At 63.0% G+C, this 57671-nt stretch carries 47 protein-coding genes and 2 tRNA genes (1 of these 49 running past the window's edge); 14 read left to right on the forward strand and 35 right to left on the reverse strand.

The features are described 5' to 3' along the window. From argS to OXH56_12390, 3 genes are all read right to left on the reverse strand, one after another. The coding region (argS, locus tag OXH56_12380) for an arginine--tRNA ligase (protein ID MCY3556104.1) at positions 1-1659 on the reverse strand (1659 nt) is incomplete at its 3' end. A 10-nt stretch (positions 1660-1669) separates the two neighbouring features. Further along, positions 1670-2098 (reverse strand): secondary thiamine-phosphate synthase enzyme YjbQ, encoded by a 429-nt coding sequence (locus OXH56_12385; GenBank protein ID MCY3556105.1) that lies wholly within the window; start codon positions 2096-2098, stop codon positions 1670-1672. Then, complete coding sequence (locus tag OXH56_12390) at positions 2098-3918, reverse strand: S9 family peptidase (GenBank protein MCY3556106.1); 1821 nt, start codon at positions 3916-3918, stop codon at positions 2098-2100. The genes OXH56_12385 and OXH56_12390 overlap by 1 nt, the downstream gene beginning before the upstream one ends. Before the next feature lie 266 nt (positions 3919-4184). Here OXH56_12390 and OXH56_12395 point away from each other — a divergent pair, with 266 nt between their 5' ends. Further along, on the forward strand, positions 4185-5918 hold the full coding sequence (locus OXH56_12395; GenBank protein ID MCY3556107.1) for a proline--tRNA ligase: 1734 nt from the start codon (positions 4185-4187) through the stop codon (positions 5916-5918). 22 nt (positions 5919-5940) lie between these two features. Here the strand turns inward: OXH56_12395 and OXH56_12400 are convergent, their stop codons facing one another. From OXH56_12400 to OXH56_12440, 9 genes are all read right to left on the reverse strand, one after another. Then, positions 5941-6804 (reverse strand): TIM barrel protein, encoded by an 864-nt coding sequence (locus tag OXH56_12400; GenBank protein ID MCY3556108.1) that lies wholly within the window; start codon positions 6802-6804, stop codon positions 5941-5943. 81 nt (positions 6805-6885) lie between these two features. After that, entirely contained in the window at positions 6886-7392 is a 507-nt protein-coding gene (locus tag OXH56_12405; protein ID MCY3556109.1) for a hypothetical protein, read from the reverse strand. An 81-nt stretch (positions 7393-7473) separates the two neighbouring features. Further along, positions 7474-8997, reverse strand: a complete 1524-nt coding sequence (accC, locus tag OXH56_12410) for an acetyl-CoA carboxylase biotin carboxylase subunit (GenBank protein ID MCY3556110.1) — start codon at positions 8995-8997, stop codon at positions 7474-7476. 8 nt (positions 8998-9005) lie between these two features. Next, positions 9006-10550, reverse strand: coding sequence for an acyl-CoA carboxylase subunit beta (locus tag OXH56_12415; GenBank protein MCY3556111.1), 1545 nt, complete (start codon positions 10548-10550; stop codon positions 9006-9008). A 95-nt stretch (positions 10551-10645) separates the two neighbouring features. After that, a complete protein-coding gene (locus tag OXH56_12420; GenBank protein MCY3556112.1) occupies positions 10646-11539 on the reverse strand; it encodes a dihydrodipicolinate synthase family protein in 894 nt (297 codons plus the stop codon). 22 nt (positions 11540-11561) lie between these two features. Beyond that, complete coding sequence (locus tag OXH56_12425; protein MCY3556113.1) at positions 11562-12911, reverse strand: hypothetical protein; 1350 nt, start codon at positions 12909-12911, stop codon at positions 11562-11564. Then, positions 12911-13783, reverse strand: a complete 873-nt coding sequence (locus tag OXH56_12430) for an outer membrane lipoprotein-sorting protein (protein ID MCY3556114.1) — start codon at positions 13781-13783, stop codon at positions 12911-12913. The genes OXH56_12425 and OXH56_12430 overlap by 1 nt, the downstream gene beginning before the upstream one ends. 89 nt (positions 13784-13872) lie before the next feature. Next, complete coding sequence (locus OXH56_12435) at positions 13873-16158, reverse strand: MMPL family transporter (GenBank protein ID MCY3556115.1); 2286 nt, start codon at positions 16156-16158, stop codon at positions 13873-13875. Between the two features lie 9 nt (positions 16159-16167). Further along, entirely contained in the window at positions 16168-17349 is a 1182-nt protein-coding gene (locus OXH56_12440; protein MCY3556116.1) for an oxygenase MpaB family protein, read from the reverse strand. 633 nt (positions 17350-17982) lie between these two features. On the opposite strand from OXH56_12440, the gene OXH56_12445 reads away from it, so the two are divergent. From OXH56_12445 to OXH56_12455, 3 genes are all read left to right on the forward strand, one after another. Next, positions 17983-18786, forward strand: coding sequence for a sigma-70 family RNA polymerase sigma factor (locus tag OXH56_12445; protein ID MCY3556117.1), 804 nt, complete (start codon positions 17983-17985; stop codon positions 18784-18786). 323 nt (positions 18787-19109) lie between these two features. Further along, positions 19110-20282, forward strand: coding sequence for a (E)-4-hydroxy-3-methylbut-2-enyl-diphosphate synthase (gene ispG, locus OXH56_12450; GenBank protein ID MCY3556118.1), 1173 nt, complete (start codon positions 19110-19112; stop codon positions 20280-20282). A 298-nt stretch (positions 20283-20580) separates the two neighbouring features. Then, entirely contained in the window at positions 20581-21882 is a 1302-nt protein-coding gene (locus tag OXH56_12455) for a citrate synthase (GenBank protein MCY3556119.1), read from the forward strand. 60 nt (positions 21883-21942) lie between these two features. On the opposite strand, the gene OXH56_12460 is transcribed toward OXH56_12455, so the two are convergent. From OXH56_12460 to OXH56_12480, 5 genes are read right to left on the reverse strand one after another with little or no spacing between them, the layout of a single operon-like run. Next, complete coding sequence (locus OXH56_12460; protein MCY3556120.1) at positions 21943-22776, reverse strand: amidohydrolase family protein; 834 nt, start codon at positions 22774-22776, stop codon at positions 21943-21945. Next, positions 22773-23582, reverse strand: a complete 810-nt coding sequence (locus OXH56_12465) for an isochorismatase family protein (protein MCY3556121.1) — start codon at positions 23580-23582, stop codon at positions 22773-22775. The genes OXH56_12460 and OXH56_12465 overlap by 4 nt, the downstream gene beginning before the upstream one ends. Then, on the reverse strand, positions 23572-25695 hold the full coding sequence (locus OXH56_12470) for a YjhG/YagF family D-xylonate dehydratase (protein MCY3556122.1): 2124 nt from the start codon (positions 25693-25695) through the stop codon (positions 23572-23574). Before OXH56_12470 ends, OXH56_12465 begins: the two co-directional genes overlap by 11 nt. Then, positions 25692-26939 (reverse strand): hypothetical protein, encoded by a 1248-nt coding sequence (locus OXH56_12475; GenBank protein ID MCY3556123.1) that lies wholly within the window; start codon positions 26937-26939, stop codon positions 25692-25694. Before OXH56_12475 ends, OXH56_12470 begins: the two co-directional genes overlap by 4 nt. Further along, positions 26936-27940, reverse strand: a complete 1005-nt coding sequence (locus OXH56_12480) for a mannonate dehydratase (protein MCY3556124.1) — start codon at positions 27938-27940, stop codon at positions 26936-26938. The genes OXH56_12475 and OXH56_12480 overlap by 4 nt, the downstream gene beginning before the upstream one ends. A gap of 139 nt (positions 27941-28079) precedes the next feature. On the opposite strand from OXH56_12480, the gene OXH56_12485 reads away from it, so the two are divergent. Beyond that, positions 28080-28154, forward strand: a tRNA-Pro gene (locus OXH56_12485). A gap of 65 nt (positions 28155-28219) precedes the next feature. Here OXH56_12485 and OXH56_12490 read toward each other — a convergent pair. Genes OXH56_12490 through OXH56_12500 form a run of 3 tightly spaced genes read right to left on the reverse strand, consistent with a single transcriptional unit; the run spans position 28220 to position 30166 of the window. Beyond that, the gene (locus tag OXH56_12490; GenBank protein ID MCY3556125.1) at positions 28220-28954 is read right to left on the reverse strand and encodes a helix-hairpin-helix domain-containing protein; all 735 of its coding nucleotides are present in this window, start codon (positions 28952-28954) and stop codon (positions 28220-28222) included. Then, entirely contained in the window at positions 28951-29433 is a 483-nt protein-coding gene (locus tag OXH56_12495; GenBank protein MCY3556126.1) for a hypothetical protein, read from the reverse strand. Before OXH56_12495 ends, OXH56_12490 begins: the two co-directional genes overlap by 4 nt. A 37-nt stretch (positions 29434-29470) precedes the next feature. Continuing rightward, positions 29471-30166 (reverse strand): SOS response-associated peptidase, encoded by a 696-nt coding sequence (locus OXH56_12500; protein MCY3556127.1) that lies wholly within the window; start codon positions 30164-30166, stop codon positions 29471-29473. Positions 30167-30334: 168 nt separating this feature from the next. On the opposite strand from OXH56_12500, the gene OXH56_12505 reads away from it, so the two are divergent. From OXH56_12505 to OXH56_12515, 3 genes are read left to right on the forward strand one after another with little or no spacing between them, the layout of a single operon-like run. Further along, positions 30335-31954: a SulP family inorganic anion transporter gene (locus tag OXH56_12505; protein ID MCY3556128.1), complete on the forward strand. Its 1620-nt coding sequence runs from the start codon at positions 30335-30337 to the stop codon at positions 31952-31954. A 33-nt stretch (positions 31955-31987) separates the two neighbouring features. Further along, on the forward strand, positions 31988-33742 hold the full coding sequence (locus OXH56_12510) for a peptide ABC transporter substrate-binding protein (protein ID MCY3556129.1): 1755 nt from the start codon (positions 31988-31990) through the stop codon (positions 33740-33742). Between the two features lie 13 nt (positions 33743-33755). Next, positions 33756-34580: an SDR family NAD(P)-dependent oxidoreductase gene (locus OXH56_12515; protein MCY3556130.1), complete on the forward strand. Its 825-nt coding sequence runs from the start codon at positions 33756-33758 to the stop codon at positions 34578-34580. Positions 34581-34605: 25 nt separating this feature from the next. On the opposite strand, the gene OXH56_12520 is transcribed toward OXH56_12515, so the two are convergent. The 14 genes from OXH56_12520 to OXH56_12585 form a co-directional block, all read right to left on the reverse strand. Then, a complete protein-coding gene (locus tag OXH56_12520; GenBank protein ID MCY3556131.1) occupies positions 34606-36105 on the reverse strand; it encodes a sugar ABC transporter ATP-binding protein in 1500 nt (499 codons plus the stop codon). A gap of 72 nt (positions 36106-36177) precedes the next feature. Then, the gene (locus OXH56_12525) at positions 36178-37287 is read right to left on the reverse strand and encodes a substrate-binding domain-containing protein (protein MCY3556132.1); all 1110 of its coding nucleotides are present in this window, start codon (positions 37285-37287) and stop codon (positions 36178-36180) included. A 67-nt stretch (positions 37288-37354) separates the two neighbouring features. Further along, positions 37355-38419, reverse strand: a complete 1065-nt coding sequence (locus OXH56_12530) for an ABC transporter permease (GenBank protein MCY3556133.1) — start codon at positions 38417-38419, stop codon at positions 37355-37357. A gap of 154 nt (positions 38420-38573) precedes the next feature. Then, a complete protein-coding gene (locus OXH56_12535) occupies positions 38574-38912 on the reverse strand; it encodes a hypothetical protein (GenBank protein MCY3556134.1) in 339 nt (112 codons plus the stop codon). Positions 38913-39039: 127 nt separating this feature from the next. After that, positions 39040-39729, reverse strand: coding sequence for a DUF4159 domain-containing protein (locus OXH56_12540; protein ID MCY3556135.1), 690 nt, complete (start codon positions 39727-39729; stop codon positions 39040-39042). Between the two features lie 16 nt (positions 39730-39745). Then, a complete protein-coding gene (locus OXH56_12545; protein MCY3556136.1) occupies positions 39746-39913 on the reverse strand; it encodes a hypothetical protein in 168 nt (55 codons plus the stop codon). 93 nt (positions 39914-40006) lie between these two features. Further along, the gene (locus tag OXH56_12550; protein ID MCY3556137.1) at positions 40007-40882 is read right to left on the reverse strand and encodes a serine hydrolase; all 876 of its coding nucleotides are present in this window, start codon (positions 40880-40882) and stop codon (positions 40007-40009) included. Between the two features lie 235 nt (positions 40883-41117). Continuing rightward, complete coding sequence (gene cdaA / locus OXH56_12555) at positions 41118-42671, reverse strand: diadenylate cyclase CdaA (GenBank protein MCY3556138.1); 1554 nt, start codon at positions 42669-42671, stop codon at positions 41118-41120. Positions 42672-42872: 201 nt separating this feature from the next. Continuing rightward, positions 42873-43709, reverse strand: a complete 837-nt coding sequence (locus OXH56_12560) for a DUF502 domain-containing protein (protein MCY3556139.1) — start codon at positions 43707-43709, stop codon at positions 42873-42875. 176 nt (positions 43710-43885) lie between these two features. Then, a complete protein-coding gene (locus OXH56_12565) occupies positions 43886-45586 on the reverse strand; it encodes an iron ABC transporter permease (protein ID MCY3556140.1) in 1701 nt (566 codons plus the stop codon). A 22-nt stretch (positions 45587-45608) separates the two neighbouring features. After that, complete coding sequence (locus tag OXH56_12570) at positions 45609-46712, reverse strand: ABC transporter ATP-binding protein (GenBank protein ID MCY3556141.1); 1104 nt, start codon at positions 46710-46712, stop codon at positions 45609-45611. A 100-nt stretch (positions 46713-46812) separates the two neighbouring features. Beyond that, on the reverse strand, positions 46813-48246 hold the full coding sequence (locus tag OXH56_12575; protein MCY3556142.1) for an extracellular solute-binding protein: 1434 nt from the start codon (positions 48244-48246) through the stop codon (positions 46813-46815). A 25-nt stretch (positions 48247-48271) separates the two neighbouring features. Beyond that, positions 48272-49204: a hypothetical protein gene (locus tag OXH56_12580; protein MCY3556143.1), complete on the reverse strand. Its 933-nt coding sequence runs from the start codon at positions 49202-49204 to the stop codon at positions 48272-48274. A 7-nt stretch (positions 49205-49211) separates the two neighbouring features. After that, positions 49212-50636 (reverse strand): amino acid permease, encoded by a 1425-nt coding sequence (locus OXH56_12585; GenBank protein MCY3556144.1) that lies wholly within the window; start codon positions 50634-50636, stop codon positions 49212-49214. Between the two features lie 158 nt (positions 50637-50794). Between OXH56_12585 and OXH56_12590 the strand changes: the two genes are divergently transcribed. From OXH56_12590 to rnz, 6 genes are all read left to right on the forward strand, one after another. After that, positions 50795-50868: transfer RNA gene (locus OXH56_12590), tRNA-Met, on the forward strand. 40 nt (positions 50869-50908) lie between these two features. Further along, positions 50909-52348: a tRNA lysidine(34) synthetase TilS gene (gene tilS / locus OXH56_12595; GenBank protein MCY3556145.1), complete on the forward strand. Its 1440-nt coding sequence runs from the start codon at positions 50909-50911 to the stop codon at positions 52346-52348. Beyond that, the gene (gene hpt / locus OXH56_12600; GenBank protein ID MCY3556146.1) at positions 52348-52863 is read left to right on the forward strand and encodes a hypoxanthine phosphoribosyltransferase; all 516 of its coding nucleotides are present in this window, start codon (positions 52348-52350) and stop codon (positions 52861-52863) included. Before tilS ends, hpt begins: the two co-directional genes overlap by 1 nt. Before the next feature lie 92 nt (positions 52864-52955). Continuing rightward, positions 52956-55034, forward strand: coding sequence for an ATP-dependent zinc metalloprotease FtsH (gene ftsH / locus OXH56_12605; GenBank protein ID MCY3556147.1), 2079 nt, complete (start codon positions 52956-52958; stop codon positions 55032-55034). Positions 55035-55036: 2 nt separating this feature from the next. Then, complete coding sequence (folP, locus tag OXH56_12610) at positions 55037-55891, forward strand: dihydropteroate synthase (GenBank protein MCY3556148.1); 855 nt, start codon at positions 55037-55039, stop codon at positions 55889-55891. Positions 55892-55926: 35 nt separating this feature from the next. Further along, positions 55927-56844 (forward strand): ribonuclease Z, encoded by a 918-nt coding sequence (gene rnz, locus OXH56_12615; protein ID MCY3556149.1) that lies wholly within the window; start codon positions 55927-55929, stop codon positions 56842-56844. A gap of 69 nt (positions 56845-56913) precedes the next feature. On the opposite strand, the gene OXH56_12620 is transcribed toward rnz, so the two are convergent. Continuing rightward, positions 56914-57671: the 3' portion of an MBL fold metallo-hydrolase gene (locus tag OXH56_12620; GenBank protein ID MCY3556150.1), read on the reverse strand. It continues 637 nt past the right edge of the window; 758 of the gene's 1395 nt are visible here — the last part of the coding sequence; its start codon lies off the right edge, out of view; its stop codon occupies positions 56914-56916.

The following is a 57671-nucleotide window of genomic DNA, read 5'->3' on the forward strand; positions in this document are numbered from 1 at the left end:
GTTCAGGATGTGGTGGGTATGGTAGAAACGGTTATAGGCCGTGGCCAGCTGGAAGGCATATTCGCACAGGTGGTTCGGCGCCCGGGTCTCGAAGGCCAGGTCGACCACCGCGGGCAGTTCGGACAACTTGAGGTCCAGGTCGCGTTCCGAATCGCTTCGGGGCGCCATGATCCTGCCATGCTGGTGGTCGCGTTCGCCGGCCCGTCGCAGCACGGACTTGATCCGCACGGCGGCGTAGAGAATGTAGGGTCCCGTCCGGCCCTCGAAGGATGAAAACCGGTCCAAGTCGAAGACGTAGTCCCTGGTGCGGTGGTTCATCAAGTCGGCGTATTTCAGGGCTGCCACGCCCACGATGCGGGCGATGTGCGCCTTCTCGTCCTCATCGTATTCACGGACAGATTCGATAGTTTCGATGCGCGCCATGGCGTGGTCGGTCACCAGCCCGATCAGGTCCTTCAGCTTCATGATCCCGCCCTCGCGGGTCTTGAATGGCTTCCCGTCCTTCCCGTTCATGGTCCCGAAGCCGTTGTGCTCCAGCCGCGTCGACTCCGGCGCCACGCCCGTCTTGTAGGAAGCCTTGAAAACTTGCCTGAAATGCTGCTGCTGGCGGTTGTCGACCACGTAGAGGATGTAGTCGGGCCGGAACTCCTCGATGCGCTGGTCGATGGTCGCCAGGTCGGTCGTGCCGTACAACACCGCGCCGTCGGTTTTCTCCAGCATCAGCGGGGGAATCGATTCTTTGTCTTCCGGGTCGCCGACCTCTATGACCAGCGCCCCCCGGCTTTCCCTGGCGTATCCTTCCGCCTTCAGCCGTTCAATCAGGCCATGAAGCCGGTCCTGGGTATCGCTCTCTCCGAGCCACAGGTCGAAATGGATGTTCAACAGTTCGTAGCTCTGCCTGAGGTCGTCGACGGACACGTCACGGAAATGTTGCCACAGTGCGCGGTAACCCGGGCGACCGGCCTGGAGTTCCACCGTGGCCTGACGGGCGGCTTCGGCGAATTCCAGGTCGCTTTTTTCCCTTTCGCTGGCCTGGGGATACAACTCTTCCAGGTCACCGATGGACACGGGGGGCTCTTCGGGATATGGCCCCGAATAACCGGCATCGAAATAGGGCAGCTCCGGCCGGCGGTTCCGCAGGCCCTCGATGATGAGGCCCATCTGCAGGCCCCAGTCGCCCAGGTGCACGTCGCCAATCACTTCGTGGCCCAGGAAGCGGCAGATCCGAACGATGCTCTCGCCGATGATGGCGGCCCGGAGGTGGCCGACGTGGAGCGGCTTGGCCACGTTGGGCCCGCCGTAATCGACGAGGAATCTCCCCGGCGTCGTGGCGGTTTCGCAGCCCAACCTGTCGTCCTCGTATACTTCCTGGACGTGGGCGGCGATAAAGTCGTCCTGCAACACGATGTTGATGAAGCCCGGTCCGGCGAGCGAAAGCCCATCGAAGACGTCCGGCGCCGAGATGGCATCGACCACGTTCTGTGCGATCTGGCGCGGGTTGGCCCGGTACTGTTTGGCCGCCGCAAGTGCCCCGTTGCACTGGAACTGGCACAGGTCGGGCCGGTCCGATACCCGCACTTCGCCATAGCTTCGATCGTAGCCGGCCGATTGAAAGGCGTCGGCAAACAGGCCGGTCAGTTTATCCGCCAGGGTTCCCACGAAGATCCCTTCAGGCTGGACTACCGTAGATGGTGACCACCAGTCGCCGCGCACCGCCGCGGTCCCGGTGTTCGCAGAGATAGATGCCCTGCCAGATACCCAGGTTCAGCCGGCCGCCGGTGACGGGTATGGACACGCTGCTTCCCATCATCGAGGCCTTGATGTGTGCCGGCATGTCATCCGGCCCCTCCTCGTCATGACGGTAGTACGGCTGGTGCTCCGGGACGAGGACGTTCATGTGGCGCTCGAAGTCGCCCCGGACGTCGGGCGCCGCGTTCTCATTGATGGTGAGGGAAGCGGAGGTGTGGCAGATGAAGACGTGGGCGATGCCCACATCGATGTCCGCCAGCGCGGGGACCTTGTCGGTGATCTCATCCGTCACCAGGTGGTAGCCCCGGGGTCTGGGGGTCAAGGTGATCTGCTTCTGTATCCACCGCATCAGAGTACGTACCGCTTCAGGAACCGTTCCACGTCGTCGTAGAAGGAAACGATGGTCTCCACTTTTCGCCAGCCGTGCCCCTCGCCCTCGTACAACCGGTAGATGTGGGGAACCTTGTTCCGCTTGAGGACCTCGACGATCGATTCGGCCTGGTCCGGCGGGACTACCTTGTCCTCGCTGCCCTGGAATATGGCGACCGGATCTACAATACGGTCCGCGTGGAAAATGGGCGACCAGGCCTGGTACCGGTCGCTGTGCTCAGGCAGCGTCCCCACCATCAGATCCAGGTACTTCGCCTCGAACTTGTGGGTATCCGTGGCCAGGCCGAAGAGATTGGTCACGCCGTAGAGACACAGGCCGGCCCGGAAGACCCCGGGATGATGGACCAGGGCGTTGAGCACGGTAAAACCTCCCGCGCTGCCGCCCTTGATGACGATGCGGTCCAGATCGGCGAGTTCACGTTCCACCAGGGCCAGCGCGCCGCTGACGGCGTCTTCCGTGTCGTACTCGCCCCAGTGCTCGCGCAGGGCGGTCATATAGGATCTGCCATAACCGGTACTTCCACGGTAGTTGACGTAAAGGCAGGCATAGCCCCGGTTGGTGAAGAAGGGGATCTCGGCGGAATAGTCCGTCCGATGCTGGCCGGTCGGTCCCCCGTGGATGCTGACGATGGCCGGCGGCTTTCCGGACCCGGAGAACCGGCTGCTGGCGGGCGGATAGTAGAGTCCGTACACCTCGCCCCCGTCCGGGTTCGTCCAGGAAATCGGTTCGGGAACGGACAGGTCCGCTTCGGGGATCATCTCCGACTGGCTGCGGCGATGCACCGTATGGCAATGCACCGCATGTTCACTTTCTTCCAGGGTGATCACGCGCTCCGGAACGGTGGACGAAGAGGCGATACAGGCCACGGTATCCCGGGCTGGGGAGACGGCGATCTGCATCATCCAGGTGTACCGGGGTGTTTCGAGCTTCGCCTTCAGGCCGGACGACACGCAGACCTTCCACAAAGACGCGAAGCCCTTCTCGTTACTGCGGTAGTAAAGGGTATCGCCGTCCGGCCCCCAGCCGTAGACCCGTACGCCCTGCACCCAGGCCGGGTCGGCCAGGGTGGCGCCCCCGGCCACGACGCGCCGCTCGTCCGTGTCGAGGTCCAGCGCGACCAGGTTCTCCCACTCTCCTTCCGTAACGATGTAGGAAAGCCACCTGCCGTCGGGAGAGAAGGCGGGCTGGAATACGGGCGTATCCGTATCTCCCGCGATCAACCGCTCGTCATCCGGCGCGCGGCGGCCGGAATCGATCCGGGCGGTCTTCAGCCGCGTGCCGTCCCAGGGCATCTGCGGCTGGTCCCACTCGATCCAGGCGATCTGCTCGCCGTCGGGATGCCAGGCCGGCTGCATGTAGAAATCGGCGCCGCGCACCAGGTTCACCGGCCATCCGCTGCCCTCGCCGTCGACCAGGGCGATGACGTCTACCGATTCGCATGTATGGACGTACAGCACCCACTTTCCATCAGGTGACACGGTTGGCGCAGCGGCCGCGCCGAAGGCGGGCGTGATCGGCCGGGCCGTTCCTGGAGCCAGGGACTGGCGGTACAGCCTGCCGTCCTTTTCGGCGAACACGACCCAGTCATCGGCGACGGTGTAGTCACCGCCCCCGTAGCCGACGCCGCCCCGGACCGGATGGCCGTCCGTCAGGTCGTAAGGCGCGTCGGTGCCGTTGCGGCAAACGAGCACACCGGTATCCGACCGCTGTTCCAGCCATACCAGGCCGGTACCGTCGCCGTTCCACTGCACGTCGTAGAGCGGTGTCCGGGCGCCCATCGTCTTCGCCGTAATGGCGCTTTTCCAGTAACCATACGCTACGGGTATGCGGTCTGTTGACACGGGTAAGCGATCTGTCGTACGTCCGGTCTTCACGGGGTTATCCTTATCACAAGGTTCCTTGTTTACCGCTTGAAATCGCCGCGTTCAAAACCTTTCTTGAATATACCCGCAGGCGGTTCGTAAGCAACCGTTTATGCATCGTCCGAAGGCAGGTCCGATTCATTACCGCCCGACTGGTCCGGGTACGGATTACGGGATATTTCATGCGACTGTCACAGCTCTTCTATCAAACGCTGCGTGAGACCCAGGGCGACGCGGAAATCCCCAGCCATCAGTTGCTCCTTCGCGCGGGCCTCATCCGGCAGGTGGCTTCCGGCATCTTCGCCTACCTGCCCCTCGGCCTGCGGGTCAAACGACGCATCGAAGCGATCGTCCGCGAAGAGATGGACGGCATCGGCGGCCAGGAAGTAACGCTGCCCGTGGTGCAGCCGGCGGACCTCTGGCGGGAGAGCGGCCGGTGGCAGCAGATCGGGAGCGACATGGCCCGGCTGAAGGATCGGAACGGCCGCGACCTGTGCCTGGCCATGACCCACGAAGAAGTGGTGACGTCCATGATACGCGACGTGGTCAGAAGCTACCGTCAAATGCCCTGCCTTCTGTACCAGATCCAGACCAAGTTCAGGGATGAGCCGCGGCCCCGAGCCGGGCTGATCCGCATGCGCGAGTTCACGATGAAGGACGGCTACTCTTTTCACGTGGATGGCGGGGATCTGGACGACTGGTACGAGAAAGTCTTCCAGGCATATACCAACATATTCAGGCGCTGCGGGCTCGACGCGGTGGCGGTGCGCAGCGACCCGGGGATGATGGGCGGGTCGGACGCCCACGAGTTCATCGAACCGGCGCCGTCCGGCGAAGACACGATCCTGTCCTGCGAAGCCTGCGGTTACCGTGCAAACCGGCAGGTTGCAAGATTCGAAAAAGTCCAACCGGCCGCCGAGGAGCGGCTGCCCCTCGAGGACATCCACACGCCGGGCACCGCTACGATCGACGATCTTTCCCGTTTCCTGGACATCCCGGTGACGAAGACCGCCAAGGCCATGTTCATGGTCGCCACCGTCGCGGACGATCAGGACGGGGCGGTGGACCGGTTCGTGTTCGCCGTGCTCAGGGGCGACATGGAACTCAGCGATACCAAGCTCGCCAACGCGGTCGGAGCGCTCCAGCTCCGGCCGGCCACGCCGGAGGAGATACGCGCCGTCGGCGCGGAGCCCGGATTCGGGTCCCCCCTCGGCATAGACCGGTCCCGTTCGCTCCTCGTCGTCGACGATCTGATCCCGGCCTGCTTCAACCTGGTAGCGGGAGCCAACCGCGTCGACTATCACATGCGCAATGTGAATTACGGCCGGGACTACGAAGCCGATATCGTCGCGGACATCGCCGCGGCCGGCGACGGAGACGCCTGCCCCGCCTGCCGCGCCGGCCTCCGGGCCGACCAGGGGATCGAAGTCGGAAACATCTTCAAGCTCGGGGACAAGTACAGCAAAGCCATGAACGCGGGCTACCTGGACCGGGAGAATGTCTCCCGTCCTATCGTCATGGGGTGCTACGGGATCGGCATCGACCGCCTCATGGCATCGATCGTGGAGCGCCACCACGACGACAACGGCATCTGCTGGCCCGCGGCCGCGGCACCATTCCAGGTGGTCGTCATCGACCTGTCCGGCGGCGACCCCCGCGTATCGGACGTGGCGGAATCGGTTTACGAGACCCTGGTCTCGGCGGAACTCGAAGTGCTCTTCGACGACCGCGACGACCGCGCCGGGGTGAAGTTAAACGACGCGGACCTCATGGGCATTCCGGTGAGGCTGACCGTGGGCAGGCGCGGGGTAGAAAAAGGTGTAGTGGAACTCAAGTTACGAAGGTCGGGCGAGATGAAAAACGTGCCGCTGGGGGATGGGCTGGCGGAAGCGGTGAAAGCGTCAATGGGGACGTAAACACGAGTCCTCTGCAGTTTCGTCAGACGATCTCCACCCCGGCCTCTTCCGCGATGCGCCGCACATTCGCGACCGCCGTGGGGATCTTGTCCTCGGGCAGATGTTCCACCAGCATGTAGCCTTCCGGCTGAATCTCCTCCCACCGCCGCACGGCCGTCACCAGGTCGAGCACCCCGGCGCCGGGCACTTCCTCGTTCATGTGGACGACAAAGCCGGGTTCCACGCTGATGTCCTTGATGTGGGAGACCGTCGAGATCGGCCCCATGACGTCGAAGATGCGGTTTAAGCGTTCCGCGCTGTGGTAGGCCTGGTCCAGGGACTGGAAGTGGTTCACAAAATCCATGACCACCCTTAGCCGTTCGGACCCTACGGCCTCAATCACCTGCCGGTTGATCTCGGGCGACCCCATGATCGTGAGCACGTGGGTCTCGATCACCACGGTCATCCCCTCCTCCTCCGCCTTGTCCGCGACCCGCGACAGGGTGTCGATCAGCACGTCGAGCCGTCCCGGTTCGTGGTTCTCGGGTGTGGGGTCGTAGGACCCCGACGGGTTCAGGCTGCCGGTCCGGATCAATACGTTGTGCGCCCTGAGCGCCCGGCCTGCTTCGATGCCGCGGCATATGGTCTTTAAAACCCGGTCACGCACCGATCCGTCCGGGTCGAAGAGGCACTCGCGGTAACCTATTCCGAACTGGGCCAGTTCCAGTCCGAGATTATCATAGAGCGCGTTGACCCGGTTGAAGTCTGCCGGCGTTAACACGTCCAGGACCTCGCCCGGACCGTGGTAGCAAACCGAGGTGACGCCCAGGTCCATGCCCTTTTTCAACACCTCAGCCGTAACGGCCCGAGGATCTCCCGGCGCGTATCCCACTACACCCAGACGCATGGATCAGCCCTTTCTGACTCCGCTGAATTTGAGCCATCCCGCGCGCCGGGCGCACTACGTGCCCATCCGCCCGGAGTCCTTTCAATCCCCGATGACCACCAGCACATCGTTCCTGTCTACCGTGTCCCCTTCGCCGGCCCGGATTTCTTTGACCGAGCCGCCGGTGTGGGCGCGCAGTTCGTTCTCCATCTTCATGGCTTCGATGACGACCACGCCCTGGCCGGTTTCCACCTTGTCGCCCACCGCAACGGAAATCGACACAATGCGACCGGGCATGGGCGCCTTGACCTGTTCGCCCCCTGCGTGGCGGCGGGTCTTGACCTGGCCGCGCAACCGGGCCAGTTGCTCGTCCTCCACGGTTACCACGGACGATACGCCGTTGACCCTGACTTCCCGTTGCTCGCCCCAGGTCGCCGCGACCGCCGTGTAGGACCTTCCTTCGATGAGCAGGGAATAAAGCTGATCCCCCTGGATCGAGGCCATGTCGATTTCCACCGGCTGGCCGTCGATCCGCAGCGCGACCCGGCCTTCCCGGTCATCCAGGCTGACGGCGTATGTTGTACCTTCTATAGTAACGAGGTAGCTCAAAGTACACCCTTTCGCCGTCTTCTGCTTCGTCGTGTCCAGCACCGGGCAACTTGCGGAGGGCAGTCCTCGGCGGGACGACCGTTATCGGCCCCTTCGCATGGCGTCGCGCCGGCCGGTCAGCTTCCACGGACTCTCTCCTGACCCAGGCGGTCCGCCGGATCCATCCCCGCCGCCCCCGGCCGGCATCGCCCGTCTCGTTTCCCGGTGCTTCATGATCGCTGCGAAGGCGGCGGCGATATGACGCTCATCGGCCCCGGCATCTTCGTCAGGACCCATGGTCTCGACGAAAGCAGTGGAATAGTTGCCGGAAATGAACCGGGGGTCGGACAAGGCCCGGAGGTGGAACGGAATCGTGGTCTTGATACCGCCGATATCGTATTCTCCCAGGGCTCTCTTCATGCGGGCGATCGCTTCTTCCCGCTTCTCGGCCCATACGATCAGCTTGGCAATCATGGGATCGTAATAGATCGGCACCTCGTAACCCGCGCAGAACCCGCTGTCCAGCCGAACCCCGGGGCCGCCCGGTTCACTCAGGCGCGTAACCACGCCCACCGAGGGCATGAACTGCGCATTGGGATCTTCGGCGGAAATGCGGCATTCCAGGGCCGCACCGTGGGGGCGCACGTCTTCCTGTCGGAAAGGCAGGGGCATGCCGGCGGCGATCTCGATCTGCCTCCTGACCAGGTCCTGCCCCGTTCTCAACTCGGTGACCGGGTGCTCGACCTGAAGGCGTGTGTTCATCTCGAGGAAATAGAACTTACGGTCCTGGTCGACGATGAACTCAACAGTACCGGCGTTGGTGTACCGGACGGCTTCGGCGGCCCGTACGGCCGCTTCTCCCATGGCGTTTCGCAGTGCGTCGTCGAGAATGCAGGACGGTGATTCCTCGATGAGTTTCTGGTGGCGGCGCTGGATCGAACACTCCCGCTCGCCGAGATGTACCGCGTGCCCGTGCTGGTCGGCGAGGACCTGGAACTCCACGTGACGGGGTTCCACCAGGTATTTCTCCAGGTAGACCGTGGCATCGCCGAAGGCGGACTGGGCCTCGGACCGCGCGGTACGGAGCGCGCCCGCCAGGTCGTCCGGGGATTCCACGACGCGCATGCCCTTTCCGCCGCCGCCCATGGCCGCCTTCACGAGGACCGGGTAGTCGATGGATTCCGCTGCGCCGAGGGCTTTCTCGTCGCTGTCGATCCCTTCTTCGGTCCCCGGTACGACGGGCACGCCGGCCTGGCGCATGGTCTTTCGCGCCGCCGTCTTGCTTCCCATGGTCCGCATGGCCTCGCCGGAAGGGCCGATGAACGTGATGCCGGCCTCCGCGCAACGATCGGCGAACTCCCCGTTTTCGGAAAGAAACCCGTATCCCGGATGCACCGCGTCGGCGCCGGCCTTCTTCGCCGTCTCGATGATCCGGTCCACGCGGAGGTAACTGTCCGAGGAAGGCGCGTCGCCGATGCAGAAGGCCTCGTCGGCGAACTGCACGTGCAGGGCGGTGCGGTCCGCCTCAGAGAAGACGGCCGTCGATTCGATGCCCATCTCCCGGCACGTGCGGATCACCCGGACGGCGATCTCTCCGCGGTTGGCGATCAGGACTTTTCGGATCATGTACCCTCTTACAGCGGGATGTTCCCGTGTTTCTTGGGTGGATTCGCGTCTCGCTTGTTCTTCAGCATCTCCAGCGCGGAAATGATACGTGGACGGGTCTCCTGGGGCTGGATCACTTCATCGATATACCCGATTTTCGCCGCGACGTAGGGATTGTCGAACTTCTCCCGGAACTCGGCGGTCAGTTCCTCGCGCAGGGCGTCGGGGTCATCCGCTTCGGCCAGTTCCCGTCGGTAAAGCACGTTCACCGAGGCCTCCGGACCCATGACCGCGAACTGCGCGGACGGCCAGGCGTAATTGATGTCGGCGCGTATCTGCTTGCTGTTCATCACGCAGTAGGCGCCGCCATAGGCCTTGCGGGTGACCACGGTCAGCCGGGGCACCGTGCTCTCACAGAACGCGTAGAGCAGCTTGGCGCCTTCCTTGATGATGCCTCCGTGCTCCTGGGTGACGCCGGGCAGAAACCCGGGCACGTCCTCGAAGACCACCAGGGGGATGTTGAAGGCGTCGCAGAAGCGCACGAACCGCGCGCCTTTCACGGACGCGTCGATGTCCAGCACGCCGGCGAGCGAAGCGGGCTGGTTGGCGACGATGCCGGCCGTCCGCCCGTTGAACCGGGCGAAGCCCACGACGATATTGTCGGCGAATTCGCCATGCACTTCGAAGAAATCTCCGTGGTCCACCACCCGGTGGATCACGTCCTTGATGTCATAAGGTTTGTTGGCGTCGTCCGGCACGATACGGGCGAGTTCCTCGTCCATCCGGTCGGGATCGTCCGAAGACGCTGCCCGCAGTGGATCTTCCATGTTGTTCGAGGGCAGGAACGCCAGGAGCTCCTTCACCATGGACAGGCACGAGGGTTCGTCCGGCGCGGAAAAATGGGCTACGCCGGTCACGGAGTTATGGACGTGCGCGCCGCCCAGCTCGTCGAAAGTCACCTCTTCGTGGGTCACCGCGCGGATGACGTCCGGTCCGGTAATAAACATGTAGCTGGTATCTTCGACCATGAAGACGAAGTCGGTCATGGCCGGAGAGTAGACCGCGCCGCCGGCGCAGGGTCCCATGATCACCGAAATTTGCGGGATTACGCCGGAAGCCATCACGTTTCGCAGGAAGATGTCGGCGTAGCCCGCGAGACTGACCACCCCTTCCTGGATGCGCGCGCCTCCGGAGTCCTTGAGACTGATGACCGGCGCGCCGTTCTTCATGGCAAGGTCCATGATCTTGCAGATCTTCTCTCCGTAGGCCTGGCCCAGTGAACCGCCGAATACCGTGAAGTCTTCGGACACGACGAAGACGCTGCGGCCGTCGATGGTGCCGTAACCCGTGATCACGCCGTCGCCGAGGACTTCCGTGCCTTCCATGCCGAAATCCTGGCAGTCGTGGGTCACGAAGGCGCCGATCTCCTCGAAACTGCCCTCGTCCAGGAGAAAGGCCACCCGTTCCCGGGCGGTCCATTTCCCGGCGTCGTGCTGCCGGTCGATGCGGCGCTTCCCGCCGCCTTCGGCCGCCTGTTTACGCAGCGCGTCCAGGTGTTTCATCTTCTTAGACATGGACATGGGATTTGGTTCTCCTCCCGGGACCGCGTTAATGAAACAACGCCTGCCCGCAGAGACAGCGCCTGCCGGTCCGCTAAACTCCCGCTAAACTATACCACTTCGAAATCCAGTGCCTCCAGGCCGGTCCGCAGCCGGTCCTCCCCTTCCGCGGACAGGGGGGCGGTGGGCGGACGCGGCGGTCCCATGGGTACTCCGCGCCATTCGAGCATCTTCTTGATCCCGGCCAGGACGCCCACCGAAATCAGCAGCGCGATGACCCGGTTGGCCTGGACCTGCAGTTCCATCGCTTCCTGGATTCGGCCGTTTCGAAAGGCATCGTACATGCCCAGGAACATACGGGGCATGATGTTGTACGTGGAACCGATGGCCCCGTCGCTGCCCATCACGAAGCCCGCCACGCACATCTCGTCCGGCCCCGTGATGGCGTTTAGCCTGCCCCCGGACAGGTCTACGAGTTGCTGGAACACGAAGAAATTCGGGTCCGTAAACTTGATGCCCGCGAAATTGGGCACCGCGTGCATGGCGTCCAGGAACTGCCCGGGCGAGACCTGCCCGTCCACGTCGCGCGCGAGCCAGTAGACGTAGAATGGGACCTCGGAAGCGCCTCCTATGGCGGCATAGTGTCGTACGGCGGCCGCCAGGTCGTTGGGTTGGTCCGTGGGGGCGACGGAAGCCACGGCGTCCGCGCCGAGTGTGCGGGCTTCCGACGCGAGGACGACCGCATCCTCCGTGGTCGTGCCACCCACGTGAAAGACCACCGGGACCTGGCCCGCGACGTCACGGGTTACGGTCTCGCACATCCGCCGTCGTTCCGCAACCGACATCTGGCGTCCTTCGCCCGTCCCTCCGGTGATGAAGAAGCCGTCGCTTCCGGCGTCCACCAGGTGACGCACCAGGGGCGCCACCCGGCCGGGCGACAACTCGAGTCCTTCATCAAAGGGCGTGCAGAGCGCCGGCCAGATACCCTGGACCAGTTTGGACATGATACTGGAATCGCCGTCGGAGTCAGAAATGGTAATGGATACCCAGTTGAATAAAACCGTCCTGCCGGAGATCGTAGTACAGATCGTCGCGGTCGATATTGGTTATCGCAACCGCTCCCAGGTCCAGGGAAAAGGCATCCGAAAGCCGGCGCGTCAGTTCAAGCCCGTAGATGCGCTGACGCTTGTCGAGATCGTGCAGCACACTCACCGTCATCTCCGTACCGTCGACATCGTTCAGCATGAGCCGCAGGGCGCCGAAGAGGTCGTTCTCATAGAAATTGGTCGCGCGGCGGCCGCGTCCGTCACGGTCCCATTCGGCGAAAAGAGTAAGGTCGGCGTCCGTATTCCACAAGGAAAAAAACGTGTACTCGCCGCCCAGCACGAAGGCGTTGAAGGTCTCTTCCACGCCCGCCAGGTTGCGCGCACCGGACCGCCGGATCGCTTCCAACTTCAGCAGCAGGGACCCGGTGGTCCACTGGGCGTCCAGGCCGATCTGGCGGATCTGATGGTATATGGGATAAAGTACGGGTACGGGGGGCGGACTGAACGAGCCAGGCGGGGCAGTGGAACCGGGCTGGCCAGATTGGCCGACCTGACCGGTAGGCACAAGCGGCGCACCGCAATCAAAGCACAGTCCGAAGGAAGGCTCCCTGGCCGTGCCGTCGAAAACGCTGGCGCCGAAGTCCAGCAGGCCCAGGGTATGACTGTAGCGGGCGGCGAAATCCGGATGCCACTTCCCGGACGAACTTTCATATTCCGCCAGGTCATTGTCGACGACCACGGAAGCGCGCAGCCGCCCATCGCTGCCGGGGAACGTGCGTTTCCGGTGCCAGGACATGCCCAGCAGTTCCACCACGCCCCAGTCCGACGACCAGGTCACGTAGGCCATGGGCTGCCCCATCCGGGTCTTTTCGTCGGGATGTTCGACCAGGTCGATCTGGTTGACGATATCCACCAGGTGGCGGGATTCGACCACGCCCCAGAAAACACGGTCGACACCGAGGCGCAGTTCCCATTCCCCGTTGCCGGCGGCGCCGGAAAGCAGGAGGTACGCTTCCCGCAGGTCGAAATGGGTTCGGCGGGCGTCCGCGCTGTCGTAGCGGAACCAGGGCGTCACATTGAGGATGCGGCCCGATTCGTCTTCGAGGTAGAGGTTGGGTTCCGCTACGAATCCGCTTGCGTGGGAACCCTGGCCCTGGAAAAGGGCGGTCTTGGGAAACCACCGGCTTTCCGCGGCAAGCCGGCCCGTAAGGTCGGAATAGTAGCTTCCGGCCTGGCCGCGCGAGGAAGCCGGATGCATCGCGACACCGATCAGACAGACGCCGAACCACAGGAGGCGAACCAGGGCCCGCGAGAGGGCCCGCGAGGGCATCACCGCACCCGCCTCAGCCCGGTACGGGTGAAGTCGCGGTCGTCGATGTCGGTCCCGAACTGGTAGTCCGTCCAGACCAGGTCGGTGCTCTTGCCCGTCAGATGGTTCACCATGGCCATGCTGCCGGCCCGCCAGTAACGGTCGAGATACTGCCGGTACTCACCCACGGTAAGCGTCTTGAGATGGGCGTCCTTGCGGTCGTAGTACTCCACTTTCCAGACGCGGAGCGCCGATTTGTCGCGCCATACGAGCTGGCGGCGGTAGACCGAACCTTTCTCCACCGGGATGCGCTCGGTAACCACGCAGTCCAGGCCGTCTCCGCAGGGTTCGTCGCGCAGGTAGCGGTAGGTGTATTTCTCCACTTCCTGGACCGTCATGTCCTCGTAGGTAAACTCGCTTCCCATGAAGGAACCCGAACGATTGGACGAACTGATGCGCTTGACGCGCTTCAGGGCCGGCAGGTAGAGCCATTGGTCATCCGGCCGGTCCTTGTGGCCGTGAATGAGCAGCGCGGTGCCCCGGGCGTCGCGTGGCTGGTCGAACACGAAGAGACTCTTGTTGCCTTCGCCTTCCGCCTCGAGCACCTTCACGCGCACTTCACGGACGCTCTCCTGCCCCTTCTTGTTGCGCAGGACCATGGTCATGCCGGCCGATAAATTGCCGAAACCCTCGTCCTGCTTCCGGGCGTCACTGGCGATCTGCAGCCCCTTCTCTTCCGAAGGATCTGCTAGTCCGTCTGGTCCGCCTGGTCCGCCCTGATCGACGGGTCCGCCTGGACCGCCTGCCCACGCCTCTTGGGCCGTCATGCCCGGCAGGACGAACATCGCCAGGAGGAAGAACCCGGCGGCACGCAATCCGCGCGACGTTCGCAAAGGCGTCGATCGCACACCCGACGGTCGCACACCCGACGGTCGCACTCGCGCCGATCGCACACCCGACGGTCGCACTGGTTGGTCTGTTTTCATGATTTTCTCCTGTCTAGCGCCATAAGCAGGGGAGGAAGCAGCAGGAAATCTGCGATGATCGCAAAGGCGATGGTGATGGTGACCAGCAGACCGAGCGCCCAGGATACCTGGAAACCGGAACCCGCGAAGGCCAGGAACCCCGCGGAGAGGACTAACGTCGTGGTCCACAGCGCCTTACCCACCGACCGGAAGGTGACGCGCACCGCTTCTTCCGCCGAAAGGCCCTCCTCTTTGCGCGCCCGGAGGTACCTGCTGAGAAAGTGGATCGTATCGTCCACGACGATGCCGAAGGCGACGACGATGACCACCGACGAGGCGATGCCCACTTCGCCGACCAGGTGCCCCCAGAGCCCGAAGCTCATGGCCGCGGGTACGAAATTCGGCAACAGGCTGATGAGGCCGAAGCGAAAACTTCTGAAGACCAGGACCAGGATGATCGAGATGAGCACCATGGCGGTCACCGTTCCGCGCAGCATAGACTCGATGTTGCGTTGCGAGATGTGGGCGAAGACCACGCTCAGCCCGGTGGCTTCGGTCGCGAGCGCGGGAGCGTTCTCGCGCAGCCAGGTTTCGCCCCGTTCGGCCAGGTCCTGCAGGTCCTGGCTTGATCGGCCGCGGATCACGACCGTCATGCGCGTCGCGGACTTGGAGACATCGATCCGGTCGTTCAGATCGCTGCCGAAGGGCAGTGAAAGTTCGTAGAGCAGTAGATACTGCGACGCGAGATCCTGGGCTTCGGGGATCCGGAAGAAGTCCGGATCGTCGCCGTTCATGTTCTTGTTCAGCCGCTTCATGATGTCCGGGAAGGCCTGCACGTGGCCCACTTCGGGCTGGCTCCGGTTCCATTCCGCGAAAGCCTCCACCTGCCGAAGGTAATCCGGATCGGTGATCCCGCCCTCTTCCTCCGCGGCCAGGGTATACTCCATGGACAACAATCCGGTCAGGTTGTCCATGACGAAATCCGTATCCCGCCGAAACTCGTAGCGCTCGTCGAAGTAATCCGGCCAGCTGTCGGTCAAAACGTTCCTGGGCACGCCGGTGATCAGGACGACCGTCATAAGCCCGATTAACCACAGCAGCGGCTTACGACGCGCGACGACGAAATCACCCAGGCGATCGAAGAAGACCGGTTGCCGGAAACCACCTGCGCGGGCCCGCAGCGGAAGGACTGAAAGCAGCGCGGGCAAGAGCGTCATGGCGTAGACGAACGTGATCATCACCCCGAACGCCACGAAGTTGCCAAGAATGTGAAAGGGCGGCGAATCCGAGAAGTTCAGGCTGAGAAACCCGATCGCGGTGGTAATCGAGGCCAGGAACACCGGGTAGGCATTCGTCTTTATGGATACCTTGACCGCCGTGTCCCGGTCCTCTCCCCGTCTTATCCCCGAGAGCGCGTGGGTGATGATGTGGACCGCCTGGGCGACGGAAATCGCCATGACGATAATTGGGACACCGGAATTCACCGGGCTGAATACCGTGTGGAACCAGCCGGCAAGTCCCATCGTCGTCGAAATCACGAAACCGATCATGATGACAATGATGCCCGTTCCCAGCAAGGACCGCATGAGAAGGGTCGACGTGATCACGATGAGGACGAAGACGATGGGGAGCAGTGTTTCCAGGTCGTCCCGGGTGGCATCGGCAAACGCCCGGTTCATGACCACGTCGCCCGTCAGGTAGAAGTCCACTTCCCCGTTCGCCGCCCTCGCATCGTCCAGCATGCCGTCCAGGTAGTCGGTCAGCTCGATCACCGCGAGGTCCGGGTTGTCGCCCAGCACGAAGTTGACCGCCAGGCCGGCCACGCGGCCGTCAGGAGAAACAAGCCTTCCGATCACCTCCTGAGAACCCAGCGCGATCGTCTGGACACGATCCAGGTCGGCCTCGCCCAGCGACGAGGCGTCTTCGACGAGCGGCCCCACGATGAGGTCGTCTTCCATCGCTTCGCTGTGAAAGTAGTTCGTAAGGGAATTCACCCGCGTCGAGTACGGAGCGAGCCAGGCGTTTTCGGTGAGGTCTTCGACGACGCCGAGCACTTCTCGGGTGAAGACGGAACCGTCCCGGGGTGCGATGGCGATCAGTGCGGTGTTTGAGACGGAGTAGATGTCTTCCAGCGCATCGAAGGCGGCGAGTTGGGGGTTGTTCTCGCCGAACATGACGCGATGCTCGTTGGAGACGATGATATTCCTGGCGCCGGCCGCCATGGCGAGCATGAACAGCAAGGTAAGCGGAATAACAAGCCAGCGATGGCGCAGGATTGCGTCTATGTAATTATCCAGGTGCAATTGATCGCGCTACCATTTGCTGGATTCAGACGCCTTGACTTTATCGGGAAGCCGATAACTCATGCCGATATCGTCGTAGGCCGAAAGCTGAAGCATCTGCGAGAAATTGTCCAGTTTCGTCTGCCGGCCTCTCGTTTTCAACAACAGGTTCTTCACGCGACTGATGCGGTTTTTCAAGCGATGGGCGAACAGGACGCCAAAGGTACTGCTTTTCGGGTAATGCAGCGCATCGGCCAGTTCGTGTCCCAGCAGAGCACGAGAGATATTATACAAGGTCTTGAGGGCGGCGGCTACTTCATTGGGATCCGTGATATTCAGCAGCGCCGGACCGGCATGGATCAGTGCGTTTGCGTTCGCGATCGAGTGCTCGTCGGGAGGAGGTTCGCACATGAATCCGATATCGATGATCGTCCGGGCTTCGTTCTCGTCCTTCATCAGGATGCTCTCCGGGACGCCCATGATGTAGCCGGTGTAACGAAAGACCTTTACGAAACTCTCCCTTTCCTCCTGCGTGTAGACAGCGCCCAGCGAAATTGAATGCTTCAGGATCTGCGCCGAGAAAATACTGACCGCCAGGCCTATATGGGCGGCGCTCAGGGGCGTGCCCCAGGCCCCGGTATCCCATATATCGGAGTCTTTCATCAGGCGGCGCACCATGGCATGCACGAAACGGATCCGGGCGGAAAGGCGGTAGCCGTCCCCTTCCCTGCGCAGGCCGCCGGGCAGAAAGATTTCCAGTAGATGTCGGTTATTCTGCTTGAAACGGCGGGTTGCGTTTTCTGAGTGTACCCGCCCGGTCAGGTAGAAGGACTTGCTGATGAGCGTCGTAAATCCTTCCAGCAGGGCTGCGGTCACAAAAGCCACCAGTATTTCCGGCATGTTCTTGTGGAATCCGACCACGGCGGGGCGGAAGGTTTCGAACTCGACCCATTCGGGGATCTTCGAATCGACCTCCCTGAAATAGCGCTGCAGGACTTCAGGCGCCTTACTCAACCATTCCTCTTCCTGGTGCAGCCCCGCATGGATGTACTGGTGCATCTCGCCCGGCGGCATACCGGAAAGCTCATCCATCACGGGATCCAGATCCTCGTCGCCGACCATGGTGTGCCTGATGTAATTGTCGGCGTATTCCGGGTTCAGGGAACGCGCCTTCTCATAACCACTGGCGTAAGACGTTGGGACTTGAAGCAAAACCGAATCCTGGATCCAGGCGAACTGACACACTACTACACTGATGAATTATTGCACGTTAACGAAAAAACCCCTGAAATGTCAAGTTTCCATTTTTGATTCGAGTTTGCGCTCACTATCCACGACTAAACAAGATAACTGCTAATGGTACTTTTATTTTCGCCTAAATGAACACGTGTACATTTTAATTAATTTAATCATATATAGCTGTTCATTGCATTGTTATTATTATATACTGATATATGAAACGGCCGGCACGGCATTTCACGCACCATGCACTAAACCGGCCTTAGGATGCATCGTAACCGTACATGAAACCGGTCCGCCGCGACAAGGCGCCACGGGGCTGTAACCGGTTTGCGATACGAAGGAAAAGCAGCACCTGGGTATCCGGTCTGCGCTTCGATGCATACAGGCGTGTACCATCTACCGCCTCGATCAGAACAGTAAGACTGCTGTGATGTCCGCGTCGCCCGTGGAAGGAGCAGCGATCAATTTCAGTGCCACTGTAATCAGCGTCAGTTGCCGGCACCCGTGTCATTGAACCGGCGGAATCGCGAAAGATCCGCACGGACGCAGGGACAGGGTAGTGGAATACCCGTAACCGTATACTTCGATCCGGGTATTCAAATAATGCCGGGTGCACCCTTCGCGCTTGATCGGCCCTTCGATCTCAAGCGCTTTCAATGGAAAGGTAGTTTCTTTGAGACCATGAACAAGCAAACAGGCAGGCCAGCGGACTTACATCTGATACACGCATGCCTTGAAGGTCGATCGGATGCGCAGAGTCTACTCTACAAATCGTTTTTCATGTCGGACATGCCCGTTCATTTCTGGGTTTACAAGAAAGCGTACTGGATACCGGCGAGTGAAAAGGAAGACATCCTCAATGACATATTCATCGCGGTCTTGCAGAGTCTTCCCAAGTTCGAATTCCGCAGTGCGTTGAGCACCTACGTGATCCGCATCGCCAAGATAAAGTGTCTTGATGCCATGCCTTCGCGGATGGGGGTCGCGAGGGGGCGGGGAATCAAGTTCGTCGATATCGACTGGTTCGCATCGAACACCGAGTCGGGGCTGCAGATCGAAGACCCTAATAAGAATAACGGTCCCGGCCGGTTATTCAAGAAACTGGAAGAAGAAGAACAGATTTACCTGTTGCATACTGCCCTCAAATACTACACGGGTCCGCGATGCCGGACCGTCCTCAAAATGTACGTCAGGGAACTGAAAGGGGAACTGGCCAGGGAGGACATTGCCGAACTGATGGGGGTGCCCGTACAACGCATGGGACAGATGATCTACGACTGCATGTATCGCCTCAGGCGCAAGATGCAAAGCAGGTTTCGTGATTACGAACACTTTACCAAGTGCGTGTGCGAAGGCACCAGGCGTCGTAGACGCAGAAGGAAGGAGCAGTCATGCATCCAAGAATGACGATTCGCGGCCCGTAAACCCGCGACACCTTGTTTCGAAAGCGGGGATGGATCGTTGTCTGGAGAAATCCGCCGGGACCGGGGATTAGCTGTGACCGGGATTCCGGCGGGACCGGGGTTCCTCATCAGCCATCCACCCCGCTTATCGTGCGGCGATCCGAAACGGGCCGGATTTCGGCTTGTTACGCTCCACAGATCGGACATGCGCCTTCGAAGTGTGGCCGGCAGTCTTCGACGATTCCCGTGGGCCGGTACGCGGGCATTAAGGGGTTGACAATCGACTGTTGGCACTTACGTTACGAAGAGCCGAAAGGAGTTCACCGCATGGACATGACCTATCCGCGGCGAAAGACCCGTGAAGTACGCGTAGGTAACATCATGGTCGGCGGCAAGCATCCGATTGCCGTGCAGTCGATGATCACGGAGAACACGCGGGACGTGGCGGCGTGCGTGGAGTCGATCGTCCGACTGCACGAACTCGGTTGTGAAATCGTGCGGGTGACCACTCCTACGCTGGCGGACGCCCACAGCCTGCGTGAAATCAAGCATACCCTCGACCTGAGGGGTGTGGACGTGCCCCTGGTCGCCGATGTCCATCACCAGGGCACCCGGATAGCCGAGGAAGTCGCCCGGTCCGTCGACAAGGTGCGGATCAACCCCGGCCTGTTCGTGTTCCAGCGACTGGCCGATACCATCGAGTACACGCAGGAAGAATTCGAAGCGGCACGACGGAAAGTGGAGGAAGACCTGGCGCCGGTTATCGAGGTCTGCCAGGAGCGGGACATCGCCATGCGCATAGGCGTGAACCACGGATCCCTGTCGGACCGCATGACGGTGACCTACGGAGACACGCCGCTCGGCATGGTGGAGTCCGCGCTGGAGTTCATCCGGGTCTGCGAGGCACGGGACTATCGGAACCTCATCGTCTCGCTTAAGGCATCCCGCGTGCCCGTCATGATCCAGGCGAACCGGCTCATGGCAAGCCGTATGGACGAAGAAGGCATGGACTATCCCCTGCATCTGGGCGTCACCGAAGCCGGCGACGGCGAGTATGCCAGGATCAAGTCCACATCGGGCATCGGCACGCTGTTGGCCGAAGGGCTCGGCGACACCATCCGCGTATCACTCGCCGAGGATCCGGCCCACGAAATACCGGTCTGTTACGATATCCTCCAGTCGCTGGGCCTGCGCCGCACCAAGGTCGAGTTCATCGCCTGTCCTTCCTGCGGGCGGACCAAGTTCAACCTGGAAAACGTGCTGGCGGAAGTCAAGGCGGCCACCGATCACCTCGCGGGTCTCGATATCGCCGTCATGGGATGCATCGTCAACGGTCCCGGAGAGATGGCCGATGCGGATTACGGCTATGTCGGACGGGCCAACGGGATCATCTCGCTCTACCGCGGGCGGGAATGTGTCAAAATGAGCGTTCCACAGAAACAAGGTGTCCACGAGCTGGTCGACCTGATTAAATCGGATGGCCGCTGGGTAGATCCGTAACCGGCGACCTCCCGCGCAGTCCTCCGGCCAGGCCTGGCCTGAAAAGATACTTGATGGCCCGGCGCCGTTCCCCGTAGTCCTCCGTACATCCAACATCCCACACGTGATCCCACGCGTGCCTGACGCAAGGTCGTGTGGTCGATGTCGATCCATACTCGCGACTGCTGCCTGATCCGGGCGAACGGGAATCGAATATCGGTTGACCGAAGGGCCGCGATTCATTAATTTGTTGCTTTCACGGCGCGCAAATCCCGGAGCCTGTGATTTCATCCAGCCAGTTTGCAGGAGGTCGTACTGAATGCCCGACACGTTGACGGTCATCGACAACCGGACCGGCAAAAAATACGAGATCCCGATCCTGTACGGGACCTATCCCCGGTACGGCGCCGCGATCCCCACGACGGACTTTCGACAGATCAAGGTGTCCGATGACGACTTCGGCCTGCTGGGTTACGACCCGGCGTTCACCAACACCGCCTCCTGCCGGAGCAGCATAACCCACATCGACGGGGAAAAGGGCATCCTGCGTTACCGGGGCTACCCCATCGAGGACCTGGCGGTCAACAGTTCCTTTCTCGAAGTCGCCTTCCTGATTGTCCACGGCATGCTGCCGACCCGGACCGAACTGGACGAATGGTCCTACGACATCACGCATCACGCGATCGTCCATGAGAATATCAAGAAGTTCATGGACGGGTTCCGTTACGACGCCCATCCCATGGGGATCCTGATCAGCACGGTCGCCGCGCTTTCCACTTTCTACCCGGAAGCGAAGCAGATCCGCGACGTGGAAATCCGCAACGAACAGATCCACCGGCTCATCGCCAAGATCCCGACCATCGCCGCTTTCGCGTACCGGCACAGCCAGGGCTTTCCCTACACCTACCCGGACAACGGCCTGGGTTACTGCGGCAACTTCCTGTCCATGATGTACAAGATGACGGAGAAGTACACGCCCGATCCCGTGCTGGAAAAAGCGCTGGATGTAGTGTTCATCCTGCACGTGGACCACGAGCAGAACTGCAGCGCCAACGCGATGCGGAGCGTAGGCAGTTCGCTGCCCGATCCCTACGTGTCCGTGGCCGCCGCCGCCGCCGGCCTGTACGGTCCGTTGCACGGCGGGGCGAACGAGCAGGTGCTGCACATGTTGCAGGAAATCGGCCACATCAGCCGCGTGCCCGCTTACATCAAGAAGGTCAAGCAGGGAGATATCCGGCTCATGGGGTTCGGTCACCGGGTGTACAAGAACTACGATCCCCGGGCCAAGATCCTCAAGGAGATGACCCACCGGGTACTGGGCGTGACCGAGAGAAACACGCTGCTGGACGTCGCCGTGGAACTCGAGCGGATCGCCCTTGAAGACGATTATTTCGTCAACCGGCAACTCTATCCGAACGTCGACTTCTATTCGGGTCTCATCTACCAGGCCATGGGCTTCCCGCTCGAAATGTTCCCGGTGCTTTTCGCCATTCCCCGCACCGTGGGCTGGCTGGCCCAGTGGGCGGAGATGCTGGACGACCCGGAACAGAAAATCGCCCGCCCCCGCCAGATCTATACCGGCGACGACGTCTGCCAGTACGTTCCGATCGAAGACCGTTAGCAAAGCGTCAATACGGTAGCATGGCGGCCGCCCGTCAGCTTCGCGGCACCCTCACGCCCGTCAGCTTCGCGGCACCCACCTGTAGGCGTCCCTGCTGTTCTTCCCCATGACTTTATCCAGGGCTTCCGAACCTCGCGGTTCGAGACAGGCCATGGCCAGTGCCTGCACCTGGCGGTAAGAAGCGAATCTCCAGGATACCGGCCAGTTACTGGCATAGAGCAGACGGTTCTCCCCGAAGGCGTTCCAGAGCACATCGAGGACCGGTTTATAGTAGGCCGGGTCCTCCGGCGGAGGATCGTCCCGCGCCAGTTCCACCATGCCCGATATCTTGCAGAATACGTTGGGATGGGCCGCGGCGGAGGAGATGCCGGCTGTCCACTCCTCGTCCGGGCGGCCGCCGGTTACCGGCACGTGGGCGAGGTGGTTCAGCACGATCCTGAGACCGGGAAATCGGGCCGCACAGGCGGTCACACCGGCCAGCCACTCCTTGCCCACGAGCAGGTCCAGCGTGAGGTCGTGGGCGGCGAGTTGCTCCAGCGCCTTAAGATACACTGGATCGTCCACCGGCGCTTTCCCCAGCCGGATGCCGTAGAAGAGGTCATGGGCGGCGAAACGGTCCAGGTCGGACTCGAAATCCTCATCGGGTGGTTCCAGGTGACCCACGAGACCCAGCAGGAAGGGGTCTTCCTCGGCCAGGTCCAGGATCCACTGATTGTCCTCCACCCAGGCGCTGGCTTCCACCACGACCGTGCCCGTGACGCCATCGGCCAGCGCCTCGCGCTTGAAATCCTCCGGCATGATCCTACGATAAAGAAACGCGTCGTCTGCACGGGGCCAGGGCACGCCCTGCGGCCTGGAGGGATCGTAGAAATGGGTGTGGGTGTCGACGATCAATCCGCGTTCCCTTCCGAAACCTTCCGACAACTCTCGAAGAAATCCGCATTGGACGCCGAGAATCCGAACTGCTGCTCGATCTCGCGGACCGCGATTTCCGTTACGAAAAGCTCGTCCAGCGTGTCCGGGAACTCGACGCCCGCGGTACAGTCGCGCAGGAACACGATATTGTATCCGTACCGGGCCATGGACCGGATGCCGTAATCCCTGCCCAGGACGCACCAGTTGGTAGCGAAACCGGCGTAGACCAGGTGGAGCACGTTCCGTTCGGCCAGCACCTCGTGCAGTTCGGCGCCGGTGGTGATCACCACGTCTTCGTCGCGGACCTCCACGGCCGGAGACACCGTCAGGCCGTCGCTGATGGGATCCCAGTGGAGACCGATGCCCGGGGGTTGGCTCCGGGGACCGCGGTAGGCCTGGAACGCGCCTTCCCTGCTCCGAAACGCCGGGGGCGGCCAGTCCGCGCCGCCGCGCTCCGGCTCGGGCGCCGCCGGATTCCGGGACGATTGGGGAAACCGCCGCGCCACCTCGGGCGACGGGGCATGGATAACCGGCAGGCCGGCCTTCCGGCTCATCTCGATGGCCGGTACGATCGCCTCCCGCGTGACCCGGGCGGCCCGTTCGATCCAGCTGTCGATGAAATGGGTGTTCCACAGGTCCACCAGCACGAGTGCCGTCTGTTCGACGGGCAGGTCCATCCGGATCTCCCGGCGGATGAAGTGCTCCTCCCTGCAGGGCACATCGGCGGGGGTGCTGTCCTGGTAGTACCGCACTTTCAGGTCGAGTTTGGCCGGGTTATCTGCCATTTTTGCCTGCCTTCGTCTTCGGTGGCGCCGGCTTCGCGGGCTTCACCGGTCGGGACGTGGAGGTCGTTGGAGGCGCTTCCGTCTTCGGCGACGACGCCTGAACCGGGTTCCTTGACGGTTCCCGTACCCCGGCGAGGCCACCGTGCTGCAATCGCTGAACGATCTCGTCCACGTCGTAGACACATCCGCCCCACGCGCCGCCGCCGGCCTGCTGCAGTGCGGCCCAGAGACGGGTGTCGTCGGGCAAGTTCGGGTCGACGGCCAGGTCGTTCCTCGGCGATCGCCCGGCCAGCAGCCGGTTACCCTCTTCCACACCGACTGTGGAATCCCCGCTGCCGACCAGGTTGATGGATCCGGTCAGGTTGTTCCGGTCTATGACGATTTCCACCAGGTCGCCGTCGATGATCTTCCCTATGGGGCCGCCCGCGAGGGCCTCGGGACCGACGTGACCGATGCAGGCGCCCGTCGAGATACCGGAGAACCGTGCGTCGGTCACCACGGCGACGTGCTTTCCGAAGGACAGGTGCCTCAGCGCGGCGGTGATCTGGTAGGTCTCCTCCATGCCGGCGCCCATGGGACCCCGGCAGATGAGCACCAGCACGTCGCCCGGCTTGATCCGGTCCTCGTCCCGGCTTTTAATGGCGGCGATGGCGTCCCGTTCCCGCGTGAATACCCGTGCGGGTCCCGTTTTCCGGTACACTCCGTCCGGATCGACGACGTCCGGGTCGATAGCCGTACTCTTGATGACCGATCCCTCCGGCGCGAGGTTGCCCACGGGGAAGGTTACCGTGCTGGTCAGCCCCCGGCTCCGAGCGCGATCGGGGGACATGATCACGTCGTCCGGGTCGATCCCGTCCACCTTCTCGAGGCGCTCGCGGACCAGCCGCCGCCTGTCGGACGCCTGCCACCAGTCCAGGACCTCGCCCAGGGTTGTCCCGGCCGCGGTAAGCACCGATTCGTTCAACAGACCCGCTTCGCGCAGGTGAAGCATGACTTCCGGCACGCCGCCGGCAAGGAAGGCAATCACCGTGGGATGGCCCGACGGCCCGTTCGGCAGCACGTCCACCAGCCTGGGAGTCTGACGGTTTATCCTTGCCCAGTCCTCGATTCCAGGCCGCTCCAGCCCGGCGGCATGGGCGACCGCGGGGATGTGCAGCAGCAGGTTGGTGGAGCCTCCGAAGGCGGCATGGACCGTCATGGCGTTCTCGAGCGCTTTTTCGGTCAGGATCTTTCGAACGGTCATTCCCTCGGCGTCCAGCCGCATCAGCGCGCGGGCAGACCGCTTAGCCATGTCGATCCAGATGGGTTGTCCCGACGGCGCCAGCGCGCTGTGGGGCAGGGAGAGGCCGAAGGCTTCGCCCACGACCTGCGAAGTGGCCGCCGTACCGAGGAACTGGCAGCCGCCGCCCGGCGACGCGCAGGTCCGGCAGCCCATGTCCGCCGCGTATTCGAGCGTGATCTCACCGTGGGCGTACCGGGCGCCGATGGACTGGATCATGCCGGCGTCTTCACCTTCCTCGGGCGGCAGGGTGACACCGCCCGGCACCAGCACGCAGGGCAGGTCGTGGGACGCCGCCAGCGCGATCATCATGGCGGGCAGCCCCTTGTCGCAAGTTGCCACGCCGATCACGCCGCGGCGCGTCGGCAACGACCGGATCAACCGCCGGAAGACCATGGCCGCGTCGTTTCGATAGGGCAGGCTGTCCATCATGCCCGTTGTGCCCTGGGTGCGTCCGTCGCAGGGATCGGTGCAGTAGCCGCCGAAGGGGATGCCTCCCAGGGCCGTGAGCTCCTCGGCGGCCGCGTGCATGAGCAGGCCGACCTCCCAGTGGCCCGTGTGGTACCCCAGGGCCACGGGCGTTCCATCGGATGCGCGGATCCCTCCCTGTGTGCTGAGGATCAGGTATTCCCGGCGTTTCAGCGCCTTCGGACTCCAACCCATGCCCACGTTCTGGGACAGGCCGAAGAGGTCGCCGCTTGGACTTTCCCGCAGCATATCGCCGGTGAGCGGCAGGCTGCCTTCCGGTCCCGGTGCGCTGGATTGAATGTTATATATGGCTGGATCAGACTGGCCGACAACGGCCTCGAAGGAGAGCAGGGAAGGTGGTTTCATGATGGGGATGCCCCGTTTCCTATACATCCGGTGGTCCATGAAGCGTACCAGTTGTCCGAGGTGAGCGCCGGCGGGACTTCTTCGAAGTAATAGCGGGTCTCGCCGCCCTGGAAACCCGGCAGCAACTGGTTCTCGTCGGATTGCACGAGGTCGTCGACGGGCTTGAACCGCGTCCACAGGACTTCCGCTTCCTCCGGGGTGAAGCGGTCACCGAGCGGCCTGCCCCATTGCAGGGTCATGGGATGGACCGATTCAATGCCCAGGGCTTCCGGCGCAGTAAGGCCGTCCGGGTCCACGCAGCGCTGGTTGTATATATGCCGGGCCGTTTTGCTGAGACAGATCGTCGACTTGACGACGCCTTTCTCGCCCCTTCCGGGATGCAGGGCGTCCAGCGCGCTTCGATAGGCGCCGGTGTCCGCGGCCAGGACCGCGCGGAGCGCCGCCTCCCCGTGGTTCACGTAGCCGGCGGCGCGCTCGTGCCAGCGCAGGCAGGTATCGCGGGCCACGGGTGCAAGGTGCTCGATCCAGGCCGTCGTATGCCAGTGCGTCAGGCGCGCGAACCCCCCGTGAATGGTGCGGCGCATTTTCGTAGAGTAGTTGCTCCCCCAGTGGAGTATGGGAAGAATGTAGACGACGCCGTCCCCCGCCTGCAGCCGGGTCTGCACGCCGCCCGGGACCGGAGCCCTGGGATCCCTGGACATGGACGCGTTTTCTTCGGATGTGTTGCGCCGGACGTGGCTGCCCGGAACGACCCAAAGCACGCTGTCATCGTAAAGCGGTACGTTCCACTGGACGTACCGGGGTCCGCTTTCCAGGATATCGTCCGCATAGGCCATGAGCGGACAGTTCAACGGCGGATAGAAATCACGGTGCCACCGGGCGGGACCGTGGTCTCTCAGCGGGTTGCACATGAGCATCATTTCCGTGGGCGGCGCGTCGTCTTCGGCGAGGAGCACACTGCTCACGCCCTGAACGTTCTCGTGAAGCCAGAACGCGAAAGCAGGCCCCGATTCCCTATCGCCCAGTTCCGGCGGCCGCGTGAGGTTCAGCCGCGGCTGGGCGGAAGTCCGCCACAGGTCGGCCGGCGCCTTGCCCCGGGCCGCCTCGTCCGTCCAGATCCTCCGTTGCCGGTCCACGAGGATTTCGTAGCTGCGGCGAAGGACCTCGAGATCCCGCGGCGGGATCACGCCGCGCAGAACCAGGAAACCCTCCTCCAGGAACCGGTCCCGGTCGACGCGGATCACGCCACACCTTCCCGGCATCGCCCGACGTTATCCAGCAGCGCTTTCATGTAGCCCAGCGCGAAGGCCCTGGACGTGTTACGTTGCCCCTCCGGATCTGTGGCCAGCCGCGGCACGTGATCGTCGATCATGGGACAGTCCACGCCGGCTTCGTCGTAGGCCAGCAGGGAATCCATGGGATTCACGTGGCCCTGGTCGATGAAGGTCTCTGAGAACGCGGGAACGGGCCCTGATACGAACCGGAAATGGACGTAGTTGATCTTGTCCCGGCCGCCGAAATACCGGATAGCGTCGAGCACGTCGCCCGGCATCTCCGAAATGGTGCCCTGGCAGAAGCCCAGGCCGTTGCAGTCGCTGGGTACGAGGTCGACGAGCCGCGCGAGGGCCTCGTGGCTGCGGAAGACCCGGGCGATTCCCGCGATGGGCGATATGGGCGGGTCGTCCGGGTGCAGGCTCATGCGCACCCCGGCCCGCTCGGCCGCCGGTATGACCGCCTCCAGGAAATAGGCGACGTTGTTCCACATGTCCTCATCGGAACATTCCAGGTCCGGGGGAATGGGGGGAAACCAGTAGTCCTGCCTCGCGCCCCGGATCTGTTCGTAGTCGAAACGGGTGACGATCGCGCCGCCCCGGCTCGGTGTCGATTTTGACGTGCGCAGCCCGTAGTTGCCGCCCACGTTGCGCAGGCTGAAGAAGTAACCCAGGACGGGGATGCCCACTGCGCCCATGTTCTCCAGCGTCCTGCACCAGTTGTCGATCTGCTCGTCACGTCCCGGCAGTCCCAGCTTGATCTTGTCGCACCACTCGGGGGGTACGCCCTCGAGCACCGACCAGGACAGGCCGGCATCTTCAATGCGTGCCTTCTGGAGCGACAGGTCATGGAAGTCGTAATACCCCTTAGACAAGTCGCAGTCCGGCACCCCGTTCACCACGTCCGTTACCCCCAGTTGACGGGCGAAGGCGAGGTGTTCGGCGTCCATTCTTCCGTTGACGGCCAGTTTCATGGATCGAATTCCACAGTCTACCGCTACCGGGTCAACTCAAGGGGCGCCCAAGGCCCACTCAGGGCCCGCTCAAGGGACGCTGCGACCGGGGTTTGCCTTGACAGGCCCACCGGCGAACCGTATCATTGTCCGAGATTTACGGGGTGTAGCGCAGTCCGGTCAGCGCACCTGCTTTGGGAGCAGGGGGTCGGGGGTTCAAATCCCCCCACCCCGATTACAGATTCGCCCGCATACAGCACACTTCCTGCTGCAGATACCCCGCACACAGCACGCTTATTTCTACGGATCCTGGCTTCGGATCTCCACGTATCTTGCCAGCCGGTCCACCTCGCCGTCGTCCACGTACTTCCCGATTTCACGGCGAAACTGCTCCATGCTGGTATACGGACGGTATTCCCTGAATTCATGGGCCATGCGTTCGCCCACGCCGGGTACGGCGAGTATCTCCTCGTCGGTGGCCGTATTCAGGTCGATGGGGACGAACACGTACTGCTCCATGCGGGCGACCTCCGCGTCATCCACGTACTTGCCCATCTCCCGCCGCCACTGGGCGATGGAAAGATAGGGGCGGTACTCCTTGAATTCATGAAGCATCCGGTCCCCCACGCCGGGCACCAGCAGAATCTCCGCGTCCGAAGCCGTGTTCAGGTTCAGGGGTATAAACATGCCTGCGTAAAGCGCGGCGGCTTCATCTCCGCCCACGTGCCCGGCGACCAGCCCGTCCAGTTCGATCATGTCCATGAAGGGACGCGCATCCAGTACCGCGTCAGCAAGCTCGGCGGTCATGCCCGGAAGCATCGCGAGTTCGTCGTTACCGGCGAGATTGGGATTAATGACCGCAGACGCCGATTCGACGGCCGATTCGACCTGGGCGGCATCGTCCGGACTGCCTGGGCTGCCCGGACTGCCCGAACCGTCCGTTTCCGAACCGCCGCATCCTCCCATCACGACCGCGAACAGGCCGGTGATCAGCGCGTGTAACAAAACAGACCGCGGTTTCATAAAGTTCGTCATGGTTTCTCCAGGGAATTGGTGGTTACTGGTATTGAATGAAGGGCCGGATGCCGACGGCAGGCCGCCAGGCCAAGCAAACCGAACAATATCATGGTGCCCGGCGCGAGGGACGGATAAGCGCCGCCCAACGCCTCCCACACCAGTTCGAGCCCTTGCCGCGAAGGATACATTTCCAGTTCGAACTCCACGTTGCCCTGGTAGTGCAGCCACTGCCCCACGAATCCGGAGAGTACAAACAGGACCATCATGGCCTGGTACGTCCGAATGACGGCGATGCCGGGCGAGAGGATGAGCCAGATCGAAACCGGCAGCGCGGCGGCCAGCAGTACGATCGGCGCCCATTGCCAGGGATCTTCCATGTGATCCAGCAGCACCAGTTCGAAACCAACGCCGACGATGCCGAACGTCAGCACGACCAGAACGAGTCGCCGGAGCGTTCCGGCATCGTCCTGCGGAATCCCACGGTGTGGTTGAACCACGTTTCGTGCCTCGCGTACTCTGGATCGCGTCAAGCCGTCAGAACAGCGTTTGCTTTTCCAGCGGCTTCAGTATGTCCGGCGTGTCGTTGGCCACCCGGTTTACCTGGTCGCTCACAGGACGGATTTCATAGGGTCCTTCGTGGGCCGTTCCGATGATCTCCTGCAGCGTCTCCGCGGGCGTACCGGGATCGAGCCAATCGGTGAAGTCGTCCGGATCGACCACCGCGGGCTGTCGATCGTGTATATCCGCAAGTGCGGACGAAGCTTCAGTCGTGATGATGGTGAAAGTCTCGAGATGCTGGCCGTCCCGGCCCCACTGCTCCCACAGCGCGGCGAAGGAGAGGGCTGAACCGTTTTCAAGCGCCAGGAAATACGGTTGCTTGCCGCCACCGGCCGGCCCGAACCGCTTCCATTCGAACCATCCATTCGCCGGGATGAGGCACCGCCTCGTGCGGAAGGCCGATCGGAAGGCCGGCTTTTCCTGGACGGACTCCGCCCGGGCGTTGATCATCCGCGCACCGATCTTTACGTCTTTGGCCCAGAACGGGACCAGTCCCCAGCGAAGCACGGACATGGATCTCAACCCGCTTTCGTCCAGGCGGCAGAGCGCGAATTCCTGGGTTGGCGCACCGTTGAATCGGGGTTGCGGATCAAGCCGAGGCGCGGAAACAGGCAGTGTGTACAGCGTGTAGATCTGCTGCCAGGTCAGGTTCTGTGAGAGGCGGCCGCACATGGTCGCAGTCGTCCTTTACTATATGATTCGCGCGTCGCTATTGCCATGCGGGTTGATAGTACATGCATGGAAACATTGACCTTGCCAGATCGATGTATATCATCTAAACAGCGAAGATACGTTGCTTTCTCCGTGATGCAAGCCCAATCAGCCAGGAACATGAGCGCTATGTCGAACTACAGCCTGGACACTTTCCGCGGCGATCTGTTCGGTGGGATTACCGCGGCGGTTGTGGGCCTGCCGGTCGCACTCGCCTTCGGCGTCGCGTCGGGCATGGGCGCGGCAGCCGGGCTTTACGGCGCGATCGGCGTCGGCCTGTTCGCCGCGCTGTTCGGCGGTACCCGTTCCCAGATTTCCGGCCCCACGGCGCCCATGACCGTGGCCATGGCGGTCATCATTACGGAACACGCCAGCTCGATGAGCGAAGCCCTGATCGTGGTCATGATGGGCGGCTTCCTGCAGATTCTGCTGGGTGTGCTGCGAATCGGCCGTTACGTCGCCTACACCCCCCACGTGGTGATCTCGGGATTCATGTCCGGGATCGGCTTGATCGTCATGCTGATTCAGGCCCTGCCCTTTATCGGCGCGCCAGCCGCGCCAGGCGGCGTGGTCGGCACCATTCGCGTACTGTCGGAAGTCATCGGGGACATCAACTACAGCGCCTTCTCGGTCGCCTTTGTCACCCTGGCCGTCGGCGTGCTCTGGCCAGGCCGGCTGTCACGTATCGTTCCGGGCACCCTCGTCGCCCTCGTCGTCGGCACATTGCTGAGCGTGCTCTGGCTGACCGATGTACCGGTCATCGGGATCATTCCTTCCGGCCTGCCGGAGATCGTCCTCGTGCCGCCTACCGCCGACTTCCTCCTGCGCGCCATCGAGCCCGCGCTTATCCTCGCCCTGCTGGGTTCGGTGGACAGCCTGCTCACCTCCCTCATCGCCGACTCGCTGACGGGAACGCGCCACCGGGCGGACCAGGAACTGGTTGGGCAGGGCATCGGAAACATGGTGGCCGGACTGATCGGCGGTCTCCCCGGCGCCGGCGCCACCATGGGCACGGTAACCAATATCCGGGCCGGCGGCACCACCCGCCTGTCCGGCGCGATCCGCGCGGTCATCCTGCTTGTGCTCCTCATGGGCCTGGGCTGGGTCGTCGAGCCGATTCCTCACGCCGTGCTGGCGGGGATTCTCATGAAGGTGGGATGGGACATCGTCGACTGGCGGATGCTGAAGCGGATCCACCGTCTCCGAGGGGAGCATCTCTCCATCCTGCTGATCACCCTGGGACTGACTGTTTTCGTCGACCTGGTCACCGCCGTGGCCATCGGCTTGATCGTCGCCGGCATGGCCCACGCCAGGAAGCTGGAAAGCCTCGAGCTGGACAGCGTGGTGTCCGTTCCGCTGCTGGACCGTCAGTTCTTTACGTCGGAAGAAGAACAGTCCGGCATGGACGAATTCACAGCCCGGGTCGGCCTGGTCGCGCTTCGGGGCAGTTTCACCGTGGCCTCGTCCAAGAAGCTGGTGGGGGTGATCAGCGAGGACATCAAGGACCATGACGTCGTCATCTTCGATTTCTCCGGGGCCACGTACATCGACGACAGCGCGGCCATGGTCGTCGAACAGCTCATGGGCGTCGCCACGAGCGAAGACACGGCGTTCATCGTCATGTCGCTTTCGGGTTCCGTCGAGGATACCCTTTCCGCCCTTGGGATCATCCAGCGCGTACCGCAGGCCCATATCGTGGAAACGCTGGATGAAGCGCGCGTGGTCGCCAGGAAGTTGCTCGGGATGTGAGCCCGCGAAACACCAAGGGCAAGGCGAGGGCACATGCTCGTACCTTGCAGACCATACTACCCGTTCTGCCTATATGGGTTAATCGTCGCCCTGCTTACGGCCACGTCCTGCGGCAACCGCTCCGCCGACCTTCCCGGCTATCCTTTTGTCGAGACCGTCCCGTCGGAAGAAGCCGCGGCCCGGCCCCTCCCGGCGGACGCGGCGCCGCCCGAACGCCAGGTATTCCGCTACTTCTCCAACGAACCCTCCAGCCTGGACGTCAGCGTCGCACTGTACGAGTCCCTGGGCAGCGCGTTCCTCTTCGAACGACTCTGCATGGTCGACGAGAACGAAGCGCTCATTCCCGGCGCGGCAGACCGGTGGGAACGCTCTCCCGACGGAAGGACCTGGACGTTCCACCTCCATCCCGGCGCGCGCTGGAGCGACGGCACACCCGTCACCGCTCGCGACTTCGAATACACCTACAAGCGCCTGCTCCATCCGGACAGCGGCAACGTGTACGCCTTCTTCTACTACGACATCAAGGGCGCCAGAGCGTACAACCAGCGAAAGACCGCCGACCCGGACCTGCTCGGTGTACGGGCGGTCGGCGAACTGACCCTTGAAATCGAAACCGAGGAACCCTGTGCCTACCTCCCCTACGTCACCTCTTACACGGCATCCTCGCCGGTACCGCGATGGCAGGTGGAGAAATACGGCGCGCGCTGGACGGAGGCCGGAAGAAGCGTGAGCAATTCGGCCTTCCGGTTGGATGAATGGGTGCAGGGTAAGTACATGACGTTCCGGCTGAATCCACATTACAAAGGCAATAACCCCGGTCATCTCAGGAAGATCGTCCGCCTCTTCTCGGGGACGGCGGGGACCGGCAGTGCGTCCGGCGGCGTGGGGCTGCTTCCCTACGAGAACGACGAAGTGGACCTGGTCGGCGTCGGAAGCCCGGCGGATCTCGATCGCATCCGGAATGATCCCGGGCTGAGCGAACAGCTCTGGAAGTTCAACGGCGTATCCACGGTATACCTGTTCTTCCGGACCCGGGAACCACCCCTGAACGACGTCCGCGTGCGCCAGGCCATCGCCCGGGCCATCGACAAGCAGACCATAGCCGACGTCCTGTTCAAGGGCGCAGTCCGGCCGGCCTACGGCATGCGTCCCCCGAATTTCCCCGGCTACACCGGAGAAAAACTGCGGCATCTGCAACAGTTCGATCCAGAGGCCGCCCGCCGCCTCCTGGCCGAAGCCGGATATCCCGGCGGCAGGGGGTTCCCCGCCCTCGAAGTCTGGCTTCGCGACGCGACGCCCTCGTCACAGCGCGGCCAGGCCGTGCAGATGATCCAGGAACAGCTGCTCGACATACTCGGCATCCGGCTCGAGATCCGCAACATGCAGGCGAACGCCTTCAACCGGTTGATGTACGAATGGGAGATACCTTTCGGCATGGTCAGCTACGGCGCCGATTTTTCCGATCCCCAGAGCCTGCTCGGCGTGCCCTGGCGCTCCCAGCCCCGCGGTTTTACCCGCCACGACTGGAACAATGCGCGTTACAATGACCTGATCGACCGGGCCCGGAGGGAAACCGACCGGGGCAGGCGGATGCAACTTTATGAAGAGGCGGAGTGGATTCTGACCTCCGACGCAGGCGGGGCGTTTCTGTGGCACGACCACCGGTTCCAGCTCCGCAAGCCGTGGCTTAAGGGACTGAAACAGGATCATGCGGGATTCTATCCCTTCTGGGAGAACAATACCGTGTACACCGAGATGTACATCGGCAAGGAGAGACTGGAGAGATGAAAGGATCAACGTCATGGACGATCCCCATCGCATAGACGGCCGCATCGCGGTCGTGACCGGCGCGGCGCAGGGGCTCGGTCTGGGCATTTCGGAGCGACTGGCACGCAACGGCGCGACCGTGGTGATGGCCGACCTGCAACGCGAGAAGGTCGAGGAGGAAGCCGGCAGCCTCGAAAACCTGGGACTGTCCGTGCTCCCCGCTTACGTCGACGTTTCGGACAGCGCCTCGGTGAACGCGTGCTTTGATGCGGTCTCCGAAGCGCACGGCCGGCTCGACATCCTGGTGAACAACGCCGGGGTCGGCCAGCAGGTCGCACCCATCGTCGAATTGGGCGATGGGGAGTGGGATCGGGTCCTCCGGGTCACACTGACCGGGACCTTCTACGGCTGCCGGGCCGCGGGCCGGATCATGGAGGGACAGGGATCGGGCGCCATCGTGAACATCTCATCCATCAACGGGCAGAACCCGGCGGCCCTGGTCGCGGCGTACAACGCGGCCAAAGAGGGGGTCATCAGCCTGACGCGGACCCTGGCCCTTGAACTGGCGGCGTACGGTGTGCGTGTGAACGCCGTCTGCCCGGGCCCGGTCTATACGGCGTTCAACCGATCCAACATGGCCCAGCGCGGCAAGACGCTGGGGCTTTCCGAAGAAGAGATGATCGAACGGATTCGTAGCGCCATCCCGCTCGGAAGGTGGGGCGAACCCGAGGACATCGCGAACGGCGTGGCTTTCCTCTGCAGCCCCGCGGCGGGCTGGATCACCGGCGAAATCCTGCGGGTGAGCGGCGGCATGGAAGGCGTGGCGGCCGTGCCTGGGAGGCGTGACCGGAATGGATGAGAGCCGTGTCGTCAATTACACACCCCTACACCCCTGCCATCATCCGCATCACCGCGCCCTGGTCCGCTTCATCACGGGATAGTTCTCCGGCCACACGCCCGGAACGCAGCACGAGGATCCGCGTCGACAGGTTGAGCACCTCGGGCAGTTCGCTCGACACGAGCACGATGGCCGTGCCCTCATGGGCCAGTTGATCGATGAGGGCGTGCATCTCCGACTTGGCGCCCACATCCACCCCCCGGGTGGGTTCGTCGATGAGCAGGATCGGGCAGTTCGCGGCCAGCCACTTGGCCAGGACCACCTTCTGCTGGTTTCCGCCCGACAGGCCCGCCGTGTCGTACCGGACATCGCCGGGCCGCACCGACAGCCTTCTCACATATTCCCGGGCCAGGTCTTCCTCCCGGCTGCCGCGGATCCATCCGAAGTCGGACCGGCTGGCCAGGGTGGGCAGGCCGATGTTCTGATCCACGCGGAGCGACAGCACGAGCCCGAACCGCTTGCGGTCTTCGGGCACGAGGCCGATGCCCGACCGCATGGCGTCGATCGGATGCCGGATCCTCGCCGACCGGCCGGAAACGCTGATCCTGCCGGTGGCCATGGGGTCCAGCCCGAACACGGCCTGCAGCACCTCGGTACGTCCGGCGCCCACCAGGCCGGCCAGGGCCAGTACCTCCCCGGACCGCACCGTGAAGGACACGTCTTCAAACCTTCCGGGACTCGACAGGTCTTCCACGGCCAGCATCTCTTTGCCGGGTTCGGTGTCCACGTGAGAGGGGAAGTAGGCCTCGAAGGTGCGGCCGATCATGAGGTTGATCAGGGCCGGCCGATCGAGTTCGGCAACAGGCCGGGTGGCCACGTGCCGTCCGTCTCGAAGCACCGTCACGACGTCGCACAGGCGGAAGATCTCGTCCAGGTCGTGGGAAATGTAGATCGACGTCACCCCCTTGGACTTGAGATGACGGATGTTCTCCCGAAGCCGTTCCGCTTCCACGTGGGAGAGGCTGCTGGTTGGCTCGTCGAAGACGATTACGCGGGCGCCGCTGCCCAGGGCTGCCGCGATCTGTACGAGTTGCTGCTGGGCCACCGGCAGTTTACCGATGGCCGTCTCCACGTCCATGTCGACTTCGATCGCCGACAGCAACTGACGCGCGCGTTCCTCCATCTTCCGGTCGGAGACGAACCCGCCCCGGGACGGCAGATTTCCCAGGCAGAGGTTCTCGGCGACGGAGAGGTTCTCGCAGAAAACGAGCTCCTGGTGGACCATGCCGATGCCCAGGTCCAGGGCGTCTCCCGGTTCCAGAAGCCGCACGGGCCGGCCGTCGATGCGGATCTGTCCGCCGTCGAGGCCGTAAATGCCGGTCAGGATGCGGCCCAGCGTGCTCTTGCCGGCGCCGTTCTCGCCGACCACGGCATGGCAGGTACCCGCTTCGATGCCGAAGGTCACCTTGTCGAGGGCCGTCACGCCTGGAAACCGCTTGGTGATCCGGTCGAATTCGATATAGGGGTTCGGTAGGTTGCTTTCCATGAGGTAACCGGAGGGCCGGACGACCCGCGGAAGACGGACGCCCAAACCGGAGGGCCGGACGACCAGATCGGATCAGTCGCCCGAGGCGGGTTGTTCATCCATCTGCAGGTACCGTTCGGGCACGTCGGTGAATCCCCAGCCCTGGAGCATAGCCGCCCATTCGCCGAGGTTCTCCTGGGACACGTGGACCAGTTCGAGGGGGTTGATCACGGGCACATCCTGCTTCAGGTGGATCTTCTCGACGATCAGGCGGACGGATTCGTACCCCCACAGGTAGGTCGGCTGTCCCCACAACACGGGAACGATGCCCTGTTCGATGTAGGTCAGCTGGGGCGGCAGCGCATCTACCGAGATGATCTTCATGCGCTCGGGATCCAGGTCGGTGAGCAGAGTCTGCGTGAAGAGCGCCCATCCGCCGACCATGGCCCATCCCTCGATATCCGGATAGGCGTTATTGACGCGCACGACTTCGGCGGCGGCATCCTGGGGGGTCTCGATGTGATAGAAGGTTCCCACGATCGAAATCTCCGGATACTCCGCGGCTTTCTGCAGCACGCCCTCCACCCGCTTGCGCAGGTTCGGCGCGTTCTGGTTGCCCGCGAGGATGGCTACGCGACCCTTGCCGTCCATGGCCTTGGCCAGTTCCCCCATGATCAGGCCACCGGTCTTGATGTCATCCACTCCGAAGAAGGCGAAGCGCTTTGAATCCGGCGCGTCGCTGTCGAAGGTCATCACCGGCACGCCCCGGTCCACCGCGTCATTGATGGCGCCCGTGACCTTGGCGGCGTCCGAGCAGGAGATCAGGACCACATCGGCGCCCTCGTTCACGGCCTGTGCGATACGCTGCGCCTGTACCTGGCCGTCCTCCGTCGGCGGCGTGCGCCAGTCGATCACGATGTCGACGCCGTGCGCTTCCGACAACTCCCTGGCCGCTGCCTCCGCGCCGGTACGGGAGGACAGGAACACGGGATTGGTCGTGCTCTTGGCGATCATGGAAATCACGAGCCGGTTGTCGTCCGGCGGCGGAGTTCCGCCGCAACCGGCCGCAACCATGGACAGGCCCGCGGCCAGCATGGCCACCATGGTCAGTCTGGTCGGTGCGCGCAGCCTGGTCAGCGCGGCCGGCACGATCGGCCTGGTCCGCACGTACATCGTTCGTAGCATCTTTTTCAGGGGTATCATCGATCTCGTTCCTTTCTGTATGGGCCTATACGGTCACGGACCCGGCCTATACGGTCACGGACCCGGCCTATACGGTCACGGACCGGTCCGCTCCGGCCAGTCTGCGCGCCGTGAGCCGACGGTTCACCTGGTCGAGGACGACGGCGACGATGATCGCGCACCCGATGACGACCCATTCGTAGTTCTGGTCCAGGTGCAGGGTGCGGATGGATTGGCGGATCAGGACGATCAACATGGCACCGAGCATGGCGTTGACCGCGCTTCCCCGGCCGCCGCGAAGGCTTGCGCCGCCGACGACCGCTGAAGCGATCACGTAGAGTTCGTAACCCGTGGCATCGGCGCAGGAGGCCGAACCGTAGTAGCTGCTGCCCACCAGCGCGGCAATGCCCGCGGTGAGTCCTGAAATCACGTAGACGCCGACCAGGATCCGGTCGATCCGCAACCCGGCGTAGCGGCCGGCCTCCACGTTGCCGCCCACGGCGAAAACATGGCGGCCCATGACGGTCCTGGACAGGTAGACGGCACCGGCGGCCGTGATGAGGAGCATGATGATCATGGGCATGGGATAGAGGGCGTCGGATCCGAAGGACAACTTGATCGCGTCGGTCAGAGGCTGCGGCACGAGTATGCTCTCCGCCTCGCTGGCCACGAAAGCGACACCGCGGAACACCCACATCGTACCGAGCGTGACGATAAAGGGGTGCACGCGGAGTCCGACCACCATCAACCCGTTCAGGAGGCCGCACAGCACACCCAGGCTGACGCAGGTCACGACGGCCAACGCGACCACTGCGAAGGGAGCCTCCGGAGCCATGGACCGCAGGACCATGGCGGTCATCACGCCGGACAGGGCGTAAATCGAGCCGACCGAGAGATCGATCCCGCCGGAGATGATCACCATGGTTGCCCCGACGGCCATGATCACGAAGAAACTGGCGTCCGTGGCCGTCTGCATCAGCGTACGGGAATTCAGGAAATTGTTGACGAGCTCGCCCGTGGTGCGGTCCACGTGATACCCCGCAAAAACGGAGAGTACCGCACCGAGCAGCAGGATGACGAGAATCAGTCCCGTTTGCTGGGAACCGAGCAGGATTCGTAGCATCGGCAGCATCGTCGTTCCGGGCGTTCGCATGGTTTTTCTCGGTGGATGGGGTGTCCTGAAATTGTAAGAAACCGCAGGCCTAAATCAAGGAAAACGTATCGGAGGGGAAACAGAAAACCCCGGCATGCGTCGTCGGCATGCCGGGGTCGGTGCTCATCCTTTCATCCTGCGTGGCGGCGCCGCGTCAGGAGGCCTTCTTCTCCGCGGGTTCCGCATCCTCGCGCTGCAGTTCTTCTTCCCGGTCCTCGATTTTCTGCTGCGATGCCTTGATGCGATCCAGGATGCCGTTCACTTCCGTATCTCCCGACACGTCGGTGATGCCATCATCGACCAGCAACTGGTGCACGCGGCCTCCCAGTTCGGTCATCTGGTTGCGGATATCGGCACGGGCCGACTGGATCTCCAGCTTGATCCGGCCCTTCCGCGTGAGATCTTCGGCCATGTCCAGCGCGCCGGACAGGCTCTTTCGCACGGTTTCGATCGGACCGTCCAATTCTGACTTGATCGTTTGCCAGAGGTTCATGATGGAACTCCTTTTCCTGGTACCTTCGTGCGTCTCTGAACCGCGGTTTCAGCGGCCGTATGGTCTTTAATCGTTAGACGTCCGTTTTGCCTTCCGGGTTTCAGTATACCGCAAGCCGGCACCCGCGTCAACGATAGAGCGCGTATGCGACGATGTTGATGCCCATTCTGAAAGCGGCTTCGCGTTTCGCCGGCGGATCGTTGTGGGTCTTTTCGTCGGCCCAGCCGTCGCTGACATTGCTTTCGTACGTGTAATACACCACCAGCCGTCCGTCGTGGAAGAGCCCGAACCCCTGGGGCGGCTTGCCGTCGTGCTCATGGTGTTTGGGCGGGCCGGCCGGGAATTCATAGATGATGTGGTAGATCGGATGGTCGAAGGGCAGCTCGACGAAATCCTTGTCCGGAAAGACCCGTTTCATCTCCCGACGGAAGGCCTCGTCCATCCCATAGTCGTCATCGGCGTAGAGGAAACCGCCTCGCGCCAGGTAGGTGCGGAGGTTCCGGATTTCCAGTTCGGTCCACCTGACCTCGCCATGGCCGGTCATGAAAATGAAGGGGGAAGAAAACAGGAGATCATCGGTCAGGGTGACGACACGCTGATCCGGGTTCGTCTCTATGCCCGCTCGCAGCTGCAGCTCCCGGGCCAGGTTGGGAATGGCCTCCGGGTCGTTGTACCAGTCGCCTCCGCCGTCGTACTTCAATCGCGCAATGGTCAGCCTGCCGTTTTCGTGGTCGGCCGCCCGCCCTTCGGAACCCGTCCACCCAAGGACGATACCGCACAGCAGGAGCGCATGCACGGTGCTGCGAAGGGAGATCATCGCGGTAAGCTCCCGGTCATCCACGGCCGCCGGGACGGGCGGGCCGGGTCCTGCCGCCCGGGCGCCGAGCGGAAGCGCGCACGCGCTGCCCGCCTCCCGCGAGGGCCATCAGGTAGACCAGGCCGATCGCGACAAGACCCAGGATTACCGTACCGATCACGCTGAAACCAATCGTCGCCAACATACGCTCTCCTCAACCGGTGCTGGAGATACGTCCTCCGGACGTTCTCCGATCGTTTTCTCCCCACATTCGGTCAGCCGCCGATCCCGGCCTGCGTCAGCCGCCGATCCCGGCCTGCGGTCCCGCGTCTCGGCCGGTATTCACGCTCCAGTCCAACAGCCGCCGCATGTCCGTGAACCGGGTCCTGCTCGTCGGGCCTCCGAGTATGACGGCATAAAGATCGTCGCCTTCGTTGCCGACGGCCCGGAGCACGAGACAATACCCGGCTCTACGGATGTATCCGGTTTTGCTGCCTACGCACGCCCACCGGCTTTCCGATACCGGTTCGCGGACCAGCCGATTGGTGGTCCGGATGGTATGCGTGCGCCTGTTCGTGCCGAAACGGTGCTCCTTTGCCAGGAGGACCTCCGCCAGCAGGTCGTCCTGCAACGCATTCCACAGGAGGGCAATGCAGTCCACCGCGGTGGACGTATTTCCTGAATCCAATCCGGTGGGTTCGGTAAATCGCGAGTCCGCCAGACCGAGCGAAGCCGCCGTGTCGTTCATCTGATCCACGAACGCCTCGATCGTCAGGCCTGTGGCACGGGCCAGCGCCCGGGCCGCCGCGTTGTCCGAAGCGATCAGGGTGGCGTACAGCAAATCCCGAGCCGAGACTCGTTCCCTGAATCTCAGTTTCGTCCAGTTCGACCGGTAGACCTCCTGCCGGGTGATACTGATCTTCTTTTCCAGGTCCGGATTCAAACCCATGTAGGTCACGGCCGTCATCAGCTTGGTGATGCTCGCTACCGGGAACGGCGACGTTGCGTTCTTCTGGTAGATCACCTCGCCCGACTGCATGTCGACCACGAGGGCGGCCCGCGCACGTACACGGACGCCCGTGCTCCACCTGCTCGACCTGATGGGTGCCGCAGGCGGTCCATCCACTTCGGCGGCCGATCCGGCCGATCCGGGCGGTCCAGGCGGTCCGGTCACCGCATCCACTTCAGCGGCTGCACCAGACAGCTCAGCAGCTCCGGCTGGCCCGTCCACGACAGGGACCGGCCCATTGATAGGACCGTCTACCGGAGCATGTCCATCGGACGGTCTAGTGTCCGCGGATACGGAAGCGATCGAAAGCAGCAAGACGCAACTCGCCCATGCCGCCCTCGGCCAGATCGGATTAAGGCTACTCATAGCATGGGAAAATAGGACGGAATGTAACGCTGAGTCAAGGTGAATTCAGCCGGTTATTCAGGCTGGTCTGCGAGGAAGCCGCTACCCGGTCCAGTCCGGCCGTTTCTTCTGAAACCGACTGGCCGTCGCCGACAGGCCGCAGGTCGATATGGACCCTGACCTCGCGTCCTTCGATGCTGAACGAGGCAAACGTCAGGTTTTGCGGAAGGACTTTCAGACTGCAGTCGAAAACCTGGCTTGCAGTGAGCTGAGACAGGTCGATGGAAGGCGACGTTACGATCCGTTCGATCTGGTCGAGTTCCTTTTCACGGCCCGTGATCGGCACCGAGGGCGGTTCCACCCTGACGTCTCGCGCCAGTTCCAGTCCTTCGGGCAGCTGACCGGCCAGGTCATGGTCGATCATGATCCGCCGGTTCACGATACGGTCGGATTTTATGGTCAGGCTTCTCGGATCGATCGAAGTGGCTACCACGTCGTAGGGCAAATTCACGTTCGCATCCGTGAGCGGCATAGTGTGCGTCCCGGGTTCCATATCATCCAGATCTACCATCACGCGGACCTGGTCTGCCGTCAGCGTCGAAATACTCCCCTGGGGTCCACGCACGCGGACGTTTACCTCGCTGGTCGAAACGTCCGTCAACTCGATATTGGTCGGGATGTTCTGGAATTCGAGTGCGGCGGTTATGGCGATCTCGGACTGCTGCTGCCCGATCAGTATAAGCCAGAGCAGGCACGCCGCGCCGATGGACGCCAGTTTGGCGGTAAGATTGGTGCGATTGAACCGGTAACCCTGCCGAAGGGCGACGATTTTCTTCATCGCTTCCTGCATCGACGGCCTGCTGCGTGGGATCTCGATGGGCAACAGTGACTTTTCGAGCGTCTGCCAGAGCTTCTCTCTGTCCGCCATCGCCGAGATGTCCCCACCGGACGCGACGGATACCTCGCCGCTTTCTTCGGAGACCACGACGCAGAACGTATCGCCGAGTTCCGATACGCCCAGGGCCGCCCGGTGGCGCGTGCCGTACCGGGGCGGAAGGTGCTCGCGGGTTGAAAGGGGCAGATAGGTGGCGGCTTCGACCACGCGTTCCTTCTCCACGATAATCGCGCCGTCGTGAATAGGAGAAGACGGATGGAATATGCTGACGATCAGTTCCTGGCTAACGAGACTGTCGAGTTTCACACCGTGCTGCACGACCCCGGAGATCCCGGTCGCCCGGGGGAAGACCAGCAGGCCGCCGATGCGCTTCTCCGACATCTCGAAACAGGCCTCGGTGATCTCCTTCAGAATGCGCCGGGAGATGGGGCTGGACTGAAGCCTGAAAATGACCAGGGGGCTGACCCGTTCCAGCAGCTGCCGGATTTCGGGCTGGAACACCACGATGATCAGCAGGAGGGTCACACCGAGCAGGTATTGCAGGATCTGGCTGGTCAGGAGCAGCCCGCTCCAGTTCGCAATGCTGTAGAGGATACCGAGAATGCCGAGACCGATCAGGATATGGTACGCACGGGTTCCCTTCAGCCACATGTAGAGGCTGTAGATCAAGGCCGCTATGATGAATATATCAAGGAGATTGACCAGATCTAACATCGACGAGGATTCCTTAAAGCGCGGGCTATATCAAACCATACGGTTACTTACGATAGTTGTAGAAGATATATAATCACTATAAGGATAAGAAAACACAAGACTTTTGCGAAAACACCGTTGATGCCGGATCCGGCTTTCACCACGCCGGGTCGTCGGTGCGGGTCAGGGGTACGCGCCGGCCGCGCATGGGTCCAGCCGTCTCTACACCGTGTCGTCGGTGCGGGTCAGGGGTACGCGCCGACCGCGCATGGATGCGGGCGCCAAACGGTTGCCGCGGGACGGGGAGACCGGATGTCCTTCCCGTGATGTGGAATCCGGAAGGTCCGACCGGGAGTCCGCCGTCCGGGAGTCCGCCGACCGGGAGTCCGTCTGGTCGCGTGACGGCAGCGAGGGCAGGGTCAGAACGTTGCTGAAGGCCGTTCCGCCCGAAACGACGAATTCCAGGGCTTCCTCGACCGACAGGTCCACGGGTACCACGTCCCGGCGTGGCACGATGACCACGCGACCCGCGGCGGGATTGGGCGTATTGGGCACAAAGACGCTCACCAGATCCTCACTCGGTTCTTCACTCGGCATGTCGCCCGCGATGAAGGCGATCATCCACGCGCCGCGGCGAGGGTACTCGACCACGACGGTCTTCCAGGTCCTCGTCTCTCCCACCATCGTAAAGGTGTCCAGGATCTTCCTTACCGGGTGGTACACCCTTCGTGCGACGGGTAGCCGCATCATGAGGTCTTCGAGCCAGGTGATCAGCTTCCTGCCCAACACGTTCGAAGCCACGAAGCCAGCCAGGAAAATCACGATCAGCATGAGCAGGATGCCCAGGCCCGGGATGCGGGTATCCAGTCCCAGCAACCCGCGAATGACCGGCGCGGCGAAGGAGTCCAGCCAGGTCAGCAGCCAGCTCAGCACGGCGACGGTGATGGTGAGCGGAATGAGTGCGAGCAGCCCGGACACCATCGTTCGCTTGAGACTTTGACGGACTTTGGAGAACCTGGATTGCCGCTTCGGGAGGTCATCCATATTGAAGGTGGACATGGTATGCGCCTTGTCTACCGCAACCGGGAACCGTTTCAACTCCGGAACCGTTTCAACTTGCGAGACCGTACCAATCACGCGACCGCATGCCTTACCATCCGGCCCGCGACCGCCGTTTCGGCCTCACCCGAACAAACCCCTCTTGTCCGTTAAACGCAGATCCCGCGCGGTTGGTTCTATACCTTGAACAACTGGCCCATTCTTCTACCGAGTACTTTACCTGTGAAGAGCAAACTGCATGCCAGGAGGATCATGCCCAGCATGCCCATGGCGCTCGCCATGTAGGGTCCGTCGGTGATGCGCCCCATCAGGCTGTAGATGGCCTTGGTGATGGGATAGTACTGTTCCTTGATGGCCAGGATCAGGCTGTCGCTCACTTCGAGCATGGCGAAGGAGAAGGAGAGGATGGCGCCCGCCGCTATGTTGGCGAGCACGAGGGGCATGGTGACTTTCCAGAGCGTTCTGAAGGGGCCGGCGCCCAGGTTCATGGAAGCCTCTTCCAGGGTGACGCTCATCTGCTGGAATCCGGCGTAGGCCGCCCGGACCATGTAGGGAAGGCGGCGCACGGCATAGGCGATGATGAGCAGGGGCACGGGAGAGACACGGACGTCCAGGAAGGTCCCCGAAAAACCGGAGATGTAACCGAAGGCGAGTACCAGGCCCGGCAGCGCCAGGGGCAACATGGCCACGGCGTCCAGCGCGTCCCGGAACGGGAAGCGCCGTCGGGTCAGCAGGTAGGCGATGGCGACGCCGAGGACGATATCGATGATGGTGCTCATCACGCTCAGCCACAGGCTGTTCTGAATGGAAAGCAGGGTCAGGTCGTGGGCGAAGATCTGCCCGTAATAGGCGACGGTGTAGTCGGAGGGGAGCACGGTCATGAACCAGCGTTCGGTCACGGAGGTGAGGACCACGCTTAGGTGGGGGATCAGCGCGATGCCCGTGATGGAGAGGAGCATGCCCCAGATCAGTACGGTCTCAAAGGAGGTCGCGCGTTTAGAGGCCGACGCCACGTGGCCGCGAGCGACCATCTCGTAGTGGCGGCCTCCGAAGAACTTCTTGGAGAGGTAGAACAGGGCGAGCGTGACCAGGACGACGAAGACGACCAGGGCGTAGCCAAGAGGATTCGCGTGGACGTCGGTGGACATGTTGAAGATCTGGACCGCCACCACCTCGCGGAATTCGAAAATCAGGGGAGTGCCCAGGTCCGTAAAGGCCCATATGAAGACGATGATCGCGCCGGCGAAGTATCCCGGCAGCATGAGCGGGAATGTAACGGTGCGGAACAGGCGGAAGCCGCCCGCGCCCACGTTGCGGGCCGACTCCTCCAGGCTGGGGTCCACGTTGGCCAGCGCGGCGGCGATGTTCAGGTACATGATGGGGTACAGGTGCAGCGCCTCGAGGATCACGACGCCCCAGAATCCGCCGCCTCCGAACCAGTCGATGGGCGTGTCGATGAGGCCCGTTTCCAGGAGGAACAGGTTGATCGAACCGAACCGGGCGAACATCTGCTTCATCCCGATGGCGCCCACGAATGGGGGCATGATCATGGGCACGAGGGCGAGGCCGCCCAGCAGGCCCTTCCCGATGAAATCGTACCGTACGAGAGCGACGGCCATGGGCAGGGCGATGATCGTCGTTAGGGCGGTCGTGACGATGCCCAGCTCGAAACTGTTGATCAGCGCCCGCTGCTGCACGGGGCTCTGCAACATCAGCCCGAAGAACTCCACGGAAAACTGTTCGTCCGTGTAGAAGGCGTTCAACAGGACGTGCAGGATCGGGTAGAACAGGAAGAGGCCGAAGAAGAGGACGAGAATGCCCAGGATAGCGAGAACGCCGGGGGTCAGGTCCGAGAGATCGAATCGGCTACTGGGCATGAGGGCAGGCTCCGCGGTACCGCTATCCCGGTTTCCCGAGCACGACGACCTGCGACGCGTCGCACTTCAACCGGACCGGGGCGCCGGGCCCCGCGAGACGTCGGCCGGGGCGGTGGTCCACCAGCTTCATGGGCGTACCGTCGGCCAGCCGGACCGAATACTGCTCGTGGTCGCCGAGGTAGACGGTCTGCCGCACGACGCCGTCCATCACGTTCTCGTCCTCGCCGCCGGCGGGGTCCTCGCTGCCGCCGGCGTCCGGATCCGAAACGCGGATGGCCTCGGGCCGGACGGAGCATACCACTTCGTCACCCGGCGACAGGTCCTCGACGGGTGCGACCGTCGAATGGAGGACACCGACCGCGGTCTCGACGGCCAGAGGAAGCTCCGAACGCGTCAGCCGGCCGGCCACGAAATTCGTTTCCCCAATGAAATCCGCCACGAACGCGTTCGCGGGCCGATCGTAGATCGAACGCGGCTCCCCGGTCTGGACCACGGCTCCCATGTCCATCACGGCCACGCGGTCCGCCATGGACAGGGCTTCCTTCTGGTCGTGGGTCACGTAGATCATCGTCGTGCCGGTCTCGTCGTGGATCCGCCGGATCTCATCGCGCATTTCCAGGCGGAGCCGGGCGTCCAGGTTGGACAGCGGCTCGTCGAGCAGCACCACATCGGGCCGGATCACGAGGGCGCGGGCGAGGGCCACGCGCTGCTGCTGACCGCCGGACAACTGGTTCGGCGATCGCTCCCCGTAGGGATCCATCCGCACCATCTTCAGCGCTTCCGAGACGCGGTCGTTCTGTTCCGATGACGGGATCTTGCGCAGGACGAGTCCGTAGGCCACGTTCTCCCACACGGACATGTGCGGCCAGAGCGCGTAGTTCTGGAACACCATGCCCGTGTTCCGCCGGTGGGGCGGCGTCCTCGTCACGTCGTGATCGTCGAACAGGATGCTACCCGCGTCGGGCGCGTAGAACCCGGCGATCAATCGAAGGAGCGTCGTCTTTCCGCAGCCGGAAGGTCCCAGGAGAAAGAACAGTTCACCCCCGGCGATCTCCACCGATACGTCGTCGACCGCCGTCACGTCACCGAATTTCCTGGTCACTCCCCGCAGGGTCAGACTGACCATGCTTCGGTCTCCCCGGATATACAAAACCACTCAGGATATGAAAGAACACGCAGCCGTCCGCGCCGGCTGTAACGCGCCGTTCGAAGGCTGAACCGGGACCTCATCCGCTTCTCCGCTTCAACCGCCAGAGGTATAGCACCATCCCCGCCAGTACCAGGCCGCTGCCGGAGAAAAGCAGGTACCGGGCGCCCGCCCAGCCGGAGGAACTCGATCCGTATTTCTCGGCCGCCAGCCGGCTCCACGAGAGCAGCGTCCGGTTCCGAAAGGACTGGTCCCTCCAGCGGTCGCCCAGGGCCAGGGATTCCTCCTCCGTGACGGGCACGGCGCCCAGTGACGGCAGGAGACGCTCCACGTCTCCCCTTTCGATAGCGCGCCGCCAGGTACGTTGCAGGGCCGCGTGGGCGTCGATGACGAATACGCCGATCATGTCGTCGACGATATGACGCCGCGCGGCGCCTTTCACGGCATCGTACACGAAGGACGATTTCCAGGCAAAGGGATTGAACGTAACCGAGGTGTGCGCCGGATCAATGCGCTGGTAGAGGCGGGGCAGTACCGTGAACCGGTTCAGCTGGAACTGCTCCGGTCCGCCCGGCGTACCCGGATTCTGCATCCACAGGCGCTGGCCGGCCTCGGAGAGGACATAGCGAAGGAAGGACTGCGCCACGGCCATGTTGGGCGCGCCTTTCAGAATGGATATGCCGTCCGGGTTCAGGATCGTGAGATTGTCCGGCATGGTATATCCGATCATATCGGGTCCCACGGCGTTGATCTGTGCCCAGGCGTAGAAATCGATGGCCATCCCGTAGGCCACTTCGCCGGAGGTCACGTCTTTGGGCACCTGGCTTCCCGAATTCGCGAATCCCCGGGCGTTGGCGCCCAGGGCGGTGATGATCTGCCAGCCCCGTTCCCAGCCGTAGACCTGCAGCATGATCTCGAAAGGCACATGCGCGCTGCCGCTCTTCCTGGGATCGGCCGCGCCTACCCACGAGTAGAGCCCGGGTTCGGCCAGGTCTTCCCAGGTCTCCGGCACGGGAAGTTCCACGAGCTGGGCTACCCGCTTGTTGTACATGATGCCGAACCCGGCCATCGTCGCGCCGTACCACCGGTAGTCCGCGTCGTAAATAGGGTAGCCCCCCGCCTCGGCCGGCAGACCGTCCAACTGGTCATCGGGAAGGCGGTAGGGCGCCAGCAGGTCGAGGTGCGCCAGTTCCACGAAGGGATCGCTGCCCCCGCCGAACATCATGTCGATCCCGATGCCTTCCGGCTTGCCGGTGAACTCGGACTTTATGAACCGGATGATCTCCGCGGTCCCTCCCACGTCCATCCACTCGATCTCGACCCCGCGGCCGGTTTCTTCGCGGTAGAAAGCGTCGAAACCCCGGGTGAATTCGTAGCGGATGCCTTCCCAGTGCGGAGAGACGATGACCAGGCGGTCCTGCGCGGAAACGGAGGTTGGGACGGAGGCATGGAAGACGACGCCCGTGAAGAGGAGACCCCGTATGAGGGAACGGATGACTTGCCGACGGTTCAACGATACCTCGGGGAGTTTAGGACCGTTATCGCTTTTTCGCGGTGAGGACCAGCACGATGGCAACCAGCAACGAGACTGCCAGGCCGATGCCCACGGCCGCCGGACCGGCCAAGTTGCTCAACAGGGGATCGTCGATCCCGAGCAGGACGGCCAGGACGAGCACGGGAAGCAGCAGGGCGACCAGGAAGGTCAGCCGCCGCGAGGAGGCGTCGATTCTCCTGAGGGCCTTCGTCTGGGCGGCCATCGCCGCGTCGTTCAGCATTTCCCAGGTACGCGTGAGCCCGTCGACCATGTTCCTGAACCGGTAATACGCGTCCTGCAGCTGGACGACCGCATCGGCCTGCAGGGAGAGTTTCTCGCCGGCGTAAAGCGAATGGACGATGTCGCATTGTGGTTTGACGAGATGAATCATGTCGTTCAGGCGGCGCTGCCTGTCGTAGACCCATCGGGCTTCCAGGTCCTGGTCCGGTGGGATCGATTCCACGGCAAGCTCGGCAACCAGCGGGTCCTGGCAATCGGCAATGGTCTGCATGATCAGGCCGACCGCCTGGTCCGTGGACCGCATCAGCTGGGCATCCCGCTGGATCCGGTCCTTGACTTCCTGCAAAAAAGCCAGCGGGGTGGCGTGCACGGTCACCAGGTAGCCGGGCGCCAGGAAGAACCCCAACTTGGCCGGCGGCGCGTCCGGACCCTCCTGCACGTGCAGAACGATGAACAGATGTCCCGGAAACACCGCCGAATAGGGCCGGGTGGAAACCTCCCGGCAAGCTTTCACCGACAGGGGATGGACGCCGAACTCCTTGAAATCGCTCAGAAACGCCGCGTCTTCGTCCGTGATCTGCTCGATGTCCAACCAGAACAGGCCATTGGAGCCGTCGAGGGTCTCCTGGAGATGGGAGAGGGACACGTCATCGTAGCGGATGACGTTGTTCTGTTCCACGATCAGCAAATCCCGCATGAATCCCTCAGCTTCCTTTGTTTTTCTTTTCCCAGTAGAAGTAGAAGGGAAAGCCGGCGGCGACGATGGCCAGGCCGATGAGCGTATTGTAGATGAACGCCACGTTGGTCAGCAGAGACACCAGGTAACCGGATATGACGGCGAGGAAAAGCAGGGGCGTAACCGGATAGCCCCAGGTCCTGTACGGTCTGTGCGCGTCGGGCCGGCTGTAGCGCAGCACGATGACCGCGGCGATGGCGAGGATGGAAAAGGCGTATGAAGTGAAGGAACCGTAGGAGATGATATCCTCGAATCTCGGCGTCAGCGCGAAGAGGGCGGCCAGAACACCCTGGGCGAGAATGGACGCCGCCGGCGTGCGGAACCTCGGGTGCGCGCGGCTGAGCCCCTTGAAGAAAAGACCGTCCCTGCTTTGGGCGAAAAACAGGCGGGGCGCCACCAGCATGTGCACATTGACCCCTCCGAAGGTGGAACACATCACGCCGATCGAGATGAAGAGAGCGCCCCCGTCGCCCAGCAGTACCTTCATCACGTCCGCGGCGATCCACTGCGAGGTCTGGACCTGCTCGAAGGGCAGGACCAGCATGTACACGAAGTTCGCCGCCAGGTAAATTGCAATCACGAAGAGTATGCCGACGATGATCGACAGCGGGAGATTGCGGCGCGGGTCGCGCATCTCCCCGGCGACGTAACTGGAAAAGGTCCATCCTTCGTACGAGAACAGGCCGGTCACCATGGCCGCGCCGAAAGCGCCCAGTGCGAATCCGCCCACGGCCGTCACGCCTCCGCCGAACAACGGCGAGAAATGCTCCATCGATCCCTTCTCGGCCATGAACAGGCCCAGCAGGATGAGTCCGCCAAGTGCGGCCACCTTGATGAAGGTAAACAGGTTGGTGACCCTGCCGCTCCATCGGACGCCGACCACGTTGATCATCATCAGGACCAACACGCACGTCGAGGCGATCACCGCCTGGGCGCCGTCGCTCAGGACGATGCCCTGGCCGCCCGCGTCGGCGGTGATGATGTTGACCACGCTGGCGAGGTAATTGGCGAATACGTTGGCGACGGCGGCGATGGAAACCGGCCACACGAGCCAGAAGGCGGACCAGCCGTAGATGAAGGTGACCCAGCGCCTGCGGTAGGCTTCGCGGACGTAGACGTACTGGCCGCCTGTCCGGGGAAGCATTGCGCCGAGTTCGGCGATGCAGAGCCCGCCGCAGAGCGCGAGGAGACCGCAGACCAGCCAGACGAGCAGGCTCATGCCCGGCGAGCCCACGTTGGAGGCGATGGCGCTCGGCGCCTGGAAGATGCCGGAACCGATCACGCCGCCCACGATGATGGTGGTGGCCTCAAGGGGACCGAGCCCCCGAACGAGACCTTCGTCTTCGGTATCGGCTACCGGACCAGCGGCGGCATTCGAATCGGTTTCAGCCAATCCTCACCTCGACGGAAATGCTTGTGAAATCTAGCATAAACATGTGTAATGCATCCCTATTCACAGGTCAATAACAATCACATTGAAGCCGGCTGTGGGGACCGGTAATTGCCTTGACACCCTACCCCTCCGGGTCTATATTGGGATGTTCGATTCGAGGCGGCGTAGCTCAGTTGGTCAGAGCATCGGAATCATAATCCGAGTGTCCGGGGTTCGAATCCCTGCGCCGCTATGTTCCATGGCCTTTCTGCACTCGGAAGGCCATTTTCATTATGTCTCCCCCCGCTGATCCCCATGCGCGCAACGCGCGATTCCTCATGCCCGATACATTTGAACATAAGATCGAGACCAGGATCCGGCGCCACGGGATGATCAGGGCGGGCGACCGGGTGATCGCCGCGGTCTCCGGCGGCGCGGACTCGGTGGTCCTCCTGCACGCCCTGCACGGCCTCCGGGACAAGTTGGACATGGAACTGGGGGCGGCGCATCTCGACCACGGCCTCCGCGGCGGGGAAGGGCGGGAAGACGCCGCCTTCGTCAAGGACTACGCGGCGTCACTGGGCCTGCCCTGCGTCGCGGAACGGGCGGACGTCGCCGCCTACTGCCGGGAGAACGGCTGTTCCGTCGAGCAGGGCGCGCGCGAGGTACGGTACGGATTCCTGAAAAGGGTGCTGCTGGACCAGGATGCCGATTCCGTGGCAACCGGCCATACAGCGGATGATCAGGCCGAGACGGTGTTGATGCGGCTCCTGCGCGGCAGCGGCAGTTCGGGCCTGTCGGCTATCCGCCCGGTCAGGGACGGGTGGATCATCCGGCCGCTGCTGGACGTCACCGCCGGAGAGATCGCCGAATATGTACAGAAGCACGGCTTGTCCTACCGGACCGACCGCACCAACGAGGACCAGGACGTGCTCCGCAACCGGATCCGACACCACCTCGTACCCCTGCTGCAAAGGGAGTACAATCCCCATATCGTACAGGGGCTGTCGCGCCTCGCGGACGTGACGCGCGGCGAGGCGGAGTACCTGGATGCAAAGGCGACGACATTTCTCGCCAATCATGCCCGGCGCGAGGACGGGAATGTCCTACGGCTGGACCTCGATGCCTGGACGAACGCGGCGCCTGCCCTGCAGCGGGTCCTGGTCCGGCGCCTGGTCCGGACCCTGGGTGGCAACGAGGAGCGGCTGCGTTTCGACCAGGTGGAAGATACCCGTGCATGGATCGGACGGGGCCCGGTCGGGCAAATCCAGGAACTGCCCTGCGGGGTCCGCATGGAATGCCGCACGTCCGAACTGGTTATGTGTCGAGGCCTGTTAGCGCCTTTCCGACTGAATCTGGAGGTTCCCGGGAAGGTGGAGTTACCGGACACGAACCTGTCGATCCATGTCGCGGAGGGGTCCGCGCAAACCGCGCCCGACGCCACGGCGCACCGGGCCGTTTTCGATGCGGCGGCCGTGCGCCGGCCGTGGACCGTGCGTTCCCGCGAACAGGGCGACCGCATGTCGCCATTCGGCCTGGCTGGACACAAGTCCCTGAAGAAGCTGTTCAACGAATGGGACGTGCCCCGGCTGTTGCGCGACCGCGTGCCGGTCGTCACGGACGGAACGCAGATCCTGTGGGTGGCGGGCTACCGGCAGAGCAACGAGGGGCTGGTCACCGGGAAGACGCGCCGCGTGATGGTCGCCGAGCTTAAGGTGAAAAACCCGAAGTGATGAGAATCCTGCTCACCGAAGAACAGATCGCGGAGAAGGTGAAAAGCCTCGGGGCACGCCTTTCCGCGGACTACCGGGAGAAGAACCCGGTACTCATCGGATGTCTCAAGGGGGGCGTGGTCTTCCTTGCCGACCTTATGCGGGAAATCACGATACCTCTCACCATCGACTTCGTACGCGCTTCAACCTATGGGACGGGGCAGGTTTCCGCCGGCGTCGTAAAGGCCGATATCTTCGATGTGAACATCCGCGGACGGCACGCCGTAATCGTGGAGGACATCGTTGACACGGGGCTGACGCTGGGCTATCTTACGGAAGTGTTGACGAAGCAGGAACCGTTGTCCCTGAAGGTATGCGCCTTGCTGGTCAAACCGGGGGCGGAACGCGCGCCCGTTTCGATCGATTATCGGGGTTTCGACATACCGGGCGATTTCGTCGTAGGGTACGGCCTCGACTGGGGCGAGCGGTACCGGGACCTGCCGTACGTCGCCGTGGTCGATGAACAGGATGCCTGAGCGTGGGGGCATGCGGGCGTGAATACGGCCTCGCATATCCTCACGCTTGTTTATTGGAGTAGCGCACAGTCAGTCGGAACGGGCAAGGTCAAATGACGAACACCGGGCAGCACAGAGAAGGGTCGCGGGAACGACGCCCCGATCCACCTGGCCAGGGCCGCGGCAACCGGCAGCAAGCGCCGGGCCAGGGCCGCGGCAACCGGCAGCAAGCGCCGCGCCGGACCCGCACCATCGTCATGTGGGTACTTCTGGCCCTGCTGTCGGTGGTGCTGGTACAGTTCTTCAGCCGGAACCGGTCCGACGGGATGGAAATCGGATACTCCACGTTCCGGGACCACCTGGCCAACGGGAACATCCTGAGCGTGACGATTCTCGAAAAGACCATCGTCGGCGAATTCAGGAACGGGGTCAGTACACCCGTCCCCGGCAGCCGGGAATCCATGGAGACCCGATTCAAGGTCGAGATTCCTTTCGAAGACACGGAACTGATCGATGAGCTGGTGCGGAAAGACGTAACGATCACCGCACGGCCGAAGTCGAGTCCCTGGTATACGCACCTGGTCACCTGGTTTCCGCTGCTCCTCATCATCGGCCTGTGGATCCTCATCTTCCGGCAGATGCAGGGCGGCCAGAAGGGCCTCTTCTCCATGGGGAAGAGCCAGGCCAGGCTATCGGGAGAGCGCGAAGGCGTCAAGTTCAGTGAAGTGGCCGGCGTCGAAGAGGCGAAGCGCGACCTGCAGGAGGTCGTGGCGTTTCTCAAGCATCCGGACAAGTTCAGCCGGTTCGGCGCGCGCATTCCGAAAGGCGTGCTCCTGCTGGGTCCGCCTGGCACGGGAAAGACCCTCCTGGCCCGCGCGGTTTCCGGTGAAGCGGGCGTTCCCTTCTTTACCATGAGCGGCGCGGATTTCATGGAGATGTTCGTGGGGGTCGGCGCGTCCAGGGTGCGGGACCTGTTCAAACAGGGCAAGGAGAACGCGCCGTGCATCATTTTCATCGACGAGCTGGACGCCGTGGGCCGCCACCGGGGCGCGGGCCTGGGTGGCGGGCACGATGAAAGGGAACAGACGCTGAACCAGTTGCTCGTGGAAATGGACGGTTTCGAGCCGAACAGCGGGGTCGTCCTCATCGCCGCCACGAACCGCCCCGACGTGCTGGACCCGGCGCTGCTCCGGCCCGGACGGTTCGACCGGCACGTCACCGTGGACCGGCCGGACGTCCGAGGGCGGGAGCAGATCCTGGAAATCAAGGCGAAGGACAAGCCGCTTGCGGATTGCGTGAACCTTAAGACCATGGCCAGGCTTACATCGGGCATGTCGGGCGCGGACCTGGAGAACATCATGAACGAGGCGGCACTGCTCGCCGCGCGGGAAGATCACAAGCGGATCGCCATGTCGGACCTCGAACGGGCCAGGGACCGCATCGTCATGGGCTCGGAACACCAGCTGGTCATGTCGGAAGAAGAGCGCAGGACCGTGGCCTACCACGAAAGCGGCCACGCCCTGACTGCCGCACTGATCCCCGAGATCGACTCTCCACACAGCGTCACCATCATTCCCCGAGGGCAGGCGCTCGGGATCACCTATTCCATTCCGGAGGAAGACCAATACCTGTATTCGGAAGCCTGGTGCCGGGGCCAGATCGCCTGCCTGCTGGCCGGCCAGGTGGCGGAACGCATCGGAGTCGGCGACACGTTCAACGGTGCCGGCGACGACATCAAGCGCGCCACGGATCTGGCGCGTCACATGGTCTGCGGCTGGGGGATGGGAGAACTCGGCCCTCTTGCCCTCGGCAATCAGGAAGGGGAAGTGTTCCTGGGCCGGGAACTCACCCGGAAGCGGGATTACAGCAACAAAACGGCCGTGAAGGTCGACGAGGACATGAAGAGGATCCTGGATGCCTGCCGGCAGCGCGCGGAAACCATCATTGCGAAGCGGGCAGACGTCCTGCACCGGATGGCCGAGGCCCTGCTCGAACATGAGACGCTGGATCGGGGGCAGGTGGAACAACTGCTCGCGGGCAAACCGCTGGCGCCGGCCGTCCAGCGCGAAGCCGCATCGACGCAGGACGCGAAGGATGAAGCCGGGCAGGCGGAGGAGACCCGGACTGACGAGGACAAAGCGCCGGCCCCCACGCCTTTCAAGGAGCCTCCCCTGGCCGCCCCCGGAGTCTGATTGTGGATGATGAACGGGTCATCGAGGGTGACGGGTTTCATTGGGACTGTTCGCAACGCACGCGCATCATGGGCGTCCTCAACGTCACGCCGGATTCCTTCTATGACGGCGGCCGGTACTGGGACCCATTAACTGCCGTACGGCACGGCCAGCGTTTGGCCGAAGAGGGCGCGGACGTCATCGACGTGGGCGGAGAATCCACCCGGCCGGGCGCGGAACCGGTCGGCCTGGAGGAGGAACTTAGGCGGGTCATTCCCGTCATTGAAAAATTGAAGGACCGGATCGAGCAGCCGGTGTCCATCGATACGCGTAAGGCGGAGGTCGCCCGCAGGGCAATTGACGTCGGGGCTCGCATGGTGAACGACGTCAGTGGCTTGACCGCCGATCCGGATATGACCGGGACGGTCGCCGCAGCAGGAGTTCCCGTGGTGATCATGCACACGGCGGGCACACCGCGGGACATGCAGCGGAATCCCGGTTACCGCGATACCGTGAACGAAATCGTCGCGTGGCTGGACGCACGCATAGAACACGCCGTGGCGCACGGCATCCGGAGATCGCGGATCATAATCGATCCCGGCATCGGCTTCGGCAAACGGCTCAGCGACAACCTGCTCCTGATCCGGTCCCTGGCGTCATTCCAGCGTCTGAATCGCCCCATTCTGGTCGGCCCGTCGCGGAAGTCCTTCATCGGCCGTGTGCTCGACGTGGAGAAAGACGACCGGATGGAGGGCACGGCGGCCGCGGTCGCGCTTGGCGTCGCCAACGGCGCCAGCATCGTCAGGGTACACGACGTCAGGGAAATGAGCCGCGTGGTCCGCATGACCGACGCGATCTGCAAGGCGCGACAGGAGTAGGCGTCCACAGAAAACAAGGCCATCCATCTTCCATCATGACCATAGACATCGTTATCCTGGGCTCCGGTGGCGCCATACCGACCCTGACGCGAAACCTGCCGTCCGTGGCCGTCCAGTGCGACGGCCGCGTGTTCCTCTTCGACTGCGGGGAAGGCACGCAGACGCAAATGGTCCGGGCGAAGTTGCCCCTGAGCAAGATCGAACGGATCTATGTTTCCCATCTGCACGGCGACCACGTGATGGGACTGCCCGGTTTGCTGATGACCATGGGGCAGATACCCAGAGAACGGGCCCTGAACATCCACGGGCCTCCGGGCATTTCAGAGTTCGTGGAAGGCAACCGTCGATTTCTGGGCCACCAGTGCCCCTTCCCCGTGATCGTCACGGAGACCAAAGGCGGCCTGGTCTCCGAGGACGACACGGTCTTCGTCGAGGCCGTACCCGTGGATCACAGCTGCTTTACGCTGGCCTTCGCCTTCCAGGAGAGAGCGCGTCCCGGTCAGTTCCAGGTCGAGGAAGCGCGGCGGCTGGGCATACCGCCGGGACCGCTCTACGGGCGGCTGCAGGCCGGTGAAGACGTGAAGCTGAGGGATGGACGGGTGATCAAGCCCGAACAGGTCCTGGGTCCCACCCGGCGGGGCCGGAAGATCGTATACGCCACGGATACCCGGCCGTGCGACCAGGTGGAGTCGCTCGCTCTCGAGGCGGACGTGCTGATCCACGACGGCATGTTCAGCGACGACCTGCGGGCGCAGGCCCGACAGAAGCACCACTCGACGGTCGTGCAGGCCGCCCGCATCGCCCGGCGCGCGAAGGTCGGCAACCTCGTGCTGACCCATATCAGTTCCCGCTACATGCAGGATGGGCCGCTGGCCGCCGAAGCGCGCAAGGTCTTTCCCGCCACCCGCGTCGCGCGGGATCTCATGGAATTCAACGTACCCATGTATAAATGAGGCCGGCCCGGTGAGTGTAGCCTATCCGGCCTGTTCGGCGCGGGTGCAGGCGCAGGCCCTGCCCATGGGTTACTCCGCGGCCTCGCGCTGGACGGCCTCCCAGGCCGCCAGGCCCCCGACCAGATCCATCACGTCCGCGATACCGTTCCGCTTCAGGATGCTGGCCGCCATGGCGGAACGATAACCGCCGGCGCACTGGACGACCACCGTGGTGCCGGTGGGGATCTCGCCCAGTCGTTCATCCAGGTGGTTCAGGGGAACGTGGAGGCTGCCCCGGATGGACCTGGCGGCGCGTTCCTGGCTGGTCCGGATGTCGAGCACCAGGGGCGGGCGTTCCGAGTCCAACTGGTCCCGGAGCGCCGCCGCGGTGATGCGGTCGGTCCGGCCAAGCAGGTCGGGCCGTTCATCCAGTGCGTGCATGCCGCCCTTCAGATATCCCGCGATATGGTCGAAGCCGATGCGTCCCAGACGCAGGGCGGATTCCTCCTCCGCGCCCGATTCCGTGACCAGCACGATCGGCCGGTCCCGCGGCAGCAGGGTGCCCGCCCAGCTGGCGTACTGGCCTCCGAGGCCGATGTTGATGCTCCCCTTCAGGTGCGCGCCCTCATAGTCCGCGGCGTCCCGCGTGTCGAGCAACTGGGCGCCGTCTTCCACCTTGCGCAACACCTCCTCCAATGAAAGGGGGTTCAGGTTGCGCTTCAGCAGATGATCCAGCGTTTCGTGTTCCTGCGCGTTGAACGCGGCGTCGTAGGTGAAGTACGAAGGTGCCTCGGGCTGGTCCGTCGTGATGAGGCGGGTAAAGGTCTCCCGGTCCATGGGCTGCAGGG

This window comes from Gemmatimonadota bacterium, from assembly GCA_026702745.1.
Taxonomy (GTDB): Bacteria; JAAXHH01; JAAXHH01; order JAAXHH01; family JAAXHH01; genus JAAXHH01.

Coding starts and splice junctions, on each gene's coding strand:
- OXH56_12385 (MCY3556105.1), bottom strand. CDS start 2,098: ATGCGGTGGATACAGAAGCAGATCACCTTGACCCCCAGACCCCGGGGC.
- OXH56_12390 (MCY3556106.1), bottom strand. CDS start 3,918: ATGGGCGCCCGGACACCGCTCTACGACGTGCAGTGGAACGGCGACGGT.
- OXH56_12395 (MCY3556107.1), top strand. CDS start 4,185: ATGCGACTGTCACAGCTCTTCTATCAAACGCTGCGTGAGACCCAGGGC.
- OXH56_12400 (MCY3556108.1), bottom strand. CDS start 6,804: ATGCGTCTGGGTGTAGTGGGATACGCGCCGGGAGATCCTCGGGCCGTT.
- accC (MCY3556110.1), bottom strand. CDS start 8,997: ATGATCCGAAAAGTCCTGATCGCCAACCGCGGAGAGATCGCCGTCCGG.
- OXH56_12415 (MCY3556111.1), bottom strand. CDS start 10,550: ATGTCTAAGAAGATGAAACACCTGGACGCGCTGCGTAAACAGGCGGCC.
- OXH56_12420 (MCY3556112.1), bottom strand. CDS start 11,539: ATGTCCAAACTGGTCCAGGGTATCTGGCCGGCGCTCTGCACGCCCTTT.
- OXH56_12425 (MCY3556113.1), bottom strand. CDS start 12,911: ATGCCCTCGCGGGCCCTCTCGCGGGCCCTGGTTCGCCTCCTGTGGTTC.
- OXH56_12445 (MCY3556117.1), top strand. CDS start 17,983: ATGCCGGGTGCACCCTTCGCGCTTGATCGGCCCTTCGATCTCAAGCGC.
- ispG (MCY3556118.1), top strand. CDS start 19,110: ATGGACATGACCTATCCGCGGCGAAAGACCCGTGAAGTACGCGTAGGT.
- OXH56_12455 (MCY3556119.1), top strand. CDS start 20,581: ATGCCCGACACGTTGACGGTCATCGACAACCGGACCGGCAAAAAATAC.
- OXH56_12465 (MCY3556121.1), bottom strand. CDS start 23,582: ATGGCAGATAACCCGGCCAAACTCGACCTGAAAGTGCGGTACTACCAG.
- OXH56_12470 (MCY3556122.1), bottom strand. CDS start 25,695: ATGAAACCACCTTCCCTGCTCTCCTTCGAGGCCGTTGTCGGCCAGTCT.
- OXH56_12480 (MCY3556124.1), bottom strand. CDS start 27,940: ATGAAACTGGCCGTCAACGGAAGAATGGACGCCGAACACCTCGCCTTC.
- OXH56_12490 (MCY3556125.1), bottom strand. CDS start 28,954: ATGACGAACTTTATGAAACCGCGGTCTGTTTTGTTACACGCGCTGATC.
- OXH56_12500 (MCY3556127.1), bottom strand. CDS start 30,166: ATGTGCGGCCGCCTCTCACAGAACCTGACCTGGCAGCAGATCTACACG.
- OXH56_12505 (MCY3556128.1), top strand. CDS start 30,335: ATGTCGAACTACAGCCTGGACACTTTCCGCGGCGATCTGTTCGGTGGG.
- OXH56_12510 (MCY3556129.1), top strand. CDS start 31,988: ATGCTCGTACCTTGCAGACCATACTACCCGTTCTGCCTATATGGGTTA.
- OXH56_12515 (MCY3556130.1), top strand. CDS start 33,756: ATGGACGATCCCCATCGCATAGACGGCCGCATCGCGGTCGTGACCGGC.
- OXH56_12520 (MCY3556131.1), bottom strand. CDS start 36,105: ATGGAAAGCAACCTACCGAACCCCTATATCGAATTCGACCGGATCACC.
- OXH56_12525 (MCY3556132.1), bottom strand. CDS start 37,287: ATGATACCCCTGAAAAAGATGCTACGAACGATGTACGTGCGGACCAGG.
- OXH56_12530 (MCY3556133.1), bottom strand. CDS start 38,419: ATGCGAACGCCCGGAACGACGATGCTGCCGATGCTACGAATCCTGCTC.
- OXH56_12535 (MCY3556134.1), bottom strand. CDS start 38,912: ATGAACCTCTGGCAAACGATCAAGTCAGAATTGGACGGTCCGATCGAA.
- OXH56_12540 (MCY3556135.1), bottom strand. CDS start 39,729: ATGATCTCCCTTCGCAGCACCGTGCATGCGCTCCTGCTGTGCGGTATC.
- OXH56_12545 (MCY3556136.1), bottom strand. CDS start 39,913: ATGTTGGCGACGATTGGTTTCAGCGTGATCGGTACGGTAATCCTGGGT.
- cdaA (MCY3556138.1), bottom strand. CDS start 42,671: ATGTTAGATCTGGTCAATCTCCTTGATATATTCATCATAGCGGCCTTG.
- OXH56_12560 (MCY3556139.1), bottom strand. CDS start 43,709: ATGTCCACCTTCAATATGGATGACCTCCCGAAGCGGCAATCCAGGTTC.
- OXH56_12565 (MCY3556140.1), bottom strand. CDS start 45,586: ATGCCCAGTAGCCGATTCGATCTCTCGGACCTGACCCCCGGCGTTCTC.
- OXH56_12570 (MCY3556141.1), bottom strand. CDS start 46,712: ATGGTCAGTCTGACCCTGCGGGGAGTGACCAGGAAATTCGGTGACGTG.
- OXH56_12580 (MCY3556143.1), bottom strand. CDS start 49,204: ATGCGGGATTTGCTGATCGTGGAACAGAACAACGTCATCCGCTACGAT.
- tilS (MCY3556145.1), top strand. CDS start 50,909: ATGTCTCCCCCCGCTGATCCCCATGCGCGCAACGCGCGATTCCTCATG.
- hpt (MCY3556146.1), top strand. CDS start 52,348: ATGAGAATCCTGCTCACCGAAGAACAGATCGCGGAGAAGGTGAAAAGC.
- ftsH (MCY3556147.1), top strand. CDS start 52,956: ATGACGAACACCGGGCAGCACAGAGAAGGGTCGCGGGAACGACGCCCC.
- rnz (MCY3556149.1), top strand. CDS start 55,927: ATGACCATAGACATCGTTATCCTGGGCTCCGGTGGCGCCATACCGACC.